At 47.0% G+C, this 57,533-nt stretch carries 54 protein-coding genes, 4 tRNA genes and 3 rRNA genes (1 of these 61 cut by a window edge); 27 read left to right on the top strand and 34 right to left on the bottom strand.

The features are described 5' to 3' along the window. Positions 1-1,204 carry the 5' portion of an aminopeptidase PepB gene (pepB, locus tag LG272_RS04135; protein WP_126760365.1) on the bottom strand. 83 nt of this gene lie to the left of the window's left edge, so 1,204 of the gene's 1,287 nt are visible here — the first part of the coding sequence; its start codon is at positions 1,202-1,204; its stop codon lies beyond the left edge, outside the window. Positions 1,205-1,272: 68 nt separating this feature from the next. Between pepB and sfsA the strand changes: the two genes are divergently transcribed. The 7 genes from sfsA (at position 1,273) to panC (ending at position 7,014) form a co-directional block, all read left to right on the top strand. After that, positions 1,273-1,977, top strand: a complete 705-nt coding sequence (gene sfsA, locus LG272_RS04130; RefSeq protein ID WP_404409769.1) for a DNA/RNA nuclease SfsA — start codon at positions 1,273-1,275, stop codon at positions 1,975-1,977. Between the two features lie 112 nt (positions 1,978-2,089). Beyond that, positions 2,090-2,542, top strand: a complete 453-nt coding sequence (gene dksA / locus LG272_RS04125; protein ID WP_404409768.1) for an RNA polymerase-binding protein DksA — start codon at positions 2,090-2,092, stop codon at positions 2,540-2,542. Between the two features lies 1 nt (position 2,543). Next, positions 2,544-3,416 carry a tRNA glutamyl-Q(34) synthetase GluQRS gene (gene gluQRS / locus LG272_RS04120; protein ID WP_404409767.1) on the top strand — a complete coding sequence of 291 codons (873 nt, stop codon included), beginning with the start codon at positions 2,544-2,546 and terminating at the stop codon, positions 3,414-3,416. A gap of 42 nt (positions 3,417-3,458) precedes the next feature. Further along, on the top strand, positions 3,459-4,859 hold the full coding sequence (pcnB, locus tag LG272_RS04115) for a polynucleotide adenylyltransferase PcnB (protein WP_404409766.1): 1,401 nt from the start codon (positions 3,459-3,461) through the stop codon (positions 4,857-4,859). Beyond that, positions 4,859-5,338 carry a 2-amino-4-hydroxy-6-hydroxymethyldihydropteridine diphosphokinase gene (gene folK / locus LG272_RS04110; protein ID WP_126760369.1) on the top strand — a complete coding sequence of 160 codons (480 nt, stop codon included), beginning with the start codon at positions 4,859-4,861 and terminating at the stop codon, positions 5,336-5,338. The genes pcnB and folK overlap by 1 nt, the downstream gene beginning before the upstream one ends. A 39-nt stretch (positions 5,339-5,377) precedes the next feature. Continuing rightward, complete coding sequence (gene panB / locus LG272_RS04105; protein WP_404409765.1) at positions 5,378-6,172, top strand: 3-methyl-2-oxobutanoate hydroxymethyltransferase; 795 nt, start codon at positions 5,378-5,380, stop codon at positions 6,170-6,172. Positions 6,173-6,177: 5 nt separating this feature from the next. Beyond that, the gene (gene panC / locus LG272_RS04100) at positions 6,178-7,014 is read left to right on the top strand and encodes a pantoate--beta-alanine ligase (RefSeq protein WP_404409764.1); all 837 of its coding nucleotides are present in this window, start codon (positions 6,178-6,180) and stop codon (positions 7,012-7,014) included. On the opposite strand, the gene panP is transcribed toward panC, so the two are convergent. The 6 genes from panP to mpl form a co-directional block, all read right to left on the bottom strand. Further along, positions 7,011-8,672 (bottom strand): pyridoxal-dependent aspartate 1-decarboxylase PanP, encoded by a 1,662-nt coding sequence (gene panP / locus LG272_RS04095; protein ID WP_404409763.1) that lies wholly within the window; start codon positions 8,670-8,672, stop codon positions 7,011-7,013. The genes panC and panP overlap by 4 nt on opposite strands. 69 nt (positions 8,673-8,741) lie before the next feature. Beyond that, positions 8,742-9,446 (bottom strand): tRNA (guanosine(46)-N(7))-methyltransferase TrmB, encoded by a 705-nt coding sequence (locus LG272_RS04090; protein ID WP_241968022.1) that lies wholly within the window; start codon positions 9,444-9,446, stop codon positions 8,742-8,744. Next, positions 9,443-10,219: an ABC transporter permease gene (locus LG272_RS04085; RefSeq protein ID WP_404409762.1), complete on the bottom strand. Its 777-nt coding sequence runs from the start codon at positions 10,217-10,219 to the stop codon at positions 9,443-9,445. The genes LG272_RS04090 and LG272_RS04085 overlap by 4 nt, the downstream gene beginning before the upstream one ends. 1 nt (position 10,220) lies before the next feature. Further along, the gene (locus LG272_RS04080) at positions 10,221-11,168 is read right to left on the bottom strand and encodes an ABC transporter ATP-binding protein (RefSeq protein ID WP_126760374.1); all 948 of its coding nucleotides are present in this window, start codon (positions 11,166-11,168) and stop codon (positions 10,221-10,223) included. Between the two features lie 3 nt (positions 11,169-11,171). Next, complete coding sequence (locus LG272_RS04075) at positions 11,172-11,792, bottom strand: flavin prenyltransferase UbiX (RefSeq protein WP_198678615.1); 621 nt, start codon at positions 11,790-11,792, stop codon at positions 11,172-11,174. A 21-nt stretch (positions 11,793-11,813) separates the two neighbouring features. Then, a complete protein-coding gene (mpl, locus tag LG272_RS04070) occupies positions 11,814-13,160 on the bottom strand; it encodes a UDP-N-acetylmuramate:L-alanyl-gamma-D-glutamyl-meso-diaminopimelate ligase (protein ID WP_126760376.1) in 1,347 nt (448 codons plus the stop codon). Between the two features lie 150 nt (positions 13,161-13,310). On the opposite strand from mpl, the gene LG272_RS04065 reads away from it, so the two are divergent. From LG272_RS04065 to LG272_RS04045, 5 genes are read left to right on the top strand one after another with little or no spacing between them, the layout of a single operon-like run. Continuing rightward, positions 13,311-14,303 carry a class 1 fructose-bisphosphatase gene (locus tag LG272_RS04065; RefSeq protein ID WP_126760377.1) on the top strand — a complete coding sequence of 331 codons (993 nt, stop codon included), beginning with the start codon at positions 13,311-13,313 and terminating at the stop codon, positions 14,301-14,303. A 41-nt stretch (positions 14,304-14,344) separates the two neighbouring features. Further along, a complete protein-coding gene (gene ppa, locus LG272_RS04060; protein WP_126760378.1) occupies positions 14,345-14,875 on the top strand; it encodes an inorganic diphosphatase in 531 nt (176 codons plus the stop codon). Positions 14,876-14,880: 5 nt separating this feature from the next. Continuing rightward, positions 14,881-15,588 carry an ABC transporter ATP-binding protein gene (locus LG272_RS04055; RefSeq protein WP_404409761.1) on the top strand — a complete coding sequence of 236 codons (708 nt, stop codon included), beginning with the start codon at positions 14,881-14,883 and terminating at the stop codon, positions 15,586-15,588. Then, positions 15,585-16,832, top strand: a complete 1,248-nt coding sequence (locus tag LG272_RS04050) for an ABC transporter permease (protein WP_404409760.1) — start codon at positions 15,585-15,587, stop codon at positions 16,830-16,832. The genes LG272_RS04055 and LG272_RS04050 overlap by 4 nt, the downstream gene beginning before the upstream one ends. Next, entirely contained in the window at positions 16,829-17,317 is a 489-nt protein-coding gene (locus LG272_RS04045; RefSeq protein WP_126760381.1) for a DUF3299 domain-containing protein, read from the top strand. The genes LG272_RS04050 and LG272_RS04045 overlap by 4 nt, the downstream gene beginning before the upstream one ends. 18 nt (positions 17,318-17,335) lie before the next feature. Here LG272_RS04045 and LG272_RS04040 read toward each other — a convergent pair whose 3' ends face one another. From LG272_RS04040 to LG272_RS04000, 9 genes are all read right to left on the bottom strand, one after another. After that, positions 17,336-18,085, bottom strand: a complete 750-nt coding sequence (locus tag LG272_RS04040) for a TIGR04219 family outer membrane beta-barrel protein (RefSeq protein ID WP_404409759.1) — start codon at positions 18,083-18,085, stop codon at positions 17,336-17,338. A 14-nt stretch (positions 18,086-18,099) separates the two neighbouring features. Beyond that, entirely contained in the window at positions 18,100-18,525 is a 426-nt protein-coding gene (locus LG272_RS04035) for a copper chaperone PCu(A)C (protein ID WP_404409758.1), read from the bottom strand. Between the two features lie 30 nt (positions 18,526-18,555). Next, a complete protein-coding gene (locus LG272_RS04030) occupies positions 18,556-18,867 on the bottom strand; it encodes a hypothetical protein (protein WP_404409757.1) in 312 nt (103 codons plus the stop codon). Between the two features lie 411 nt (positions 18,868-19,278). Then, positions 19,279-19,393: ribosomal RNA gene (gene rrf / locus LG272_RS04025) — 5S ribosomal RNA — on the bottom strand. A gap of 141 nt (positions 19,394-19,534) precedes the next feature. After that, positions 19,535-22,414, bottom strand: a 23S ribosomal RNA gene (locus tag LG272_RS04020). Between the two features lie 350 nt (positions 22,415-22,764). Then, a tRNA-Ala gene (locus LG272_RS04015) sits at positions 22,765-22,840 on the bottom strand. 172 nt (positions 22,841-23,012) lie between these two features. After that, a tRNA-Ile gene (locus LG272_RS04010) sits at positions 23,013-23,089 on the bottom strand. 163 nt (positions 23,090-23,252) lie between these two features. Next, positions 23,253-24,796 (bottom strand): 16S ribosomal RNA (locus tag LG272_RS04005). Together the 16S, 23S and 5S rRNA genes with 2 tRNA genes alongside form the textbook arrangement of a ribosomal RNA operon. 469 nt (positions 24,797-25,265) lie before the next feature. Beyond that, on the bottom strand, positions 25,266-26,933 hold the full coding sequence (locus LG272_RS04000) for a S8 family serine peptidase (RefSeq protein WP_404409756.1): 1,668 nt from the start codon (positions 26,931-26,933) through the stop codon (positions 25,266-25,268). Positions 26,934-27,159: 226 nt separating this feature from the next. Between LG272_RS04000 and trmA the strand changes: the two genes are divergently transcribed. Next, complete coding sequence (trmA, locus tag LG272_RS03995; RefSeq protein WP_404409755.1) at positions 27,160-28,260, top strand: tRNA (uridine(54)-C5)-methyltransferase TrmA; 1,101 nt, start codon at positions 27,160-27,162, stop codon at positions 28,258-28,260. A gap of 13 nt (positions 28,261-28,273) precedes the next feature. Here trmA and LG272_RS03990 read toward each other — a convergent pair whose 3' ends face one another. The 3 genes from LG272_RS03990 to efp form a co-directional block, all read right to left on the bottom strand. Continuing rightward, positions 28,274-28,651 carry a MerC domain-containing protein gene (locus LG272_RS03990; protein ID WP_126760208.1) on the bottom strand — a complete coding sequence of 126 codons (378 nt, stop codon included), beginning with the start codon at positions 28,649-28,651 and terminating at the stop codon, positions 28,274-28,276. 66 nt (positions 28,652-28,717) lie between these two features. Beyond that, a complete protein-coding gene (gene epmA / locus LG272_RS03985; protein WP_404409754.1) occupies positions 28,718-29,686 on the bottom strand; it encodes an elongation factor P--(R)-beta-lysine ligase in 969 nt (322 codons plus the stop codon). Positions 29,687-29,700: 14 nt separating this feature from the next. After that, on the bottom strand, positions 29,701-30,270 hold the full coding sequence (gene efp / locus LG272_RS03980; protein WP_126760206.1) for an elongation factor P: 570 nt from the start codon (positions 30,268-30,270) through the stop codon (positions 29,701-29,703). Between the two features lie 111 nt (positions 30,271-30,381). Here efp and epmB point away from each other — a divergent pair, with 111 nt between their 5' ends. Continuing rightward, on the top strand, positions 30,382-31,380 hold the full coding sequence (gene epmB / locus LG272_RS03975; protein WP_404409753.1) for an EF-P beta-lysylation protein EpmB: 999 nt from the start codon (positions 30,382-30,384) through the stop codon (positions 31,378-31,380). Between the two features lie 20 nt (positions 31,381-31,400). Here epmB and LG272_RS03970 read toward each other — a convergent pair whose 3' ends face one another. The 3 genes from LG272_RS03970 to LG272_RS03960 form a co-directional block, all read right to left on the bottom strand. Then, complete coding sequence (locus LG272_RS03970; protein WP_404409752.1) at positions 31,401-31,913, bottom strand: DUF3016 domain-containing protein; 513 nt, start codon at positions 31,911-31,913, stop codon at positions 31,401-31,403. Positions 31,914-32,078: 165 nt separating this feature from the next. Next, positions 32,079-33,713, bottom strand: a complete 1,635-nt coding sequence (groL, locus tag LG272_RS03965; RefSeq protein WP_404409751.1) for a chaperonin GroEL — start codon at positions 33,711-33,713, stop codon at positions 32,079-32,081. 13 nt (positions 33,714-33,726) lie between these two features. Beyond that, entirely contained in the window at positions 33,727-34,020 is a 294-nt protein-coding gene (locus LG272_RS03960) for a co-chaperone GroES (protein ID WP_092856976.1), read from the bottom strand. Positions 34,021-34,198: 178 nt separating this feature from the next. Here LG272_RS03960 and cutA point away from each other — a divergent pair, with 178 nt between their 5' ends. From cutA to purD, 11 genes are all read left to right on the top strand, one after another. Beyond that, the gene (cutA, locus tag LG272_RS03955) at positions 34,199-34,522 is read left to right on the top strand and encodes a divalent-cation tolerance protein CutA (RefSeq protein WP_126760202.1); all 324 of its coding nucleotides are present in this window, start codon (positions 34,199-34,201) and stop codon (positions 34,520-34,522) included. After that, complete coding sequence (locus LG272_RS03950; protein ID WP_404409750.1) at positions 34,519-36,294, top strand: protein-disulfide reductase DsbD; 1,776 nt, start codon at positions 34,519-34,521, stop codon at positions 36,292-36,294. The genes cutA and LG272_RS03950 overlap by 4 nt, the downstream gene beginning before the upstream one ends. A 145-nt stretch (positions 36,295-36,439) precedes the next feature. Then, positions 36,440-36,904, top strand: a complete 465-nt coding sequence (aroQ, locus tag LG272_RS03945; RefSeq protein ID WP_126760230.1) for a type II 3-dehydroquinate dehydratase — start codon at positions 36,440-36,442, stop codon at positions 36,902-36,904. Positions 36,905-36,935: 31 nt separating this feature from the next. Beyond that, positions 36,936-37,391 (top strand): acetyl-CoA carboxylase biotin carboxyl carrier protein, encoded by a 456-nt coding sequence (gene accB / locus LG272_RS03940; RefSeq protein ID WP_126760201.1) that lies wholly within the window; start codon positions 36,936-36,938, stop codon positions 37,389-37,391. Positions 37,392-37,414: 23 nt separating this feature from the next. Then, positions 37,415-38,764, top strand: coding sequence for an acetyl-CoA carboxylase biotin carboxylase subunit (accC, locus tag LG272_RS03935; RefSeq protein ID WP_126760200.1), 1,350 nt, complete (start codon positions 37,415-37,417; stop codon positions 38,762-38,764). Positions 38,765-38,769: 5 nt separating this feature from the next. Further along, a complete protein-coding gene (prmA, locus tag LG272_RS03930) occupies positions 38,770-39,651 on the top strand; it encodes a 50S ribosomal protein L11 methyltransferase (protein WP_404409749.1) in 882 nt (293 codons plus the stop codon). 124 nt (positions 39,652-39,775) lie between these two features. After that, positions 39,776-40,741 (top strand): tRNA dihydrouridine synthase DusB, encoded by a 966-nt coding sequence (dusB, locus tag LG272_RS03925; RefSeq protein WP_126760198.1) that lies wholly within the window; start codon positions 39,776-39,778, stop codon positions 40,739-40,741. Between the two features lie 18 nt (positions 40,742-40,759). Continuing rightward, entirely contained in the window at positions 40,760-41,053 is a 294-nt protein-coding gene (gene fis / locus LG272_RS03920) for a DNA-binding transcriptional regulator Fis (protein WP_092593808.1), read from the top strand. Positions 41,054-41,123: 70 nt separating this feature from the next. Next, entirely contained in the window at positions 41,124-42,692 is a 1,569-nt protein-coding gene (purH, locus tag LG272_RS03915; RefSeq protein ID WP_126760197.1) for a bifunctional phosphoribosylaminoimidazolecarboxamide formyltransferase/IMP cyclohydrolase, read from the top strand. A gap of 68 nt (positions 42,693-42,760) precedes the next feature. Next, positions 42,761-43,609, top strand: a complete 849-nt coding sequence (locus LG272_RS03910) for a class I SAM-dependent methyltransferase (RefSeq protein WP_404409748.1) — start codon at positions 42,761-42,763, stop codon at positions 43,607-43,609. A gap of 11 nt (positions 43,610-43,620) precedes the next feature. Next, positions 43,621-44,910 (top strand): phosphoribosylamine--glycine ligase, encoded by a 1,290-nt coding sequence (gene purD / locus LG272_RS03905; RefSeq protein ID WP_404409747.1) that lies wholly within the window; start codon positions 43,621-43,623, stop codon positions 44,908-44,910. Between the two features lie 59 nt (positions 44,911-44,969). Here purD and maoP read toward each other — a convergent pair whose 3' ends face one another. The 4 genes from maoP to LG272_RS03885 all read right to left on the bottom strand — a co-directional run bounded on the left by maoP (position 44,970) and on the right by LG272_RS03885 (position 51,175). Then, positions 44,970-45,335, bottom strand: a complete 366-nt coding sequence (gene maoP, locus LG272_RS03900; protein ID WP_126760195.1) for a DUF413 domain-containing protein — start codon at positions 45,333-45,335, stop codon at positions 44,970-44,972. Positions 45,336-45,482: 147 nt separating this feature from the next. Then, on the bottom strand, positions 45,483-47,675 hold the full coding sequence (locus LG272_RS03895; RefSeq protein WP_404409746.1) for a TonB-dependent receptor domain-containing protein: 2,193 nt from the start codon (positions 47,673-47,675) through the stop codon (positions 45,483-45,485). A gap of 2 nt (positions 47,676-47,677) precedes the next feature. Further along, complete coding sequence (locus LG272_RS03890; RefSeq protein WP_404409745.1) at positions 47,678-49,762, bottom strand: cytochrome D1 domain-containing protein; 2,085 nt, start codon at positions 49,760-49,762, stop codon at positions 47,678-47,680. A gap of 126 nt (positions 49,763-49,888) precedes the next feature. Next, on the bottom strand, positions 49,889-51,175 hold the full coding sequence (locus LG272_RS03885) for an acetyl-CoA hydrolase/transferase family protein (protein ID WP_404409744.1): 1,287 nt from the start codon (positions 51,173-51,175) through the stop codon (positions 49,889-49,891). A 59-nt stretch (positions 51,176-51,234) separates the two neighbouring features. Here LG272_RS03885 and LG272_RS03880 point away from each other — a divergent pair, with 59 nt between their 5' ends. Continuing rightward, positions 51,235-51,606: a DUF423 domain-containing protein gene (locus LG272_RS03880; RefSeq protein ID WP_126760191.1), complete on the top strand. Its 372-nt coding sequence runs from the start codon at positions 51,235-51,237 to the stop codon at positions 51,604-51,606. Beyond that, complete coding sequence (locus tag LG272_RS03875) at positions 51,606-52,013, top strand: hypothetical protein (RefSeq protein WP_404409743.1); 408 nt, start codon at positions 51,606-51,608, stop codon at positions 52,011-52,013. Before LG272_RS03880 ends, LG272_RS03875 begins: the two co-directional genes overlap by 1 nt. 16 nt (positions 52,014-52,029) lie before the next feature. On the opposite strand, the gene LG272_RS03870 is transcribed toward LG272_RS03875, so the two are convergent. The 8 genes from LG272_RS03870 to orn form a co-directional block, all read right to left on the bottom strand. Then, positions 52,030-52,105 (bottom strand) — tRNA-Gly (locus LG272_RS03870). A gap of 33 nt (positions 52,106-52,138) precedes the next feature. Further along, on the bottom strand, positions 52,139-53,365 hold the full coding sequence (arsJ, locus tag LG272_RS03865) for an organoarsenical effux MFS transporter ArsJ (protein ID WP_404409742.1): 1,227 nt from the start codon (positions 53,363-53,365) through the stop codon (positions 52,139-52,141). After that, positions 53,359-54,360 (bottom strand): ArsJ-associated glyceraldehyde-3-phosphate dehydrogenase, encoded by a 1,002-nt coding sequence (locus tag LG272_RS03860; protein ID WP_404409741.1) that lies wholly within the window; start codon positions 54,358-54,360, stop codon positions 53,359-53,361. The genes arsJ and LG272_RS03860 overlap by 7 nt, the downstream gene beginning before the upstream one ends. 3 nt (positions 54,361-54,363) lie before the next feature. Next, positions 54,364-55,089: a metalloregulator ArsR/SmtB family transcription factor gene (locus tag LG272_RS03855; RefSeq protein ID WP_126760187.1), complete on the bottom strand. Its 726-nt coding sequence runs from the start codon at positions 55,087-55,089 to the stop codon at positions 54,364-54,366. 101 nt (positions 55,090-55,190) lie between these two features. Then, positions 55,191-55,266, bottom strand: a tRNA-Gly gene (locus LG272_RS03850). Positions 55,267-55,308: 42 nt separating this feature from the next. Further along, positions 55,309-55,590, bottom strand: a complete 282-nt coding sequence (locus LG272_RS03845) for a hypothetical protein (RefSeq protein ID WP_126760186.1) — start codon at positions 55,588-55,590, stop codon at positions 55,309-55,311. Beyond that, a complete protein-coding gene (locus LG272_RS03840; RefSeq protein ID WP_404409740.1) occupies positions 55,590-56,912 on the bottom strand; it encodes a hypothetical protein in 1,323 nt (440 codons plus the stop codon). Before LG272_RS03840 ends, LG272_RS03845 begins: the two co-directional genes overlap by 1 nt. 29 nt (positions 56,913-56,941) lie before the next feature. Then, entirely contained in the window at positions 56,942-57,484 is a 543-nt protein-coding gene (gene orn, locus LG272_RS03835) for an oligoribonuclease (protein ID WP_126760184.1), read from the bottom strand. Positions 57,485-57,533 lie beyond the last annotated feature (49 nt).

Raw genomic sequence — 57,533 nt, 5'->3', positions numbered from 1 at the left:
AGGCGCCAGCAATATCGAAGTGCAACCATCCGGCACCATCGTTCGGCGCAAAGCGTAATAAGAAACCAGCGGCATTACTTGCGCCACCTGCGCCACCACCTTTTTGTGGTCGACTATTGGCGGTATCGGCAAATGCTGACGGGCAATTATCTTTGTGCCATTGATTTAACGGTAAACGCCACAGCAGTTCGCGTTGCTCATCGGCAATTTTAAGCGCTGACTGCGCTAATGCATCATCGACACTAAATAAAGCATTGTACTCGGTACCCACGGCAACTTGCGCAGCGCCAGTTAACGTAGCAGCGTCAATGATCAATGGCGCCTTAACCTCGCCAGCATAAATTAATCCATCGGCTAAAACTAAACGGCCTTCGGCATCGGTATTCACAATTTCCACGGTCTGACCGTCTTTATAAGTAATAATATCGCCAAGCTTGTACGCACTACCGTCAATTAGGTTTTCAGCGCAGCACAACACCAATTGCACTCGTTTTTGTAGACCTTGTTGAATTGCATGCACAAGCGCGCCTGCGACTGTTGCTGCACCGCCCATGTCACATTTCATGGCGAGCATGCCCTCGCTACTTTTAATGCTGTAGCCACCACTGTCAAACGTGATGCCTTTACCAATTAATACAGCATCAACTGGCGCATCAGCTTGTTTCGACGGGTTATAATCCACCACCAACATAACCGGTGGACGCTTGCTTGCGCGGCCTACGGTGTGGATACCCATGCGTCCGTCAGCTATCAATTCATCGCCAACGACAGTACGTACATTTACCGCATCACCACCTATGCTCGTCAATTTATCAGCGACTTTGCTAGCGAGTGACTCAGGATAAATTTCGTTCGGTGGTAAATTAATTAACCCACGAATCCATGCAGCTGTTTCACGCAATTGTGTCAGTTGTTCTGAAGCACTTGCCCAGTTAATTTGGTTTTTCGTTAACGTGTCGGTGAATCCATTCGAGAAAGCCCATTGACGCTCAATATCCCAGCCTTCACCTTCTAGCGAAACCGACTTTACCCCCATTGAATCAAGCTGACGGCCTGCCTTTTGAATTTTCCGTAAGTTGTTAGCTTCATTTTCAGCAACATAAATTGTCGCACCCTGCTCACCAAGAATCACCGCAGTGCTTGGCTTCCAAGCCGATTGATTTGGTTGCTGTGTCGAAACAAAGACAGATACAGTGCTAGACATGCGAATACGCTCCCAGTATGTTTTTGGCTTTTAATGCTCTATCGTATCCGAGCTATATGAGGCTTACAATGCTGTTTCACAACCCTTTACGACAGGCTGTGCTAATTAAACGCTATAAACGCTTTTTAGCTGATGTTGAACTCGAAAACGGTGAAGTTGTTACCGTACACTGCCCGAATACAGGCGCCATGACCGGCTGTGCCGAAGCCGGCATGCGAGTATGGCTAAGCGATTCTGCCAATTCTAAACGAAAATACCGTTTCACTTGGGAAATCGCCGAAACTTTCAAGGGGCAATTAATTTGCGTCAATACGCACCGTGCTAACCGTGTTGCAGGAGAAGCTTTAGATAGCAATGTCATTGAGCAGCTAACCGAGCTTCAGCAGTTGAGTGCAGAACGTAAATACGGCTATGATAACCGCCGCATTGATTGGTTTGCTCGCGATTCACAACACCGCGAAGTCTATATTGAAGTAAAGAGTGTGACCTTAGCAGATGCTAACCAAGGCTACTTCCCTGATACCGTCAGTAAACGCGCTTCAGACCATTTAAGAAGTTTGCAAGACATGGTCGCTGACGGCCATCGAGCTGTAGTTTTGTATACCGTTTTACACAGCGGTATTGAAAACGTGAGTGCTGCACGGCACATTGACCCGAAGTACGCTGAGGAATGTCAGAAGGCAAGTAAGGCGGGTGTGGAGTTTTACGCGTTAGGCTGTGAATTAACGTTGCAGGCAATAACGCCGCGACGAGAACTACCCGTAATGATATAGATAATGCGAAATCTTCAAATGCAAATTATTAGAAATTAAATTGCGCCGATATTCGCTTTCTGGTATATGTACCGACCTTTTTAATAACAACGTCTCATACAGGAGAACCATAATGCCTCAAGGAACGCCGAAAAAAACCCATGGCATTCTGGCGCAAGCTGGTTTAGAGCCATACGAGCTCGGGCCGGACGAAGAGTACATGAATGAGGCGCAACGTGCGCATTTTCGTAAAATTCTTGAAGTGTGGCGCGCACAATTGCGTGAAGAAGTTGATCGCACCGTGCATCACATGAAAGATGAAGCAGCAAACTTCCCTGACCCGGTTGACCGTGCTGCTCAAGAGGAAGAGTTCAGTTTAGAGCTTCGTACACGCGACCGTGAGCGTAAGTTGATTAAGAAAATCGAAAAAACGCTGCAGAAAATTGAAGCAGATGATTTCGGCTTTTGCGATCAGTGCGGCATCGAAATCGGAATTCGCCGCTTAGAAGCTCGCCCAACCGCAGACCTCTGTGTCGATTGCAAAACGTTAGCTGAAATCAAAGAGAAGCAAATGACTGGCGCCTAGTATGGCCGCTTCGTTACCCTATTGTGGACGCTTTGCCCCGACCCCGTCGGGGCCTCTTCATTTTGGCTCTCTCATTGCAGCTCTCGCGAGTTACCTCGATGCGCGCGCACACGCTGGAAAATGGCTAGTGCGCATCGAAGATGTCGACACCCCGCGTGCCGTTGAAGGCGCCGACCAAGTCATTCTTGAACAGCTAAAACGTCACGAGTTACATTGGGATGGTGACATCTGGTACCAAAGTGAACGGACAGACGCTTATCAAGTTGCATTAGAATATCTTCGGCATCGCCACCTAACCTACCGATGCGAGTGCTCTCGAAAGCAAATCAAAGCGCTAGGGCCTTACTACACAGGCATTTGCCGAAACAAAAACATCGACTCAACAGATTCTGCCATTCGATTTCGTAATGATGACCCCATTCTCTCGTTTGAAGATGGTTGGCAAGGTCATGTAACCATCGACCCAAATTTTGCCAGTGAAGATTTCGTTTTATTTCGACGCGATGGATTATTTACTTATCAATTAGCCGTTGTCGTCGATGATATCGAGCAAGGCGTTACCGATATCGTGCGAGGTGAAGATTTGCTTACTGCCACAAGTTGGCAATTGAACTTATGGCGGTACTTTACTGATCGGGTTCCGCGTTTTAAACACGTGCCGTTGGCGCTGGATGAACATGGCCGCAAATTGAGCAAACAGAATCATGCTCCGGCGCTGAACAATGACGATGCAAAAGCACAATTACAAGCCGCACTCGTGTTTCTTGGATTAACCCCAAGCCATACGCTCACCGTACCGCAGTTACTCGCTGAAGCTGTCACGCAATGGCAAGCGCGGAGCTTCCCTGAAACGCCCCAGCAGGATACAATATAACCGTTTGCGACATCAGTTGGAGAACCTCTTATTATCAAACGCATGAAAGCTTTGGCCCAACGCGCTTTAAAGCGCCCTGCGGACAATGCAAATTTACCGCAGAATATTCTCGCTAAGCCTAAAATTATTCCTCGCGATAAACATCCAATATCGCGCAAAGATATTTCAGAGCCAGCTCTGAAAGTACTGTACCGACTACATAATTCTGGCTACCAAGCCTATTTGGTTGGCGGTTGTGTGCGCGACCTGATTCTAGGACTTCATCCAAAAGACTTTGATATCGCAACTAACGCAACACCTGAGCAAGTGCGTAAGCTATTCCGCAACTGTCGATTAGTCGGCCGCCGATTTCGCCTCGCGCATGTTGTCTTTGGTCGTGAGATTATTGAAGTCGCAACCTTTCGTGGTCATCACGATAGCGCAGAAGATGAACGCACCGATAAAGTAGCGAAGCAGGACGACGAAGGCATGTTGCTGCGTGATAACGTCTACGGAACGATCGACGAGGACGCACAACGCCGAGATTTCACAGTCAATGCGCTGTATTACAACATTGCCGACTTCAGCATTATTGATTTTGCCGATGGCATGAAAGATATCGAAAGTGGTGTGTTGCGCATGATTGGTGATGCGTCAACGCGTTACCGCGAAGACCCTGTGCGTATGCTACGAGCAGTTCGTTTCGCAACCAAACTGAACATGCGCTTGGATGATACGGTGGCAAAGCCAATTCGTGAGCTTGCTCCGTTATTGCAAAATATTCCGCCAGCTCGACTGTTTGAAGAAGTCCTAAAGCTCTTCACCGCAGGCAAAGGCTTAGCCAACTTCGAAATGTTAGTGGACTATCATTTATTTCAGCAATTGTTCCCATTACTGAAATCGTATTTGTCAGCGCCGACTGAAGCTCCGTATCAAATGCTGCGGCAAACCTTTTTAGATACCGACACTCGGGTGCGCAACGACCAACGCATTACGCCTGCTTACTTGTTTGCCGCATTGCTCTGGTGGCCGCTGCAAGCGCGCATGGAACAGTTAAGTGTCGAAAGTGGTTTACCGCCGGTCGATGCGTTGAATATTGCTGCCGCTGATGTGATTGGGCGTCAGGTACAAACCATTTCGATTCCGAAACGATTTAGTATTCCAGCTCGAGAAATTTGGCAACTACAACAACGTATGGAGCGAGCTAAAGGTAAGCGAATTAATAGCTTGCTCACGCATCCTAAATTCCGTGCGGCCTATGACTTTTTGTTACTCCGCGCAAAAACAGCGACCCCGCTCGAGCAAAAACCTCTCGAACAACGGGCTCAGTTTTGGACCAAGCTTCAAGAAAATACCAATATAGGCCCCTCGTCGGTTACTACGGATGATGACAAACCAAACAAGAAGCGCGGACGTCGTGGCGGTCGCCGACGCCGAACCAAATCGACCAAGAAGACAGATTAATGGCAAAGGTCTATATTGCATTGGGGGCTAATTTAGGTAATCCAGTGGAAACGCTTAAAGACGCGATTCTCAGCTTGAGTGGCCTGCCGCAATTTCAATTTGTTAGAAGTAGTTCGCTTTATACCAGCACGCCGATGGGGCCAAGTGATCAACCAGATTACGTGAACGCCGTCGCGTGTGCGGAAACAAGCCTCGCGCCGCTAGATTTACTTGATTTATTACAGGCGCTTGAGAGTCAATTTGGTCGGCAGCGGATTCGTCACTGGGGTCCACGGACGCTAGACCTTGATATACTGCTTTATGATGACCTCACCATCGATGATCCGCGCCTGCGGATACCTCATCCAGGTATGACAGAACGTGACTTTGTGCTGGTACCGTTAGCTGAACTGGAGCCAGAGCTTACTCTGCCCGATGGTCGTACTATTGCGTCATTGTTAGCCAACATGACGCATCATGACCTTGAAAAAATAACCTGATACAATCGAAGCTCATTAGGCTGCCTCAAGGAGTTCGCCATGGCGGGCATGACAATTTCAAAACTAACAAAAATGAAAGCTGCCGAGGACAAAATAGTCTCGGTAACCGCTTATGATGCATCCTTTGCCAAGCTCTTTGCGAGTTGTGGTATGGATTTTATGTTAGTTGGTGATTCACTAGGGAATGTGATTCAGGGGCAAGCGACGACGTTGCCAGTTACCGTTGAACAAGTTGCCTATCATACCGAAGCGGTTCGCCGTGGAGCGCCGGATGCTTTCGTGATGGCGGATATGCCATTCATGAGTTACACCACACCTGAACAGGCATGTCATGAAGCCGCAAAATTAATGCGTGCAGGTGCTAACATGGTGAAGCTTGAAGGTGGCGAGTGGCTACTCGAAACTATCCGCATGCTCGTTGAACGAAGTGTTCCTGTCTGCGCGCACCTTGGGCTGCTACCACAATCGATCAATGTACTTGGCGGTTATAAGGTTCAAGGGCGTGAGCAAAGTGCTGCCGAAAATACAGTACGCCAAGCGCTTGCGCTGCAACAAGCGGGCGCCCAAATGTTGGTTTTAGAGTGCGTTCCAACCGAACTCGGTCAACTTATCAGTAGTAAATTATCTATTCCAGTTATTGGCATTGGCGCAGGCCCTCACACTGACGGCCAGATACTCGTCATGCATGATATGTTTGGTCTGAACAGCGATTATCTACCCAAGTTTGTTAAAAACTTTCTCGCTGAAGCGGGTGATTTATCAAGTGCCGTTGAGCTTTATATTAAACAGGTAAAAGACGGTACCTTTCCTGGCCCAGAGCATTCATTCGAGTAATCACTATGCAGCTTTTGAAAAGTCTTGACGAGCTTCGCGGTTGGCGTACTCAATTAAAAGGTACCGTGGCATTAGTACCAACCATGGGCAACCTGCACGAAGGCCATTTAAAGTTAGTGGATCTAGCCAAGCAACACGCTGATCATGTTGTAGTAAGTATTTTCGTAAACCCCATGCAGTTTGGCGCCAACGAAGATCTTGATAGTTACCCACGCACTCTTGATGCGGATTGCATCGCCCTTGCCGAACGCAATGCAACAGCGGTATTCGCACCTACGGTTGCAGATGTGTACCCGCGGGGTCTCGAACAGCAGACATTTATTGAAGTTCCTGGCATTTCGGAAATCTTGTGCGGCGCCAGCCGACCTGGCCATTTTCGTGGTGTGGCGACTATTGTTGCCAAGCTATTCAATATGGTGCAACCTGATGTTGCCATATTCGGCGAAAAAGATTTCCAGCAACTACAAGTCATCCGCTTAATGACGCGTGATTTAAGTCTCCCAGTAGATATCATTGGCATGCCGACCGAGCGAGCTAACGATGGCCTCGCCTTGAGTTCACGTAATGGTTATTTGTCGGCTGAGCATCGTAAAATAGCACCGATTATCTATCAAACGTTGCAACACGCGGCAGCTGAGATTCGCTCTGGTGCAGCGCCCGAAGCAGCTCTTAGCCATGCTCGAAAGCATCTTGAAGACAATGGCTTGCGCATTGATTACTTGGAGCTACGGCGACGCGATGACCTAGCGCCAGCGCAAGTGACTGACCCGCAACTGGTTTTGCTTGTCGCTGCTTACCTTGGCAAAACGCGATTAATCGATAATCTGCAATTCGATCGTTAACGACCGTGGGGTTCGCGAACCAGCCCCAATTCACGCAATTCGGTATATAACGCCCCGCGTAAGCTCATCGCTTGCGCGGCAATCTCACGCTGCTCTTGCAACACTTCTTCGAGCATTTCTTTAGTTGTTAATGGGTTGGCCAATACCACACGAAACACCACGGTTGGCTCCCGATGATACTGTGCTGGTGTAAGTTTCGTCCGAGACACGAACGAGCGACCGGTTTCGCGCTGACGTTTTTGAATAAATCGTGTAAGCGCATTTAAGTGCGGCATAATTCGACGTATTTGCTCAGCACTCGCTTGCTTTAGAAGAGGCTTTACTTTCGCAGGAACAAATCGATACGTCAGTAAACAAAGCTCTGGTTCGGTGATGAGCTCAAAATCGTCTTGTTGCTTAATCAGCTCTGCAAATTCTTGCGCTTTTTCGATACTTTGATCGATTAGGAGTTCATAACCACGACGCCCCATCACGTGCATGGCGGAATAGACCAACATGGCCATACCTGGACGCGAGCCTTCCATAGTATGCGCGCCAAGATCTTTCGAACCGTGGCGAATGACATACTCGGCATGATGTTCGATAGCGCGAACCATGCTCGGATCTTTAAACAGCACCATGCCGGCACCCATCGGTACATACATCTGTTTATGCGCATCAATCGTTACACTGTCAGCACGTTCTACGCCGCGCAACAAATGACGATGGCGGTGTGATAACAATGTCGCACCACCCCATGCGGCATCGACGTGAAAGTGAGCGCCCACTTCCTCTGCTACATCAGCTAATTCATCAAGTGGGTCGATATGACCGGTTTCGGTGGTTCCACCAACCCCCACAATCGCGAGTACTCGGCCACCCTCTGCGGTCACTTTGTCACACGCTTCGCGTAACTTATCGATACGTATTCGGTTATTTTCGTCGGTCGGTACCGCGATTAAATTGCGGCGTCCAATGCCCAGTACATCGGCCGCTTTACTTAATGAATAATGCCCGCGCTCAGAGACCATAATCGTTAAACGTTTGTACCCGTAATGAGCTAAACCAGCGGCTAAACCTTCTGCGGCGATGCCAGCGAAGTCACCGTCAGGTTTAAGCGCTAGGTTACGTGCAACCCACAATGCCGTGATGTTGGCTATTGTGCCACCCGAACACATAGCGCCGAGTGAGTGCTGTGCACTATGCATCCAGCGCTGATAGAAGCTCTCGTTTTGCTGATACACCAAATGGTGCAACATACCTAAAACATTACGCTCTAAGGGCGTAAACGCTTTTGAAGTTTCTATTTTCACTAAGTTTTGATTCAGCCCAACCATTAACTTTGCCAATGGCAATAGGAAATACGGCAGGGCCGATGTCATATGGCCAATAAAACGTGGCGATGACGTGTGCACTGAGTGCGCAACCAGGTTGTTGAGTAAGAATTCCGTGTGGTCAGAAACATAACGGGGTTCTTCTGGGATTTCGCTTGAACTAAAATTTTGCTCAATTTCATGCAGCGGTTTTTCGCGCGCAACAATATGCTCACCTAAGAAGCCCATGAGGTTTTCAGAAAGGTGTTTCTCGATTTTGCCTAGCGTTGAATCTGGCGCTTCGGGAATTGTAAAAATTTTCAGTAACGCCTCTTGGCTTACTTCTGCAAAATTGTTGTCGCTCAAACAAATATCCTTGTGATTACTGAACCCTTGATGTTACTAAACCCTTTTTATTACTAACAAGGAAGCGCTCTATTCTGCCTCGATTGCAGAAAAATATCGACCATCTTCGGGTAACTGAGCTTCTAGCTCCCAAAGTTGCTGGCCGCTACGTTGGTATTTTCGCTCAAACGGCGTGATCGGCTCATGACGGGCAAGCAGCGGCGATATTGACGCACTGCAATTGACCAACGCTAAGCTACTCGCCACTTCAGTCAAGTAAGTCACCCAATTGGAACGCATCACTAAACGCCCACCCAGCCCTAACACATACGGCCAAACTGGGCTACCGTGCCAACGGCGCCCAAAGTGAGCGGCCTTTGGCCAAGGGTTTGGATACAAAATGTAATGCTCATGAAGCTGCCAGTGGGCTTCTACTGCTAAACGCCAGAAATCATGCAAATCTGCACGAACAAGAATATAACGCTGGCCTGCTGCGGCATTTTGATAATGCGCATGACGGCCGAGTCGATGTGCTGATTTATCCACACCAATCACAAGGGCCTCTGGATTCTGTTCGGCAATGTATGCGGTACTTTCACCAACGCCACAGCATGAATCGAGAATAATTGGTCCTTGCCAATCGGCAACGAGCTTCTGCACTTGCGCAAAAGCTTCACGATTATGTTCTTGTATCGGTTTGCGAAACGGCGATCGCAAATGACGCATGACAACCGCAACTAAGTCTTCGTGGTTACCATGCTGATTGGTTGTAACTGGCCTAGATTCTTTATTCACGAACGAATACCTGCGCCACGCTTCAATAACATGTATGCGGTGATAAACAACACCAGGTTAAAGCCAATAATCACTGCCAAAGCGACGCCGACGTTGACGTCAGAAACACCCAAGAAGCCATAGCGAAACGCATTGACCATGTACAATACAGGATTTGCTTGTGCAATGGTTTGCCAAATTCCCGGTAGTAATTGGATACTGAAGAAAACCCCGCCCAGATAGGTGAGCGGGGTTAATACAAATGTTGGCACAATCGAAATATCATCAAATGTCTTCGCATGAACTGCGTTTATTAAGCCACCCAATGAGAATAAAGTTGAAGTGAGAATGACAGTGATAACCAAAATTAATAGGTTATGAATATTTACGTTCTCAACAAACAAAAACGACACGCACGTAACGATTATCGCAACAATTAGTGCTCGAGCTAAACCACCGCCTACATAACCCCCAATAATTACCGCAGGGGAAACTGGGGCAACGAGCATTTCTTCAATATTGCGTTGAAACTTCGCACTAAAAAATGACGATGCCACGTTCGAATACGAATTCGTGATCACCGACATCATAATTAAGCCAGGTACGATGAATTCCATATATGGGCGTCCGCCCATTTCACCGATGCGCTCACCAACAATGCTACCGAATATCACAAAGTACAAGGTCATGGTGATGGCTGGTGGAACCAATGTTTGTACCCAAATACGTAAAAAGCGCGTGCACTCTTTAATCCAAATTGTTTTAAGCGCAATGTAGCTAATAGATGATTGCATATTAAGCCCCCGCAGCCGCTGGCTGACGGCCCTTTTCGACTAGGTTTACAAACAATTCTTCAAGACGATTTGCCTTGTTTCGCATGGAAAGCACAGTGATTTTTTGCTGGCTCAATTGCTCAAAAACACGATTTAATCCTTGGCTTTTCTCAACATCAACTTCAATTGTATGACCGTCGACGATTCGCCATGTAAACCCTTCGAGGGTCAAAGCTTGAGTCGTTTCATCGTTGTCATTTGGCGCCAAATCAAATACAAAGGTTTCCATATTAAGCGTGGCTAGAAGACGTTTAATCGAGGTGTTTTCGATAATGGTTCCTTGGTCAATTATCGCAATATTACGACACAAGGTTTCCGCTTCTTCGAGATAGTGTGTGGTTAAGATAATGGTAATACCCTGCTTATTAATATCTTCAAGGTAGTCCCACATGCTACGCCGTAGCTCAATGTCTACGCCGGCCGTTGGTTCATCTAGAATGAGTAGCTTTGGTTCATGTAACAAAGCACGTGCAATCATCAAACGACGCTTCATACCACCTGATAACATACGCGCCGGACTATTGCGTTTATCCCATAAGCTCAATTGTTTAAGGTACTTTTCTGAACGCTCTTTCGCAACTTCGCGTGGTACACCGTAATAACCTGCTTGGTTAACAACAATCTGTTGTACCGTCTCAAATTGATTAAAATTGAATTCTTGTGGGACTAACCCGATTTGGCGTTTCAGATCACTCAACTGCGTATCAAGATCAAAACCGAAGACTGTTACTTGTCCTTCGGTTTTATTAACTAATGACGAAATGATTCCGATGGTTGTAGATTTACCAGCGCCGTTCGGGCCAAGTAATGCGAAAAAGTCACCTTCTTCAACATCCAGATCAATCCCTTTAAGCGCAATCTGACCACCTTTGTAGGTTTTCTTTAAACCACGAATTGACAATGCTTTCATAGATTATTTTGACTCCTCGCCGTATCCCCAGCGTGGTTGCAATGTTTGTTCTAAGCCGAGATGGTCCAAAATGCGGGCCACCACAAAATCCACTAAATCGTCGATTGATTCCGGCTTATGATAAAAACCTGGCGCAGCTGGCATTATGGTTACACCAAGCAGCGCTAACTTGTGCATATTTTCTAAGTGAATTGCAGAGAGTGGCATCTCGCGCGGCAGTAAAATAAGTTGACCGCGTTCTTTGATCACAACGTCAGCAGCTCGCTCAATCAAATTATCGCTACTACCATGCGCAATTGCCGATAGCGTGCCTGTTGAACAGGGGCAAACGACCATTTTTTTCGGCGCTGCCGAGCCAGATGCAACGGGAGAAAACCACTCCTCTTTGCCGTAGACGCGCAACTGCTCAGGCGCCACCTTAAAGTGTTGCTGCATCGCCTCGCTCATCGCTTGCGGCGAAGCTGGTAGTTGCCAATCAAGTTCAGTTGCAAACACGACACGTGCCGCACTCGACATCAATACATGCACTTGCTGCTGTTGAGCTAGTAAACACGCCAACAAGCGCACGGCATAAGGCGCGCCCGAAGCTCCGGTGATCGCTACGGTAATGCTTGATTGGGTCATGATTATTCCTTAGCTATTTACTTACAACGACGCTTTTAAGCCATCAAGCAAACGTTGATGAATATTGCCAAAACCGCCATTACTCATGATCACAATATGATCGCCTGTACGAGCCTGACCGATAATCATCTCGAGTAGCTGTTCAACTGAGTTTCCTACCTGTGCTCGTGGCACTTTCTCTGAAACCAACCATTGTACCTTGTCTGGCTGCAGCATAAAAATTTCATTCGCTTCACTTAACGCATCATCGAGTGCATCCGCCATGGTACCAAGCTTCATGGTATTCGAACGCGGTTCTAATACCGCGATGATGCGTGCATCATCAACACGTTTACGCATACCAGCGAGCGTGGTGGTAATTGCCGTCGGATGATGAGCAAAGTCATCATAAACTTTAATACCTGCTACCTCGCCCAGTAATTCAAGGCGTCGTTTAGTATTTTTGTACTGTTGAAATGCTTCAGCGCTTACCGAAGCTGGCACACCCACATGATGCGCAGCGGCAATTGCCATAAGGCCGTTATATACGTTGTGTTGCCCAATTAAAGACCACTCAACAGTCGCTTGTTTTTCACCGCGATAGAAAACATCAAATGAACTACCGTCAGCGTGGTTTAATTGCGCATGCCACTCACCGTTGACACCAATCGCAACTTTCTCGCTCCAGCAGCCTTGTGCTAAGACTTGCTGAATCGCTTCCTCGTGCTCAGGGTAAAATATTCGGCCGTAGCTAGGCACTACCCGCACTAAGTGATGAAATTGGCGTTGAATAGAGGCTAAATCTGGGAAGATATCGGCATGGTCATATTCGAGGTTATTAAGTACCAATGTACTTGGACAGTAGTGAACAAACTTCGAGCGCTTATCAAAAAAAGCCGTATCGTACTCATCGGCTTCAATAACAAAGAAATCACTCTCGCCCAAGCGCGCTGATTGCTGAAAATTAGCCAGCACTCCGCCAACCAAAAATCCCGGTTTCATACCAGCATATTCCAACAACCACGCCAGCATACTCGAGGTTGTGGTTTTGCCATGTGTACCGGCAACGGCTAAAACCCATTTGTGCTGAAGTAGCGCATCATGGAGCCATTGCGCCCCTGATGTGTAAGGAATTCGCTGGTTCAACACCGCTTCAACGGCCGAATTTCCTCGACTTAACGCATTGCCGATAATCACTAAATCGGGCCGAGGCTCGAGTTGGCTTGGCTCGTATCCTTCAATAAGTTCAATACCAAGTTGGCGTAATTGGTCACTCATCGGCGGATAAACTTGGGCGTCACTCCCCGTCACTTTATGACCAAGCTGCTTCGCCAGCGCCGCAATGCCTCCCATAAAGGTGCCACAGATTCCAAGAATATGAATATGCATGGGTTTCACTCAATTTTTTATCGTGATGATAGTGTACCACGGCACATTCAAACGACGACAATCTGGGCAGGCAATTTGCTTAAATTTGCGGTAAACTTAGCCGCGTTAAATACTCGGTTCGCAACTAACAAGTAATTTCACGAGGGTTCCATGCAACGCCTAATCCCGACCTTACGTAACGACCAGGTCGACGAAGCTCTGATATCAGTCATTAATTCTTTGCAAATTTGCGCGAAGGAGATTTCTTTTCGTGTTGGTCAGGGTGAGTTAGCCGGTGTGCTTGGCTCGACGCTTTCGGAAAATATTCAAGGCGAAACGCAAAAAAAGCTAGATATCTTGTCGAATCAGCTTATTAAAGAAATCTTATTAGAATGCCAACATGTTCGTGCCGTTGCCTCTGAAGAAGAAGAAGGCATCGTTCTCGGCAGCGACCATGGCAAATACCTTGTGGCTTTTGACCCTCTTGATGGCAGTTCAAACATCGATATCAACAGCATGGTTGGTACCATCTTCTCAATTTTGCCAGTGCCAGAAGACAATAGTGGCGATGTCGATATGTTTTTGCAGCCGGGCAGAAACCAAGTTGCCGCAGGTTATATTCTCTACGGTCCATCAATCATGATGGCATTTACTACCGGTAACGGTTTGCGTATGTTCACGCTCGATCAAACCGTTGGTGAGTTCTTATTGACGAAAAAAGATTTAAAAATAGAACCGGAAACCTCTGAGTTTGCCATTAATATGTCAAACTTTCGTCACTGGCAAGAAGGCATGCAACTCTATGTCGACGATTTGCTAGCCGGTACCAGCGGACCTCGCGCGAAGAACTTCAACATGCGTTGGGTTGCGGCAATGGTTGCTGATGTACATCGCATTCTATGCCGCGGTGGGTTATTCGCCTATCCATGGGATGCGCGCTCTGCAAATAAACCGTACAAATTGCGATTGATGTACGAGGGCAACCCAATGGCGTGGCTGATTGAGCAAGCAGGCGGCGCTGCCCATAGTGGTGAAGAACGAATTTTGGATATTCAGCCAACTGATATTCACCAGCGCGTCGGCATTATCCTTGGCGCCAAGCACGAAGTTGAAACGTGCTTACGGTACTTAGAGGGTTCGCATTCGAGCGACAAGACCGTATAATATCGCCCCATAATTTTATCGTTTTTGAAACAGGAAAAAACATGAGCTTAAGTCACGTTAGCGCAGGTAAAAACTTGCCAGAAGAAGTAAACGTTATCATCGAAATCCCTGCGAATGCAGATCCGATTAAATATGAAGTTGATAAAGACACTGGAACGTTATGGGTTGACCGTTTTATGTCAACGCCAATGTTCTACCCGTGCAACTATGGATTTATCAATGAGACGTTATCATTAGACGGCGACCCTGTTGACGTTTTAGTGCCTACACCGTATCCATTACAACCGGGCTCAGTGATTAAATGCCGCCCAGTTGGCGTATTAAAAATGACCGACGAATCTGGCGAAGATGCGAAAGTTATCGCTGTTCCAGTAAGCAAATTAACGAAAGAATATGACCACATCACCAATGTGAACGACCTTCCAGACTTACTGAAGGCTCAAATCACTCACTTTTTTGAGCGTTATAAAGAGCTTGAAAAAGGCAAGTGGGTTAAAGTTGAAGGCTGGGGCGACATCAACGCGGCGAAAGAAGAGATTGTGACTTCATTCGAGCGCGCGAAACAGAAATAAGCCCTATGCGTGGCACCTGTATTGAACTCAAGCAACTTGAGTTTCGGTGGCCAGGTGCCACACGCCCTCTCCTGCAAATTCCAGAGTTAATCATCACACGCGGTGAACATGTTTTACTGCGCGGTGCCAGCGGTTCCGGTAAATCAACATTACTCAGTCTGATTGCCGGGATACATCAAGCAGCGACCAACCAAGTTTTCGTTTTAGGCCAAGATCTTGGCAAGCTCTCGCAGCGTCAGCGCGACAAATTGAGAGCAAATGAAATTGGCTATATTTTCCAGCAGTTTAACTTACTTCCGTATCTTTCTGCATGGCAGAACGTGGTACTTGCTCAGCAATTTTCACCCGTCCGACGTGAGCGGCTTCGCGAACATTCTGAAAGCCACAAGTATCTTGCGAAGCAATTGCTTCAACAACTCGGATTAAATGCAGACGAGTTAGAGCGCCCAGCTCATCAACTGAGTGTTGGGCAGCAGCAACGTGTCGCGGCAGCACGAGCATTATTTGGCAATCCTGCATTAATTATTGCTGATGAACCGACCTCGGCGCTCGACGCCGATCATCGCGACAATTTTATCGAAATACTTTTCGACGCTTGTAAGAAGCACGGTACAACACTTCTATTTGTCACGCATGATGGCAGCTTGGCACATCACTTCGATCGCGCGATTGAGCTTGCTGAAATCAATACCGCAAACGAGGAGGCGATATGATTCGTCTTGCTCTCGCTAGTCTCGCGAATCGCAAAGCGAGTGCATGGTTAACCATACTTGCCATCGCCGTTAGTACACTGTTGCTGCTTGGTGTTGAGCGCGTGCGTACACAAACCCAAGAAAACTTTGCTAACACCATTTCAGGAACCGACCTGATTGTCGGCGCCCGCACTGGGTCAACTCAGCTTCTGTTGAGTAGTGTCTTTCATATTGGCGCAATGAATAACAGTTTAAGCTGGCAGAGCTATGAATACCTGCAACAGCTTCCGGGCGTCGCGTGGCATATTCCGATGGCCTTGGGTGATAGTTTCTCGAGTTATCCGGTCGTCGGGACAACGTCCGCATTCTTTGAGTATTTTCAATATGGCAATCGAAAAGCACTTCAATTAAGTCAAGGCGATATTTTTCACGACGATGACACCGATGCGGCTGTACTCGGCGCAGAAGTTGCACGTCGACTTAATCTCAATATTGGCGACGAATTAACCATTGCACATGGCTCGGGTGGTATTAGCTTTAGTGATCATGATACGCATCCCTTCATTGTGCGAGGCATTTTGGCACCGACAGCGACACCGGCTGATCAAGCTCTGTATATACCGCTAGCCGGACTTGGCTTGGTTCACGGAGAAATCGTGGAAGATGAACAGGCTCACGACCATGATCATGATCATGCCCATGAACAACCCGTTTATACACTGAGCGCTGTTCTATTAGGGTTATCCAACAAACCGCTAGCGCTAAGGTTACAACGTCAAATTAACACCTACGAGGGTGAGCCGTTAACCGCGATTATGCCTGGGCTTGCGCTAACCGAGCTATGGCGCACGTTGAATCTATTCGAAAAAGCATTGTTTGCAGTATCAGCGCTCGTCGTTGCGACAGGCTTATTGGGCATGCTAACGACCTTATTAGCAAGTTTACGAGAACGACGCCGCGAAATGGCGGTCCTACGATCTATTGGAGCCGGCCCGTTCACCATATTTGGCTTACTAGTTAGCGAAGCATTTTTACTGGCAGTTGCCGGCATCGCGCTCGGCATTTCAATTCTATTTTTGATTCTTGGTTTCGGTGCCGACTGGTTATTGATAAACACTGGAATGCTTTTACGTGCAACACCGTTAACAGCGGTTGAGTGGATCTTTGCTGGGGCGGTGCTTGTTGCTGCCATACTATTAAGTTTTATTCCGGCATGGCGAGCATATCGCAATGCCTTAGCTGATGGACTCACGATTCGATTATGAAACTAATTTCTGCTGTATTCCTAACAACTCTACTCTGTTTTTTGGCCCCAACCTTACATGCCGAAGAATATAAAACTACGCACTGGAAAGAGCTTGTGCCTGAAGGGTACAAGCCACCGCCTGTGCGTAGCCAAGCCTTTTATGATGCGAACCCGGAATTAGCCATTCAGCCAGAGTTAGACGCTCCAATGGTCGAAAGCTTGGATGGCAAGAAAATTAAAATTCCTGGTTATGTTGTGCAATTAGAAGGTGACGCAGAGAAGGTCACCCAATTTTTACTGGTTCCATATTTCGGCGCGTGTGTTCACGTTCCACCGCCGCCACCGAATCAAATCGTGCTAGTCGATTTCACCGAGGGTGTTAAGTACGAAGATACGTTTGATGCCGTTTGGGTAGAGGGAACAATCGAGGTAAAACGGGTAGAAGGTGATGTCGCTGTAGTCGGCTATCGTATGACCGCCGCTACAGTGACACCGTATTACTAAATTAAGGGTATTTCTGGTTTAGAAATGGACTTCTAAGCCCAAATATGGCCCTTTAAATTGAAGGTCTGAGTATATCCCGTCTAAATCATCAAGTTCGATGGTGATATCGCGGTAGCCCAACTGTAAATTCACGTCGACCGCTAAATTCTCAATTACCCGATATTCAATACCGGCTTCAATGTCACGTACACTGCTATCATCGATGCTTATTGCGTTCGCTAAGCCATAGACAGTAAGTGGAGTCGCTGGAATGCCAACACGCAACTGCGCGTAACCGGTTGGGATCCAACCATCACTTTCTAATGAATTTTCAGATTGCGCATCACGAACCGCTAATAAACCATCGACTTTCTTACCTGTAACGCCAAGGTCAAACGATAGTAAGTCGTTATCAAAAATCTCGTAATAAAGCGTCACATCGGTGTGGCTTAAATCAATTGAGCTGGCGAGCGTTGTTCCTGCTGCATAACCTTCGCCGTTATAGGTAAAGTCTTCGGAGAGCGTCACCATTCCTTGGGTTGATAACTCATTATCTCGAATCTTGATATTCGGTAGCAACGGAATTGGATGCTCGAACGCGAGATACAGACTGTTTTGCTTTTCGTCGGCGAAGCCAAACGATTGATTACCATCGCCTGAGCCAAAGTTACCGGTATTTTCAGTATCCCAGATTTGGCCACCGGCGTAGATGCCGAGTAACGTGTCTGCCTGAGCAGCACTAGAGAATATGAACACTGGAGCAAGAATAGCTACTGCAATTTTTTTCATGGATGTGATCCCTATTAACGGATTGTTCTAACTTCGGCGTCGAAGCTTACACTATCACCATCGCTAAAATGAAGCGTAAATTCAACTTGATCACCCGGCTTAAACGTATTCTTTACACCAAACATCATTAAATGATAGCCGCCCGGCTGAAAAACGACTGTTTCGCCAGCTTCTAGAGCAAGTTCAGGTACGCGACGCATACGCATCATGCCATCGCGCATCACATGCTGATGCACTTCTATGGCTCGTGACGCATCAGTGTCAGCACCAACAATACTGATCACTGACGTGCCTGTATTACTTATAGTAAAGTAGCCTGCACCATTCTCTGTACCCGGTATCGACTCTTTCACCCAAGCATTTGAGATTTCAACCTCTGCAGCCATTACGTGAATCGGTAAAATAAACGAAATCAGAAGTAGCCTTTTTATAATCTGCATAACTCTCTCCGCAACATGTGTTGTTGCAGTTTACACAGTATTAGGCTTCTTTCGTACTACCAAATAGACTAAAAATCCGACCAACAAATAAGGTAATAACCAGCCAAACAAGCTTAAAGCGAGCGCTATAACTGCAATCGTTAGCGCAAGACCGACGCTACAACCTACAAACACTGCTAAAGCAAAGGCGCCTGCAGCTAGTGCAAGAACTAGCAAGCCAGTAAAACCAATACTAAATACGATGCCAATAACCGCACCGACAAATCCAAGTATTTCATCAGCGAAAAACAATGCAGCTATGACCGCGATAACAATCCACATGATATTTTGCTTGCGTTGCATAAACTAATCTCCAGTTTGATATTTCATCACAGTACTCTTCTCATTAAGTTATATGCAATTGTCGTGCCTATTTTTTATCTTGTTGTTTTTATTGGATTAATTTGAATTCTTAAATTAAGTAATAACGGGGAAATGAGGTTTTTACCAATAAGTTGGTGAAATAGACTAAAAGACCAAGGCGATATTAGCTGTTGGATATTAGATATTAGAAGAGCGAAGGCGTTGTTCGTTATTCGTTGTTCGTGCGTTCACTTCGTTCACTGTTCGTCCGTGCTACGCACTGTTCGTTATCGAACAGAGAGGCGAAGCCGAACGCACGAACAGCGCAGCGCACGAACCACGAGTCACGCTTTTGGCTTTCCCAAAACGAAAAAACCCCGAGCGTTAGCTCGGGGTCTCGTCGTATTTGGAGCCTGGCGGTGTCCTACTCTCACATGGGGAAGCCCCACACTACCATCGGCGCTGAAGCGTTTCACTACTGAGTTCGGAATGGATCAGGTGGTTCCACTTCGCTATGGCCGCCAGGCAAAAACTGTTAAACAATATAAACGCGCTGATTGTTCGTATGAATGCGCACCCTACAGGAACGTATTTTAATAGAAGCTCGAACTTGCGTCCCCGGCGTCAAACGCCGGGCTACATTAGCCCTAAACACCTTCGGTGTTGTATGGTTAAGCCTCACGGGCAATTAGTACGGGTTAGCTCAACGCATTACTACGCTTCCACACCCCGCCTATCAACGTTGTAGTCTCCAACAACCCTTCAGGACAATTACATGTCAGTGAGAGCTTATCTTGAGGCTCGCTTCCCGCTTAGATGCTTTCAGCGGTTATCGATTCCGAACATAGCTACCGGGCAGTGCCACTGGCGTGACAACCCGAACACCAGAGGTTCGTTCACTCCGGTCCTCTCGTACTAGGAGCAACCCCTCTCAACTCTCAAACGCCCACGGCAGATAGGGACCGAACTGTCTCACGACGTTCTAAACCCAGCTCGCGTACCACTTTAAATGGCGAACAGCCATACCCTTGGGACCGACTACAGCCCCAGGATGTGATGAGCCGACATCGAGGTGCCAAACACCGCCGTCGATATGAACTCTTGGGCGGTATCAGCCTGTTATCCCCGGAGTACCTTTTATCCGTTGAGCGATGGCCCTTCCATTCAGAACCACCGGATCACTATGACCTGCTTTCGCACCTGCTCGACGTGTCTGTCTCGCAGTTAAGCTGGCTTGTGCCATTACACTAACCGTACGATGTCCGACCGTACTTAGCCAACCTTCGTGCTCCTCCGTTACTCTTTGGGAGGAGACCGCCCCAGTCAAACTACCCACCAGGCACTGTCCTCGATCCCGATAAGGGACCTAAGTTAGAACATCAAACATACAAGGGTGGTATTTCAAGGATGGCTCCACGTCAACTAGCGCCAACGCTTCATAGCCTCCCACCTATCCTACACATGGAGGTTCAATGTTCAGTGCCAAGCTATAGTAAAGGTTCACGGGGTCTTTCCGTCTAGCCGCGGGTACACCGCATCTTCACGGCGATTTCAATTTCACTGAGTCTCGGGTGGAGACAGCGTGGCCATGGTTACACCATTCGTGCAGGTCGGAACTTACCCGACAAGGAATTTCGCTACCTTAGGACCGTTATAGTTACGGCCGCCGTTTACCGGGGCTTCGATCAAGAGCTTCGCTTACGCTAACCCCATCAATTAACCTTCCGGCACCGGGCAGGTGTCACACCCTATACGTCATCTTTCGATTTTGCAGAGTGCTGTGTTTTTAATAAACAGTCCCAGCCACCTGGTCACTGCGGCCAGCTCCAGCTCCCCCCGCAAGGGGTTCACTAGCTCTGGCGTACCTTCTCCCGAAGTTACGGTACTATTTTGCCTAGTTCCTTCACCCGAGTTCTCTCAAGCGCCTTAGTATTCTCTACCTGACCACCTGTGTCGGTTTCGGGTACGGTCAACATGTACCTGAAGCTTAGAGGCTTTTCCTGGAAGCAGGGCATCAACAACTTCGCATCCGTGGATGCTCGTCTCGTATCTCAGTCTTAGTCGCCCGGATTTTCCTAAGCAACCAACCTACATACTTTCACCGGGATAACCAACACCCGGCTTGCCTAGCCTTCTCCGTCCCCCCATCGCAGTACATGTCGGTTCAGGAATATTAACCTGATTCCCATCGACTACGCCTCTCGGCCTCGCCTTAGGGGCCGACTTACCCTACCCTGATTAGCATGGGATAGGAAACCTTGGTCTTCCGGCGTGCGGGTTTTTCACCCGCATTATCGTTACTCATGTCAGCATTCGCACTTCTGATACCTCCAGCATGCTTCTCAACACACCTTCAACGGCTTACAGAACGCTCCCCTACCCAGCACACAAGTGTGCTGCCGCAGCTTCGGTGCATGGCTTAGCCCCGTTACATCTTCCGCGCAGGCCGACTCGACTAGTGAGCTATTACGCTTTCTTTAAAGGATGGCTGCTTCTAAGCCAACCTCCTAGCTGTCTGAGCCTTCCCACATCGTTTCCCACTTAGCCATGACTTCGGGACCTTAGCTGGCGGTCTGGGTTGTTTCCCTCTTCACGACGGACGTTAGCACCCGCCGTGTGTCTCCCGGATAGTACTCACTGGTATTCGGAGTTTGCATGGGGTTGGTAAGTCGGGATGACCCCCTAGCCCAAACAGTGCTCTACCCCCAGTGGTATTCGTCCGAGGCTCTACCTAAATAGATTTCGGGGAGAACCAGCTATCTCCGGGCTTGATTAGCCTTTCACTCCGATCCACAAGTCATCCCCATCTTTTTCAACAGATGTGGGTTCGGTCCTCCAATTGATGTTACTCAATCTTCAACCTGCTCATGGATAGATCGCCCGGTTTCGGGTCTATACCTTGCAACTAAAACGCCCAGTTAAGACTCGGTTTCCCTACGGCTCCCCTATACGGTTAACCTTGCTACAAAATATAAGTCGCTGACCCATTATACAAAAGGTACGCAGTCACCCCGAAGGGCTCCTACTGCTTGTACGTAGACGGTTTCAGGTTCTATTTCACTCCCCTCGCCGGGGTTCTTTTCGCCTTTCCCTCACGGTACTGGTTCACTATCGGTCAGTTGGGAGTATTTAGCCTTGGAGGATGGTCCCCCCATATTCAGTCAAGATAACACGTGTCCCGACCTACTCGTTTTCACAATCATTGCCTCGTCGTGTACGGGACTATCACCCTGTATCGTCAAGCTTTCCAGCTTGTTCCACTAAAACTATGATTGCTTAAGGGCTACTTCCCGTTCGCTCGCCGCTACTAGGGAAATCTCGGTTGATTTCTTTTCCTCCGGGTACTTAGATGTTTCAGTTCTCCGGGTTCGCTTCCTTAGGCTATGTATTCACCTAAGGATACTGAGCAAGCTCAGTGGGTTTCCCCATTCGGAAATCCATGACTATAACGGCTCTTACTGCCTCATCATGGCTTATCGCAAGTTAGTACGTCCTTCATCGCCTCCAACTGCCTAGGCATCCACCGTCTACGCTTAGTCACTTAACCATACAACCCGAAAATGTTTATTCGAATCGCATGGGCTGTTCTCTATGCTGTACACAAGTTCGATACGCCTCTACCAAAATGGTGTTTCAAGTAGAGTGGCATTTCATTACTTTATTACAATCAGCTTGTTCATATTGTTAAAGAGCGTCGTAACATGAGGTTACTGATAACTATTCTCGTAAGAATGTTTATCGCTAACCTTGGATAAAAACCGTTATTCGTTATTGGTTATTCGTTATTCGAAAAACCCAACACCAAGCCAGAAGCTTGCTTCAAAGTTAGGCAAGGCGGGAAGCCGCGAAGCATACATCAGTATGTGAGTGGCTTTCCAACGCAGCATAACGTTGAAGTGGTGGAGCCAAGCGGGATCGAACCGCTGACCTCCTGCGTGCAAGGCAGGCGCTCTCCCAGCTGAGCTATGGCCCCACAGGCCGTAGGCCTGTCGTTGTTCGTTATTGGTTATTCGTTATTCGTGAAAACAACAAACCAAACCAAACACAACAAACCGATAAGGGAAATTCGCGTGAGAGCAAGGCGAGAGGATGCGAAGCATACATCAGTATGCGAGTATCCGAACAACGCAGCTATCGCGAGAATTTGGTGGGTCTGAGTAGACTTGAACTACCGACCTCACCCTTATCAGGGGTGCGCTCTAACCAGCTGAGCTACAGACCCAGTATCCGCTAAATCTGCAACTCCGCTTCGGTCGGTGCGACCTCACCCGCTTATGCAGGGCAGGTGCACTCTATCGAGCTGAGCTACAGACCCAGTTTCTATCCGTTACATCTACCAAACCAGGCAATCTGTGTGAGCACTTATCTTCTTCAAGGCTTTTTCATAAGGAGGTGATCCAGCCGCAGGTTCCCCTACGGCTACCTTGTTACGACTTCACCCCAGTCATGAACCACACCGTGGTAAACGCCCTCCCGAAGGTTAAGCTATCTACTTCTGGTGCAGCCCACTCCCATGGTGTGACGGGCGGTGTGTACAAGGCCCGGGAACGTATTCACCGTGGCATTCTGATCCACGATTACTAGCGATTCCGACTTCATGGAGTCGAGTTGCAGACTCCAATCCGGACTACGACGCGCTTTTTGAGATCCGCACACTCTCGCGAGTTAGCTTCCCATTGTACGCGCCATTGTAGCACGTGTGTAGCCCATCCCGTAAGGGCCATGATGACTTGACGTCGTCCCCACCTTCCTCCGGTTTATCACCGGCAGTCTCCCCAGAGTTCCCGCCATTACGCGCTGGCAACTAAGGATAAGGGTTGCGCTCGTTGCGGGACTTAACCCAACATCTCACAACACGAGCTGACGACAGCCATGCAGCACCTGTCTCAGTGTTCCCGAAGGCACTCATCTATCTCTAGAAAATTCACTGGATGTCAAGGGATGGTAAGGTTCTTCGCGTTGCATCGAATTAAACCACATGCTCCACCGCTTGTGCGGGCCCCCGTCAATTCATTTGAGTTTTAACCTTGCGGCCGTACTCCCCAGGCGGTCAACTTAGTGCGTTAGCTGCGTTACTCACTTCGTTTATGAAACGAACAACTAGTTGACATCGTTTACGGCGTGGACTACCAGGGTATCTAATCCTGTTTGCTCCCCACGCTTTCGTACCTCAGCGTCAGTTTCTGACCAGGTGGCCGCCTTCGCCACCGGTATTCCTTCCTATATCTACGCATTTCACCGCTACACAGGAAATTCTACCACCCTCTTCAGAACTCGAGCCTGCCAGTTCAAAATGCCATTCCCAGGTTGAGCCCGGGGCTTTCACATCTTGCTTAACAAGCCGCCTACGTACGCTTTACGCCCAGTAATTCCGATTAACGCTTGCACCCTCCGTATTACCGCGGCTGCTGGCACGGAGTTAGCCGGTGCTTCTTCTGTGGCTAACGTCAATATGCAAGAGTATTAATCTTACATCCTTCCTCACCACTGAAAGTGCTTTACAACCCGAAGGCCTTCTTCACACACGCGGCATGGCTGCATCAGGGTTTCCCCCATTGTGCAATATTCCCCACTGCTGCCTCCCGTAGGAGTCTGGGCCGTGTCTCAGTCCCAGTGTGGCTGATCATCCTCTCAGAACAGCTAGAGATCGTCGCCTTGGTGGGCCTTTACCCCACCAACTAGCTAATCTCACTTGGGCCTATCTCTAGGTGCAAGGTCCGAAGATCCCCTGCTTTGGTCCGTAGACATTATGCGGTATTAGCCACAGTTTCCCGTGGTTATCCCCCTCCTAAAGGCAAGTTCCCAAGCATTACTCACCCGTCCGCCGCTCGCCGGCAGAGTAGCAAGCTACTCCCCGCTGCCGCTCGACTTGCATGTGTTAGGCCTGCCGCCAGCGTTCAATCTGAGCCATGATCAAACTCTTCAGTTTAAAGTGTTTAATCGACCCATTGAATCAATGACTTAATAAATCTAATTTGTTAAGCACTTTTCCAATCAGTCAGGTGGTCTATTTAAAGACCTTTTGTGCATCCAAAGATGCTTTCTCTGCCTGAATCCGGTAAGTGCCCACACAGTTTGCTTGGCTTGGTATATTGTTAAAGAGCGTTCGCAATCTTCTCTGAAGATGCGGCTTGCGTCTCAGCAAGCGAGGCGGCGTATTCTACAGCCTCGATGTTTTGTGTCAAGCTTTTCGGCGAAATTTTTTCTGACTCAAAACATCTGCTTTTGGCGACTTCGTTGTCTGCCTCAAGCGTGGGGCGCATTTTAGAGATTTAACTGGCCGCGTCAAGCGCCTTTTTGACATTTTTATGTGTTTTTTTGCCAACTGCTGATTTTGTGAGCGAAGCGTATAAAAAAAGCTCGCCGAAGCGAGCTTTTTGATTCAATAGCAGCCTTACTTACTTTTTCGGACCGCCTTTACCTGGCTTACCACCACCGGTGTCACCGCCATCATCGCCGCCGGTATCACCACCAGTTGATCCACCACAACCATTTGCTGTTAGGTAATCAACTGCAGCTTTCGCTTGAACAAGACCGTGTCCATATAACGTATCACGACCTGCCGCACCTAAATCTTTGGCAGTCGCAGCTAATGCATTACGAATGTCGTCATTGCTACACGTAGTATGGTGTGACCATACTAATGCTGCAACACCAGCAACATGAGGGGTTGCCATAGACGTACCATCGAAGAATGCCCAATCGCTATCAGTAACACCAACCGTTGTGTTAGCACCAACTTGATTGAGTAACGTTGCGCCATCAGTATCACTGATACCCACAGCTGGGATAGATGCACTGTAATCGCCAAGTGTACCTAATACCATTCCAGGCTCGTTGTTATAAACGATAGCACCAACGCCACCACCAGCTTCACAAGCTTGTACTTTTTCAGCGAATGAAATCACACCGCGTTCGATTAAACAAACTTTACCCGCTGCATCATTACAAGTTGAGTCACCAATACCGCAATTGGCTAATTCACCAGAATTTTCCACTCGCGCAGTGCCTTCCATGCTCGTCGCTTCATACGCAACACCAGCAACTGACAGTGAGACTTTCTCACCGGTACCACGAGGTACAGAAGAAAGAACGCTTACACCTGGGCCAGCAAGTTCAACTTGGTCTGTTTGTTGTGAAAACGATGCATGCTGTTCATTCGCATCAACCGCCGCAACAGAAACAACCGAGTCATAAGAAGCAGGGTACGAATGACGCGTATTACCGTCGTTACCCGCAGCTGCGATACTTAGAATACCAGCCGAATTCAACTGAGCAAAAGCTCGCTCTTCAGTGCGGTTTGCACGTGAACCACCCAAGCTCATGTTGATAACGTTTGCGCCGTAATCCGCACATTGTTCTGCAGCGGCCATTAATGTTGATGAGTATGCCCAGCCAGATGCCGAGAATACTTTAACAATATGTAAGTTCACATTGCCGTTTGGCAAGACGCCAACAACACCTTCACCATTTGATAATGCAGCAATAGTACCAGCAACATGAGTACCGTGACCGTTTTCATCGGTATACCAAGTACCTGTACCTGCATCATTAACACCTGTTACACCAGATGTTTGTAGATCTGGGTGACCCATGTCATAACCTGAGTCGATAATACAGACAGTACGTGTACCCGCAGCGGCGTCTGATACTAAATCAGCTTGAACCATTTCGATGCCGTATGGCTTGCCTGGTTCCCACTGGGTACTTTGCACAAAACGTTTCTCGTCTGGAGTAACGCTAACAACGTTAGGGTTGTTCATTAAGCTGTGAACTGCAGAGTGAGGCACTTGAATTGCCATCGCATTGAAACGGTCGTAACGGTGCAAAATTTTATTATCTTTGTTGTCACCTGGATCATCGCCATCCTTCGGTGGATCAAGCAAACCGTCGTCATCTAAATGTAAAAATGCTTCAATGGCATTTTTTGAACCTGGTTTAAACTCAACGATAACGCGTTCTTTATCATTATTTGCATGAGCTGGCCCATGGGCGTTTACAGCTGTGCTGATAGCAAGCGACAACGCCGCTAAAACTAGCGCACTATTTTTGGTAGTGTTCGACATGGATTTGACCCTTTTTTATTATACTTTCTAATGTGTTGTTCGTTTGCGACGAATTATTTTTTACATGCCGCAGTGGGTCATAATGTAGCATTTTGTTCGTATGCGCAATGTCATACTGTGAAGAATTTGTAAAGTTACTTGATCTCAACTTGAGTGGACATTTTGAGATCTGCCGTTACAATTCGCGCTCGTTCGCATTTAGAAAGAGACGTATTTAGGAAATTTTATGACGCATCAAGCAATCAACTCTGATGATTACCAAATTCAGCTTTCGAACAAGGTCGAACTTCTAAAGTCGATGCTTGCGCCTTTTGCAGTGTCAGATATTGATGTTTATGAGTCACCAAAAACTCATTACCGGATGCGTGCAGAATTTCGGGTTTGGCATGATGGAGATGATTTGTTCTACATTATGTTTAACCCAGATACTCGAGAAAAAATTCGTGTTGATTCATTTCCCGTTGCTAACGAGCTTATCAATGATTTAATGCCGGCTATTCTTGATTATGTTCGCGAACGCCCAAACCTGCGGAATAAACTTTTTCAGGTCGAGTTTCTGACGACGACAACGAACGAAGCCCTTGTTTCACTGATTTATCATCGGCAACTCGACGAGACTTGGCAGCGTGAAGCTCTCGAACTAAAACACGACCTAAGTAAATTCGGAAAAATCGAGATTGTCGGCCGAGCCAAGAAGCAGAAACTGTGCCTAGAGAAAGACTGGGTTGTCGAAACATTAATTATTGATGAGAAGCCATATCGTTTCCAACAGGTTGAAAACAGCTTTACTCAGCCGAATGCCGCCGTGAACCAGCACATGGTGAGTTGGGCGCTCAATGCAACGAAAGGTAGCCACGGCGACTTATTAGAGTTGTATTGTGGTAACGGAAATTTCAGCCTCCCATTGGCACAAAACTTTAATCGGGTTCTCGCAACAGAAATAAGTAAGACGTCGGTTGCCTCTGCACGCTATAACTGTGAGCTTAACGATATCCACAACGTCACTGTCGTGCGTATGTCCGCCGAGGAGTTTAGTGCGGTGATGGCAGGTGATAGAGAGTCTCGACGCGCGAACGAAGCAGAAATAGAAAGTTTCGACTGTCGTACCGTACTCGTTGATCCGCCGCGAGCTGGTTTAGATGGAGATACCGTTGAACTGGTGCGAAACTACGATTCAATTGTTTATATCTCGTGTAACCCAGAAACGTTGGTCGAAAATCTAGAGTCGCTGCAAAGCACGCATAACGTTTCCCGTGCAGCTTTATTTGATCAATTCCCTTATACCCACCATATGGAAGCTGGTGTGATATTAAAAAGGAAGACTTAAGAATACGAGAGTATTAGGCGGCGGTAAGGAAGTTGGTCGAGCGAACCAATCGCAGATTCACCCAGTGCGCCGCGATGATCATGCTCGCGCCAAGCAAGATAATAATCGGTTCACCCATTTCACCGAGACTATCTTTATGCCAGTAGATGAAGCCACCAGCTATTAACAGCACCAAAGGATATAGCCGTGCATGCTGGCGAATACCATTAATCAGCGCAACTAAACCAAGCGCAATACTGGTGCCTAAAATAACCCGCTCAAGCAGTTCTTCACCAATAAATGACAATCCGATGAGTGACAGCATTGGCAAAATGACAGGCAGCAATAAGCAATGCAACGCACATAAAGTGGTCACCCACATACCTGTTTTATCTAACGAACGCTGTGTCATTTCTTCGCCTGCTTCAGTAACAACCTACACCCCAGTTGAGAGTGTTATAGTATAACATTACCTGTTTTAAGCGCAAGTGATCGAGAATGGTAAAACTTGACGAATATCAGAAACACCAGTTACTAGCATCAGCAAACGATCGAATCCAAGAGCGACACCCGAACAATTCGGCATACCTGCATCGAGCGCTTCCAACAGTCGAAAATCGGTCGGTTTCATGTTTTTTCCGAATTGTTTTCTGAGTTGATTATCGTGATTAAACCTAAGCTGTTGGTGTGCAGCGTGAGTTAACTCCTGATAGCCATTCGCCAACTCGATACCACCAACATACACTTCGAAGCGCAATGCCACACGTTCGTCGTCATCAAGTTCCGCTAACGCCGCTTGGCTCGCTGGAAAACGCTCTACCACCGTAATATCCGACTTCTTCAACTGCGGTTCTATCACCAACGACATAGCAAGTTGTAGTAACGTATCTTTATCTGTTTCACGTTTTACTAGATCCGCAATTCGCTCATCGTTTACAAGGCAGTTTTCAAGTTCAGCAATGGAAGCAGTAAGCGGATCTAAGTTCAAATATTTTTGAAATAGCCGCTGGTAGGTCGTTTGATGAACCTCTCGGGCACCGAGTACGTCGCGGAGTAAGGTAACAGCTTCATTGATTAAATCTTGCATCGTGAAGTTAATTCGATACCACTCCAGCATGGTGAACTCTGGATTATGGAAGCGGCCCACTTCATCGTCACGAAACACTTTACCCAGTTGATAAATTGATTGCCCATATGCGGCAAGCAATCGTTTCATTGCATACTCAGGTGATGTTTGTAACTGGAAACGCTGGTTGGGGAAAAAACTGAGCGTGGTCTCGAGATTCTCAAGATGTAAGTCGGTGACGCCGAATCGACCCAGTATTGGTGTATCGACTTCAAGTACATTACGTTGCTGAAAAAAATTACGAATGGTTTGAAACAATGCAGCTCGCTGTCGCAAAATATCAAGCGAAGCGCTCGGTTGCCAATTATCAGTGAGCTGCATCGTTTAGTAACAACTTATTTTTGAACGCGTGATACGTACTCGCCCGAGCGCGTGTCAACTTTTACCACTTCACCAGTTTGTACGAACAGTGGTACACGAACGACAGCACCAGTGCTCAACGTTGCTGGTTTACCACCAGTACCCGCGGTGTCACCTTTCAAACCTGGATCGGTTTCAACAATTTCAAGCTCAACAAAATTCGGTGGCGTTACAGCAATTGGATTACCGTTCCACAATGTCAGTGTACAAGTATCTTGTTCCACCAACCACTTGGTTGAATCGCCAACTGCTTTCGCATCGGCAGCTAATTGTTCAAAGGTTTCGTTGTTCATGAAGTGCCAGAATTCACCGTCGTTATATAAATAGGCTAATTCCATATCAACAACGTCTGCGCCTTCTACCGATTCACCTGATTTGAAGGTTTTTTCAACGACTTTTCCGCTAATCAGTTTGCGGATTCGTACGCGGTTAAACGCTTGCCCTTTTCCTGGTTTAACAACTTCATTGTCGATGATGTTACATGGCTCACCATCTTGCATGATTTTTAAACCAGCTTTGAATTCATTTGTGCTGTAATTCGCCATAGCTTCCTCATATGCTTTCAAATTAAGCGATTTCGCGGCCAATAATAAACCATAACGCAGCAATTTTCAGGTAAAATAATTCACGTCACGCAACAATTTTACAGGAAGCCTGTGTCGAATTTGAATGTCATCTCTGTCCGACCGCAATGGCAGCAGGAGTTAGCACAATCTATATCAGACCCAAGTGAATTGGGTGCTTTATTACGCCTGCCTGACAACTGGATTACGCAAAACGCCAAGGCGCGCGAATTATTTCCGCTTCGTATTACTCGCTATTTCGTCGGCTTGATGCGCCAAGGCGATATTCATGACCCACTGCTACTTCAGGTGATGCCAAATCAAGCCGAGTTTGAACAAAAAGAAGGCTTTATCGCCGACCCGCTGGAAGAACAAAATAGTAATCACGCCGGCATACTGCACAAATACAAATCGCGTGTACTTGTTATTTTGCGGGGTGGTTGTGCGATAAACTGTCGTTACTGCTTTCGGCGTCACTTCCCTTATGAAGACAACCACTTCGGTCGCACTCAGTTACAGCAGTTGGTTGAACTCATTCAATCAGATGGGGCTATCAATGAAGTGATTTTGAGTGGCGGCGATCCGCTCATGGCAAATGACGACCAATTGTCTAAAGTGATTTCGGTGCTAGAAGAGTTGCCGCAACTAAAGCGGTTGCGTATTCATAGTCGCTTGCCCATTGTATTGCCATCACGCTTGACGGAAAATCTAGCGAAGCGACTACAGCAAAGTCGCTTACAAGCAATTTTGGTTTTACATGCCAATCATCCGCGGGAAATATCGAGTACGTTAAAAGACGCTTTAGAATATTGGGCTCGCCACGGCATCACGCTATTGAATCAAAGTGTTTTGCTGAGAGGCGTTAACGACTCGGCAGATACGCTAGTCGATTTAAGTGAAGCTCTTTTTGATGCGAAGGTTATTCCTTACTATTTACATCAATTAGACAAAGTTGCTGGAGCGAGTCATTTCGCAGTGAGTGATGAGCGAGCTCGCGAACTTGAACGGCAGCTGCGAGCTCGTTTACCTGGTTTTCTGGTTCCTAAGTTAGTGCGTGAAATTGCTGGCGAAGCGAGTAAAACACCGCTTTAATTACCGCCAATGCATTTTCGCTAATCAGTAGCATTCGGAAACGTGTCACGAAACCAGTCTTGTAATAATTCTTTTTCAAAATAGAGACTATCACGACTAGAACCCATCACATTCCGAATGTTTCGTGATGGCGCGAGTGCTTTTAGCTCCACATGATCAGCTTCACTGATGATCTCTCCTTGTGCATCAGTATACCGATATGAAATCACAAGGTGCGGATAAGAAACGTCATCTAGAATGCGCTGAAACGCACTACTTGTTGCGCCAAACGTTGGCTCAACTCGTCCTGCAAGATCAACATCATTGAAGGTAACTTCGAGTTTATTTTGCTCAGGTAGCTTTTGCCCTAATGTTTCAACATACTCGGTAAAGTTTGCCTTGGTTCGTTCTTCAAATCGGCTCTTCAACTCGTTCACGGCTTCAAAATCAGTAAACGACTTCACATCATCCCATTTCACCGAAACTTCAGCCGCATTGGCTACGCCAGCTACTAAAGCAGTAGCAATTGCAAAACCTAATACAGACGTTTTCATACTTGCCTCCATTGAGCACAATGATTCGTGTGCTTTCAATTCGTTGCATACAATTCTGTGCATCCAACAGTATAGACGCTGGAATACGGATTTTTGTGACAAGCTACAAACAAAAAAGGAAGCACCAAGGTGCTTCCTTTTATTTCGTTCGACGCGTCGGTCGGCTTACATCATGCCGCCCATTCCGCCCATGCCACCCATGTCTGGTGCAGCTGGCTCGTCTTTCGGTAGCTCAGCAACCATCGCTTCAGTGGTAATCATTAGCGCAGCTACTGATGCAGCGAATTGCAGTGCAGAACGGGTAACTTTGGTTGGATCCAAAATACCCATCTCTAGCATGTCGCCGTAAACATCTTGGCCAGCATTGTAACCGTAGTTACCTTCACCGTTTTTCACGTTGTTCGCAACTACTGATGCTTCAGCGCCAGCGTTGGTTGAGATTTGGCGAAGTGGCGCTTCCATTGCACGCAATGCCAGTTTGATACCAACGTTTTGGTCTTCGTTGTCACCACGTAGGTCAGCAAGTTTGCTTGCTGCACGTACCAGCGCGACACCGCCACCAGGTACCACACCTTCTTCAACCGCAGCGCGAGTTGCATGCAACGCATCTTCAACACGAGCTTTCTTCTCTTTCATTTCCATTTCAGTGGCCGCGCCAACTTTGATCACTGCAACGCCGCCGGCCAATTTCGCCAAACGCTCTTGCAGTTTTTCACGGTCATAATCAGAAGAAGTTTCTTCAATTTGCTGACGAATTTGCGTCACGCGACCTTCAATTGAGGCTTGATCACCGCTGCCGTCGACAATGGTGGTGTTATCTTTGTTGATAACAACACGCTTCGCGGTACCAAGGTCGTCAAGCTGAGCTTTCTCAAGCTCCATGCCGATTTCTTCAGAAATCACATTACCGCCGGTTAATACCGCGATATCTTGTAACATCGCCTTGCGACGGTCACCGAAACCTGGCGCTTTAACCGCAGCAACTTTCACAATGCCACGCATGTTGTTCACTACCAAGGTTGCCAATGCTTCGCCTTCAACGTCTTCAGCGATGATTAACAGTGGCTTGCCTGATTTCGCAACGCCTTCCAATACAGGAAGTAATTCGCGAATGTTTGAGATTTTCTTGTCAACCAACAAGATGAACGGGCTTTCTAATTCAACCGTACCGTTCTCTTGGTTGTTGATGAAGTATGGTGACAAGTAGCCACGGTCAAACTGCATCCCTTCAACAACGTCAAGTTCGTCTTGCAAAGCTTGACCTTCTTCAACGGTGATAACACCTTCTTGGCCTACTTTGTCCATAGCTTGAGCGATGATTTCGCCGATGGTGCTATCAGAGTTGGCAGAGATAGTACCGACCTGTGCGATTGCTTTTGAGTTGTTGCAAGGCTGCGACAATGCTTTTAATTCTTCTACCGCTGCGATAACAGCTTTATCGATACCGCGCTTCAAATCCATTGGGTTCATACCCGCAGCAACGGCTTTCAAACCTTCGTTGACAATGGCTTGCGCTAATACGGTTGCAGTCGTCGTTCCGTCACCCGCCTCATCGTTAGCTTTTGACGCAACTTCTTTGACCATTTGCGCGCCCATATTTTCGAACTTATCTTCAAGCTCGATTTCTTTCGCTACCGATACACCATCTTTGGTGATCAAAGGTGCGCCAAATGATTTTTCTAGAACAACGTTGCGGCCTTTTGGACCCAAGGTTACTTTTACTGCGTCGGCTAGAATGTTGACGCCTTTTAACATGCGCTGACGCGCTGTGTTACCAAACTTAACTTCTTTAGCTGCCATGTTCGTTTCCCTCTTAAGCTTCGATAATCGCTAAAATGTCTGATTCAGACATGATCAGGTATTCTTCACCGTCAATCTTTTGCGTTTTTACGCCATAGCTTTCGTTGAATAATACGCTGTCACCTACTTTGACATCCAAAGCTTTCACGTCACCGTTATCCAAGATGCGACCATTGCCTACTGCAACAACCTCACCGCGCGTCGATTTCTCTGCTGCTGAACCAGTCAGCACGATACCGCCTGCAGATTTGGTTTCTGCTTCAGAGCGTTTAATGATCACACGATCATGTAAAGGACGAAGTTTCATCGTTGATAACTCCTAAACCTAATGTTTGTGGTTGATAACTATGCTTCAGCGATGAACTGAAGCTGTTAAAAAATGTGTTGTGCCCCTGTTATGGGGGGTAAAAAATTGATATCAAGGTTTTCTGATAAATTTTTTTTGTTTTCGTATACTGACCAAAATTCAACGTACAGGTGTATGTATGACGACAGAACATCGTTTAGTGATTTGTAGTTGTCCAGATAAACATGTTGCCAAAGCACTAGCTGATAAGATACTGCGAGCGCGCTATGCGGCATGTGTGAATATCTCTGCACCATCAACCTCAATGTATTGGTGGGATGACCACATTCATGCCGATGAAGAAGTTTTGCTGCAAATCAAAACAACGCTCGGTTCACTTGATGCACTATTTGAACTCATTCAAACTGCGCATCCTTACGATGTTCCTGAAATTGTCGCGTTAGCTATTACCGAAGGCTCTGAAAGCTATTTAAACTGGATTACACAGGTCACCCAATCATGAAGTCTATGTGGTATCGAAGCATTGTTATGATGTTTGCGTTGTGGATGTCGCTGACATCGGCGGTTCTTGCACAAGCACAATTTGAATTAGGGCAGGATGATCCGTTTGCACAACAAAATCAATTTCTGCCGGTTGATGAAGCGTTTCAGTTCGATTTTCGGCAACAGGGCGATAAACTCACACTTAGCTGGGAGATTGCTGACAGTTACTACATGTATCAGCATCGTTTTGTTGTCAAAACGCCAGTCCAGTTAAAAGCAGAGCCACAGTTACCAGAAGGTGAACCTCACGTTGATGAGTTTTTCGGTGAAACAATTGTTTATCGTGACTTTGTAGAGCTCACCTATGAATTAAGCCAAGCAAGCCCCGATCAAGCGTTTACCATTTCGTATCAAGGGTGCGCCGATGCGGGTTTGTGTTATCCACCGACCGAAAAAACCGTTTATCTCAGTGCTGTAAAAGGCGACGGTTCAGCTTCAATTGACTTTCAGCAAGTTGCCGAGAACTCCCAGCAAACCACATCATCGACGTTTTTTGATGCCATTATTGAAAAGCCGCTATGGTTGGTTTTACTGCTGTTCGTTGTGCTTGGTATTGGCTTAGCATTCACCCCTTGCGTGTTGCCAATGTATCCTATTATTTCCGCAATTATTATGGGACAGACTGGTGCCGGCACTAGCCAACCGAAGCAATTAAGCACCCGCCGCGCGTTCACCTTAAGCCTTGCTTACGTGCAAGGCATGGCAATCACGTATTCAATATTAGGTGTGGTGGTGGCGCTTGCTGGCTTGCGCTATCAAGCCATGTTGCAACACCCTGCCATTCTCATCACATTAGCCGTTGTGTTTGTGCTCTTGGCCTTAAGTATGTTGGGGGCGTATACACTGCAACTGCCCCAAAGTTGGCAAAACTACTTGAACCAATTGAGCCAATCGCAACGTGGCGGCGCGCATCGTAGCGTGTTTACCATGGGAGCAATTTCAGGATTGATTGCATCGCCTTGCACCACCGCGCCGTTGTCAGGTGTTTTGTTATTTATTGCGCAATCGGGCGATTTAACCATTGGCGCCGCTGTGCTTTATGCATTAAGTGTTGGTATGGGCTTGCCACTACTAGCCTTTGGGGTAACTGGCGGCAAACTGTTACCGAAAGCCGGTGCGTGGATGAATACCATCAAGCGCGTATTTGGTGTGGTGTTGTTGGGCGTCGCTATTGTGCTTGTCGAGCGACTCATTCCATACGTTATCGCTGATTGGTTATGGGTCGTGTTTATTGTACTTAGCGCTATTTATCTGATTCAAGCAGACATACGCGAACTTTCGAAAAAAGCTGCCGCTCGTTTCGCAGCAGCGTGGCTTATTATTAGTGCTGTGCTGTTATATAGTTGGTGGCCGCAATCACATCATTCGTTGCCATTTATTCAAGTAAAGTCAGTAGCTGAAATTCAGCGACAACTAGAAGATGCTGCCATCGATAATAAGGTTGTCATGCTCGATCTCTATGCAGATTGGTGTGTGGCGTGTAAAGAGTTTGAACGTGATACGTTTTCGGCTGACGAGGTTGCGGCGGTAACCGCTGATGTGGTTCTGCTGCAAGCTGACGTTACTGCGAACACTAGCACAAACAACGCGATTCTCGCTGAATATCAAGTTCTTGGCTTGCCTACGATTTTATTCTTCAAGAACCAACAAGAGATAAGTCGCACGCGGGTTACTGGATTTATGCCAGCAGAAAACTTCGCTGAACACATAAAAGAGTTAAAAACACGTTAAAACTTGCAGCGAACAGCGGTGATAAGACCAGTATTTTGCTGCTTATTCTCATTTTTTCACTATAATGCTGAATTAGGTGTTGAATTAGAGGCTGCAAATGGCCTCTAATATCAATCTTGATACGTTCGCAGCAGATCGCAGCATTATGACAGCAAATAACGATAAAAAATTCAGAGTGCTCTTACTCAATGGTCCTAACCTTAACTTGTTAGGTACCCGTGAGCCGGAAATCTATGGTAGCGACACGCTCGACAAAATTGAGCATCGCTTACGCGAACATGCCGAATCGATGGGTATCACTTTGGATTGTCGGCAATCAAATGCCGAACATCAATTGATTGACTGGGTTCACGAAGCGCGAACGTCACATGTCGATTACATTATTATTAATCCCGGCGCCTATACACATACCAGCATTGCGTTGCGGGATGCGCTCGCCGGGGTCGCAATTCCATTTACCGAAATACATCTTTCCAATATTCACGCTCGCGAAGAATTTCGTCAGCATTCCTTTTTAGCAGATATTGCTGTTGGTGTAATTTGTGGGTTTGGTGCTCAAGGTTACGACTTTGCGCTACAAGCGGCGAAGCACTTTCTAAGCAAGCAATAACGAACATAAAACATTGGGGTCATAATAGATCATGGATATTCGTAAAATTAAAAAACTGATCGAACTGGTCGAAGAATCAGGTATTGCCGAACTTGAAATTACCGAAGGTGAAGAGTCGGTACGTATTCACCGTGGTGGTAGTCACAGCGCGCCGATGCACTATCAACTTCCGCCACAACAAATGATGGCAGCCCCGGCTCCGGCTCCAGCGGCGCCTGCGGCAACCGAAGCTCCAGCAGCACCTGAGCTATCTGGCCATGTGGTGAAATCACCAATGGTTGGTACCTTCTATGCCGCTCCAGCACCTGGTGCCGCTGACTTTGTTAGCGTTGGTCAACAAGTAAAAGCCGGCGATACCCTGTGTATTGTTGAAGCGATGAAGATGATGAACCAAATTGAAGCCGATAAAGGCGGTGTGGTGAAACAAATTCTTGTTGAGAACGGTGAGCCGGTCGAATTTGACCAACCTCTGTTTGTCATCGAATAAGTATATCGACACAGGACATAGTCATGTTAGATAAGGTAGTGATAGCAAACCGAGGTGAAATTGCGCTGCGTATATTGCGCGCCTGTAAAGAACTCGGTATCAAGACGGTTGCAGTGCATTCCACTGTCGACCGCAATTTAAAGCACGTGTTGTTGGCGGACGAGTCAATCTGTATTGGTAATGGACCATCAACCGATAGCTATTTAAACATTCCACGTATTATTAGTGCAGCGGAAATTACTGACGCTGCAGCCATTCACCCTGGTTATGGCTTTTTAGCTGAAAACGCTGACTTCGCTGAGCAGGTTGAGAACTCTGGCTTTATTTTTGTTGGCCCTACGGCTGATGTGATTCGCTTAATGGGCGATAAAGTATCAGCTATTGAAGCAATGAAAAAAGCGGGTGTCCCGTGTGTTCCAGGTTCTGGCGGACCACTGGGCGATGATGATGCCACCAATATCAAAATTGCCAAGCGCATTGGTTATCCAGTAATCGTAAAGGCAGCTGGTGGTGGCGGTGGCCGTGGTATGCGCGTCGTTCGAAAAGAAGACGAATTGCTACGTGCCATTAGTACAACCAAAGCTGAAGCCGGCGCTGCGTTTGGTAATTCGATGGTGTACATGGAGAAGTTTCTCGAGAATCCGCGCCACATCGAAATTCAAGTGCTAGCTGATGGTCAAGGTAATGCCGTTTACTTAGGAGAGCGCGACTGCTCGATGCAACGGCGCCACCAGAAAGTTGTGGAAGAAGCGCCAGCACCGGGTGTCACTCCTGAAATGCGTAAATTTATTGGCGAGCGCTGTGTGAAGGCCTGTATTGAAATTGGCTACCGTGGTGCAGGCACGTTTGAGTTCTTGTATGAAAATGGTGAGTTCTACTTCATCGAGATGAACACACGTATTCAAGTAGAACATCCTGTGACCGAGATGATCACCGGAATCGACCTCATTAAAGAGCAATTGCGTGTTGCCGCAGGTCGTCAATTGTCTATCTCGCAAGAAGATATCGTCATTCGCGGACATGCCATTGAATGTCGTATTAATGCTGAAGACCCAAACACCTTTGTACCATCACCGGGTTTGATTACACGTTTCCATTCGCCAGGTGGCTTGGGTGTGCGTTGGGATTCGCACGTTTACGCGGACTACAAAGTACCGCCAAACTACGATTCGATGATTGGTAAGCTGATTACTTACGGTGAAAATCGTGATGTCGCGATTGCCCGTATGCGTAATGCCTTGAGTGAATTAATTATTGAAGGCATTAAAACCAACGTACCGTTGCAAAAAGACATTATGGCTGACGAGAACTTCCAGCACGGTGGCACCAACATCCACTATCTCGAGAAGAAACTTGGTATGGGTGGTCACTAACCCCCATGCCTTGGATTCAACTAACCGTTTCAGCGCCTGAAAAGCATGCCCCAAATATTGGGGACATGCTTGAAGGCAACGGCGCCATGGCCGTAACTTACCGTGATGCACAAGATAATCCCATTTTTGAACCACCGCTTGGCGAACTTGTTTATTGGCAAGAAACGCTAGTCACTGGTTTATTTCCCGCTGAGACTAATTTGGCGCCAGTTATCAAGAATTTGAAGAAGTCGAGTTACTTCAAAGACGGATTCAATTACAAAACGGATCAACTGGAAGACAAAGACTGGGAACGCGAATGGATGGACAACTTCCACCCCATTCAGTTTGGTAAGCGCTTGTGGGTTTGTCCGAGTTGGCGGGATATTCCTGATCCCAACGCGGTCAATATTATGCTCGACCCCGGCATGGCTTTCGGTACTGGCACACATCCCACCACCGCATTGTGTCTCGGGTGGCTTGATGGCCAGGATCTAACTGCGAAAACCGTTGTCGACTTTGGCTGTGGTTCGGGCATTTTAGCCATTGGTGCATTATTGTTAGGTGCTAAACGCGCTGTGGGTATCGATATTGATAAACAAGCTCTCATCGCAAGTATGGAAAATGCCGAACGCAATGGCGTAGCCGAACAGCTTGAAGTGTATCTGCCAAGTAATCAACCAACCCTGAAAGCCGATGTTGTGGTTGCCAATATTCTCGCGGGACCATTACAAGAACTTGCAGATATCATCACTAATTATGTCGCTGAAGGTGGCGAATTGGTCATGTCGGGTATTCTTGAACGGCAAATTCCAGCCGTGCAGGCTGCCTATGAAGAGCAATTTGAATTTAGCCCTGCTCAGGTCAAAGATGACTGGGTAATGCTACACGCCAAGCGCAGACGGTAATATTCCTGCAATTTGTCAAGAGCAAAAAGTACAAAAAAGGCGGCTTTTGTACAAATTACAGCCTTTTCTTTAGCCGCCAAATTCCCTAAAATTTCCCACCCTTGAGTTGCACAGTTTTTAACCGATGCGGATCGGACCATATCAATTAGACAATCCAGTGATACTTGCGCCAATGGCGGGAGTAACCGACCTTCCCTTTCGACGTTTATGTCAAGAGTTGGGGGCTGGTTTGACGGTGTCTGAAATGTTATCGAGTAATCCGTTGGTGTGGGATACCAAAAAGTCGCGTGACCGTATGGAACACGCTGATGAACCTGGTATTCGAGCGGTGCAAATTGCAGGGGCTGAGCCCGAATTGATGGCTGCTGCGGCAATTCACAATGTGAATAACGGCGCGCAAATCATCGATATTAATATGGGCTGCCCTGCGAAAAAGGTAAATAAGAAGCTGGCAGGCTCGGCGTTACTGCAGTATCCAAAACTGGTCGAATCGATTTTGACAGCGGTAATAGCAGCAGTAGATGTGCCTGTCACACTGAAAATACGTACGGGGTGGGACCCAGATAATCGCAACGGCGTTGAAATTGCCAAGCTTGCTGAGCAACTTGGTATTCAGTCATTAGCGGTTCATGGCAGAACCCGGGCGTGCATGTATAAGGGCAATGCGGAATACGACACCATTCGAGCAATTAAGAATGCAGTGACAATTCCAGTGGTTGCTAACGGTGATATCACCACGCCTGAAAAGGCAAAACAGGTTCTTGAGTATACCGGTGCCGATGCCATTATGATTGGCCGCGGCGCACAGGGGAATCCGTGGTTGTTTCGTGAAATTGCTCATTATTTGGCAACGGGCGAGCAACTCCCGCCACCAAGTATTGATGAAGTTTGTGACGTTGTTTTACGACATGTTCGCAATCTCCACCAACACTACGGTGAGTACAGCGGTGTTCGGATTGCCCGAAAACATGTGGGTTGGTACTTACAACAGCAACAACCCGCGTCAGCTTTTCGTCGGGAGTTTGTCGGCATCGACGATGCTAACGAACAACTAAATGCCCTGGCGAAGTTTTTTGCAACAGTAAACTAGAAGAGATAGAGCGCACCTATGTTTGATCAAAACGCAAATCGTGATCCGATTTCTCCATTTACCACAATTGGTAACAATGCTCAGCCGAAACCGCTACGTGATTCGGTAAAGCAAGCGTTGAATTCATTTTTGAAGCAGCTTGACGGACACGATCCAGAAGAGCTATATGAATTAGTGCTCGCTGAAGTTGAAGCACCATTGTTGGAAGAGGTCATGACCTATACGCGTGGTAATCAAACCCGCGCCGCAACGATGCTTGGCATCAACCGCGGCACCTTGCGTAAGAAGCTGAAAAAATACGGCATGAACTAAGTGCCCCCAGAAAAAGAGCGCCTTGTGTGCTCTTTTTTTCTTTGTAAGACATCAAAAAGGTAGAGCAACCATGCAACATCGTCCTATTCAACGCGCCCTTTTAAGTGTTTCCGACAAAACTGGAATAGTCGCTTTTGCACAAGCGCTCGTGCAACGCGGCGTCGCTATTCTATCAACGGGTGGTACGGCAAAATTACTTCGTGAACATAATGTGCCGGTAACGGATGTTTCGGAACATACTGGGCAACCCGAAATTATGGATGGTCGCGTTAAGACCTTACACCCCAAAATTCATGGCGGTATTTTAGCCCGTCGCGACGTTGATCAGCAGGTGATGGCTGAGCAAAATATTGCGCCAATTGATTTAGTCGCAGTGAATCTTTATCCATTTGCAGAAACAGTTGCCGATGAAAATTGCTCACATGAAGATGCAGTTGAGAATATCGATATTGGCGGCCCGACCATGGTTCGTGCAGCGGCTAAGAACCATCGCGATGTTACCATCGTCGTCAACGCGAAAGATTATGATCGCGTGATTGCTGAGATGGATGCGAATGACAATAGCCTGACTTTTGATACGCGCTTTGATTTAGCCATTAAAGCCTTCGAACATACTGCACAGTACGACGGTATGATTGCGAATTACTTTGGTGCCCGCCTACCACAGCAAGAAAGCAAGTTTCCGAGAACCTTCAATGCACAGTTCGAGAAGAAGCAAGATTTACGCTATGGCGAAAATAGCCATCAACAAGCGGCGTTCTACGTGGAATCTAAGCCGAAAGAAGCCTCTGTGGCAACCGCTGTGCAGTTGCAGGGTAAAGAGTTATCGTTCAATAACATTGCTGACACGGACGCTGCGCTTGAATGCGTTAAATCGTTTGAACAACCTGCATGTGTGATTGTGAAGCATGCGAACCCATGTGGTGTCGCTATTGGTGAAACGCCTTTGGCAGCATACGATCGCGCCTTCAGAACTGATCCAACATCAGCGTTTGGTGGCATCATCGCCTTTAACCGAGAGCTCGACGGCGATACCGCTAAAGCCATTGTGGACCGCCAGTTTGTCGAAGTCATCATTGCTCCGGTGGTGAGCCAAGCGGCGCGTGACGTTGTTGCAAACAAAGCGAATGTACGTTTATTAGAATGTGGGCAATGGCCAGCCGAGCGCACGCCAAGTCTCGATTACAAGCGCGTAAACGGTGGTTTGCTAGTTCAAGATAATGATCAAGGTGAAGTCTCCCTAAGCGACTTAAGAGTTGTCACAGAAAAGCAACCGACAGATGCGCAGTTACAGGATTTATTATTCTGCTGGAAAGTGGCTAAGTTCGTTAAATCGAACGCCATTGTTTACGCTCGCGATGGTATGACGATTGGTGTTGGTGCCGGTCAAATGAGCCGCGTCTACAGTGCCAAAATTGCTGGTATTAAAGCGGCTGATGAGAATTTGGAAGTACCAGGTTCGGTGATGGCATCCGATGCTTTCTTCCCGTTCCGTGACGGTATTGATGCGGCTGCAGCTGCAGGTATTACCGCAATCATCCAACCGGGCGGTTCAATTCGTGATGAGGAAATTATCGCAGCAGCAAATGAACACGGTATTGCCATGGTGTTTACTGGCATGCGTCACTTCCGTCACTAACGGATTCGTTTGCTGAAATGGCTAGCACGGTTTAGGATGAAGCTATCTTATAGCTAAGGAGCAAGATAATGACTGTACGTAACCGTATGTTAAATCTGTTGTTCATCCCTATAACCGTGCTTGGCCTAAGCGCCTGCTCAGAATCAATCGAGTCGGACGCGGATTCAGTTAATTTATTACAGCAAGCCATTAACTCCGAATCCCGATCGGCCTCAAATCGTTCGCGCGATGAGTTCCGCCACCCGGCAGAAACTCTTGAGTTCTTCGGTATTCAGCCAAATTCGACGGTAGTCGAAATTTCACCTGGTGGTGGCTGGTACACTGAAATTTTAGCGCCCTATTTAAAGGATGACGGCCTGCTTTATGCTGCTCATTTTCCAGCGAATAGCAGTAGCGAGTATTACCAGCGCTCACGCCAAGCATTTATGGAACGTGTAACCAACGATTCAACTTTTAGCGCCGTTGTTGTCACTGAATTTGCGCCAATGAGCGATAGCGTTATTGCACCGCCAGAAAGTGCCGACATGGTGCTCACCTTCCGTAACTTACATAACTGGTATATGAGTGGCGGAGAGGAAGCTGTGCAAGATGCATTTATGCAATTTTATACGGCATTAAAACCAGGTGGCGTCTTGGGTGTTGTTGATCATCGCTTACCGGAAACTCGCCCCGACGAAGATATGGCCAACTCGGGTTATATGAAAGAGAGTTTTGCCATCGCTATGGCGGAGTCGGTTGGCTTCGAGTTAGCGGAACGCAGCGAAATTAACGCGAACTCAAATGACACTGCTGATCATCCTCGTGGTGTCTGGACTTTGCCGCCGACACTGCGCTTAGGCGACGAAGACAAAGAAAAGTATACTGCAATTGGTGAAAGTGATCGCTTCACCCTCAAATTTGTAAAACCTAAATCGTAACGAGAGAGTACATGAACGTATTGGTAATTGGCGGCGGTGGTCGCGAACACGCTTTGGCATGGAAAGCAGCACAGTCAGATGCTGTTGAAACGGTCTTTGTTGCACCCGGAAATGCTGGTACTGAAGCCGAATCAGGTATCGAAAACGTGGCCATTGCAGCTGACGATATCGACGGATTGTTAGACTTTGCGAAAGCCAAGCAAATTGAATTAACAATTGTCGGTCCCGAAGCGCCCTTGGTACTTGGTGTCGTCGATAAGTTTACCGCCGCTGGATTATCAATCTTTGGCCCAACTCAAGCTGCCGCGCAGCTTGAGGGATCAAAAGCGTTTAGTAAAGATTTCCTTGCACGTCATAACATTCCTACAGCAGCTTATGGCACCTTTACCGATGTCGCTGCTGCGAAAGATTATGTTCGCCAGCACGGTACACCAATTGTTATTAAGGCGGACGGTTTAGCAGCGGGTAAGGGCGTTATTATCGCTGACAACGAACACGATGCTTTTGCTGCCATTGACGATATGCTAGCTGGCAATCGTTTCGGCGACGCCGGTAGTCGTGTAGTAATCGAAGAGTTTTTGGTTGGTGAAGAAGCGAGCTTTATCGTGATGGTGGATGGCAAGACAGCTTTGCCATTTGCTTCAAGCCAAGACCATAAAGCGCGCGATAACGGCGATAAAGGCCCTAATACGGGCGGTATGGGCGCTTATTCACCGGCACCTGTGGTTACCCCTGAAGTGCATGATTGGGTTATGCAACATGTCATTCAGCCAACTGTTGAAGGCATGGCCGCCGAAGGTTACCCGTATACCGGTTTCTTGTATGCTGGGCTAATGGTTGCGCCAGACGGTACCTCTAAAGTTTTAGAATTTAACTGTCGTTTTGGTGACCCAGAAACGCAGCCAATTATGATGCGCTTACGTTCTGACCTAGTCGAACTATGCAAGTTGGCTTGTGCAGGCAAATTAGCTGGTAAAAGCATTGATTTTGATCCGCGCGCAACGGTGGGCGTGGTGATGGCAGCTGGCGGCTACCCGGATAATTATGCGAAAGGCGATGTGATAACAGGTATTGATGCGGCTGAAGCGAACGGTGCTAAGGTTTTCCATGCAGGCACCAAGCTTAACGACAACAACCAGTTAGTGACTGCTGGCGGTCGTGTTCTATGTGTCACCGCCATTGGCGACAATGTCACCGACGCACAACATAAAGCCTATGCTGCGCTGAGCAAAATAAACTGGAACAATGTTTATTTTCGAACCGATATTGCGTATCGCGCCATAGCTCGCGAGCAAGTATAAAAAAGCGCCGTAAATGAAGTGACCTCAACTTTATGGGGTCACTTCAAAAGGCGCTTTTTTTAGTCCTCAACGACTAAGTCGTCGTCATCACCACCGCTGATTTCAAAAGCATCATCAGTGTAGCGACTGCGACCATACATACTACCCACTTTCGGACGATTAATACGCGCCTGATATTTCGACCACGCCTTTTCGACTGGTGAGTCAGCAGCTTTTTCGCCTCGAGCAACTGCTAACAATGACTGTTCTTCGGCTGACTCTGGCTCTAGTTCACCACTCATCAACGCCGCAATCAAACTGCCGTGTTTTGCTAACAGCTCACTTTCGCGAATTGAAAAATCGCCCGAACGAGCAAATCCGTACGGGTAGTTTTTGAAGTCGTTAAACGGCTTCTTCATAATTTGATCACGGTTCATTGTTGCCATTGTGTGCCCATCCTCCAGACCAACAACTACAGGTAAACGGTAACGCCTCTTTGCGTCACTGACGATATAGAGGCGAAACCGTAAGTTGTCAACAATTTTCGAAATTTTTTACGTTTTTTATTTCGAACCGACGCTTCAAATGGGTTGTTAAAACCGATAATACAGCGATGCTCCAACGCTACGACCTGCCTCGGCTAAAACTGGCAACGACGGGTCATCAACTGGCATCCCGCTCACTCGTGCATTGCGCCAGTATCGTTTGTCAGTGAGATTAAACACACCCGCGGTTACGTTTAAATCTGGCGTGGCATACCAACGTGAAATCCAATCAAACGTTGCATAACCGGGTGCAGAGAATAATGGGCTCTCCGCTTCATCAACAAGCTCGCGTTGCCCTCTTACGGCTGTGAATACTAGGCGTGTATCCCAGTCTTGTGCTTCATATTGGAGTTGCGCAATGAGTCGCGGTGGTGCCACATCGGCGAGATCTCGTCCACTCTCACGGTCTTCGCCTCGGCTATATTCAGCACTTACTGCGCTCGACCATGTGTCCGTCCAACGTTGCTCCCAGTTAGCTTCAACGCCTTCAATGACCACTTTATCGCGATTAATGGACTGGAAAATTAACAACTGACGGGCTGGATCAAAACCCAATGAAGCCCGACTTTGAATAAAGTCACTGTAACGGTTGTGATAAGCGGTAATTGACCACTGAGTATCACTGTCACGTCCGCGTAAACCTGTTTCAAATGCATAACCACGCTCGGCCTTTAAATCAGGATTTGCAATGGCTAACACTTGAAACTGCGGGTAGTACAAACCAATATTCACATCTGAAAATGGCGGCGCTCGATAGCCACGTGCGTACTGGGCAAACCATTCAGTATTATCAGCGACCGACCAAATCACACCTAACTTAGGAAGCCAAGCGTCATGCGTTAAATCAGTGACCTCTGTGTCTGGGTATCGCTCTGTAAACAGGGCATCTTCGCGTGTACGAAGCTTGTAATGTTCGTAGCGTATACCAGGGCTTAATATCGGTCCGTCTTCCCACAATTCAAATTCATCGTGTAGGTAGATACCCAACTCGGTTACGCGGCTTCGAGGGAAATCGCGAAGCGGGAAGGTTTCACCTAATAGGGTTTTGGTTGTTTCATTGGTGGCTAGATTAGTCTGCGACGCATCGCGTTGATCTTGAAGTGTCGAACTCATGAGTTCAAAACCATAACCGATACGATGCCGAATACTCGCAATTTGTATGTCTGTTTCGAGATCGGTGCCAACGCCAGTTGTGGTTTGTTCAAAATCAAACAAACGCTCGATATCGAGTGGCTCGGGTAACAACATGCGTTGTTCAAAAGAGTCTTGTTCAATTTCCGTGCTTTGGTGGTATAACCGCCAACTACCGCGGTCTATCCAACCCATCGGGTCGATATTAAGTTCGGCAAGTAATCGATACTGATTACGACTATCTTCGCCCACCAAACTCGTTGTGGCACTGAGTCGACCAGTACCTATAATCGACTGAATATCGGTATCACGCGATTCGTTCATCGCATCAAGCGTGAATTGCCACTCACCGAAAGCAGTATCCGTTTCTGCACTAACTAACACAGCTTGCTGACGACGATGTTGTTCATCACGCAATGCATCGTCTAAATCAGCAGATCGAATATCTTCACCGTACTGAACGGCGCCAGCTAATAATAAACGCGTACCGCCACCGCCAAATGCTGTCGCACCCATGACGTTCGCACGATGACTGTCAGAATTGAACCCTGCTTGAACTCGAGAACCGCGCTTATCATTGAGCAATACGTCTTCTGCATCAAGCAAATGAACGGCAACGACACCACCTAAAGCTTTGCTACCATACATTGTCGATGCGGGCCCGCGTAGGATTTCAACTCGGCTGGCTAACCCAAGCTCAAGTAACCCTCGCCCCGTATCAGAATAACTACCAACCGCAAAATAATCCGCGACAGGCACTTGGTCTATTACGACTGCGGTGCGGTTACCGCCAATACCACGTATACGAAAACCGCTGTTACCAAACCGGCTACTATCGTCATCAAGTTCTACTCCTGGTTGATACCGCACTAAATCGGCAGCATTAATTACGAGATCGCGTTGTAAATCATCTTCGTTAATGATGGTTACGGTACCGGCAACCTCGGAAAGTTGGCGTGGTTGCCGATGGGCAACCACAGTTATCACTTCCATGTCAGCGTCTTGCTGAGTCGTTGCTGCTTCGTTCACTTCTTGTGGTAAAGCCAGTGTTAACTGGGGCATTAAACCTAATGCCCCAGCCACAACACCAGCAAGTGCTGTGTATTTCACGCTTAGTACACCTCGTTCCGTGTGTTGTAGTTGTTGAACTTGCCAGTAGGAGTAATGATTTTTTCTCCTTTAATGACATGTTTCAGCTTGCGTGTTTTATCATCCACAATAACAATCGCAGACTGCTCTTCTTGACCACTCCAAACCGAGAACCAAACTTCATCGCCGGCCATATTATATTCTGGCTGTACAATTCGTTTTGGTCCCGGACCTAAATCGGCCCATTCAGCAATTGGCAACGTTTTATAGCCGGCATCTAAATTGTTGATGTCGAACACAGCTACCGATTGAGATACTTTGGCGTCAGGATTGAAAGGTGTGTCAACCCATAGGTTTTTTGATTTCGGATGGGTTTTGATGAACAGCGAACCACCACCTTGACCTTCTAACACACGAACCACTTTAAATGCGTTATCTTTGTGTTTTTCAGGATCGGTACCGATAAGCGTGATATCTGCATTACCAAGTGCACTAGTTGCCCACACTGGTCCATTTTTTGGATCGATAAAGTTAGCACCACGACCTGGATGCGGAATACGTTTCACCGGAATCAACGCTTCCAATTCACGGTCTAACGCATCAACTACAGCAATTGTGTCATTCTCATTTGCTGCAGTTAAAAAGTAGCGCCCTGACCGATCCCAGCCGCCATCGTGTAGGAATGGCGCAGCGTCAATAGTCGTTACCTGCAAGTTATCAATATCGGAATAATTCACTAGCTTAATTTGGCCAGTTTCTTTCACGTTAACGATAAACTCTGGGTGCTTATGTGAGCCCACGATAGCAGCCACCCGTGGCTCTGGATGATACTCCTGAGTATCGACAGTCATACCACGAGTCGAAACAATCTTATGTGGCTCTAATGACTCGCCATCCATTAACACATAATGTGGCGGCCAGTATGCACCTGCAATGGCAATTTTATCTTCATAGCCTTTGAAGCGAGAGTTCTCAACAGAACGTGCTTCGAGGCCAATCTTGATTTCAGCAACAACTTGCGGCGGATTCATGTAGAGATCAATCAAATCGATTTTGCCGTCTCGACCGATGGTGGTGAAGTAGCGGCCTGAACTTGATGCCCGAGAGATGTGAACGGCATAGCCCGTCTTCACATAATTCAGCACTTTCTTACTATCACCGTCAATAATGGCAACTTCGCCAGCATCGCGTAATGTCACCGCAAACATGTTGTCGACATTATATTTGTGCTGAGGTTTCTTTGGACGATCTTCTGGTTTTACATGAACAACCCATGAGTCTCGCATGTCTTTCATGCCCCACTCAGGAGGTGTGGGCGGTTCATGCTGTAAGAAGCGCGCCATCATATCAATTTCTTTCTCGCTGAGCTCGCCCGATGTCCCCCAATTCGGCATACCACCTGGCGAACCAAAATTAATCAGCGCCTTCAGATAATCAGTTCCTTTCTTCTGGGTAATATCAGTGGTTAATGGAAGACCGGTAGCGCCTTTGCGCAGCACACCGTGGCAACCTGCGCAGCGTTGAAAATAAATTTCCTGTGCTTTTGCGAAGTCTTCTTCGCTAATATCAGGTGCGCCCGACGTTCTCATCATTTTACCGCCAGAGACAGTTGATGGTGCACCTTTGTAGCCAACTTCGGCCGCAGTTGAGCCCTTGTGCGGTTGTCCCTCGGCACGATCTTTCAGGCCAAGTTCAACGCGAACTTGTTCCACTTCATCTTCAGTGACTTCACCGCCCTTGTTTCCCCAGCTCGACAACACGTAATTCGTGATATCAGCAATATCTTCGTCACTAATATGCTGCATGGGTGGCATAACTGCATTGTATTTTTGACCGTTGACTTCCAGCGGACCAGACATACCTTTTAGGATTGTACGCACCACATGAAGTTTATCGCCGGTGACGTTTGAATTGCCGGCTAATGGAGGAAATGCCCCTGGTAAACCTTTACCGGTTGGTTGGTGACAAGCTTGGCAATTAGCCTCATAAGCTTTTTTGCCATCGTCTGATGCGAACGCAACCGAACTACCGGCGGTCACGAACAGTCCAGTAGCAATAGCTAATGCAGAAAGTTTCGGATACAGCTTAGTTACACTACTTGATTTCATTAGATGTCCTCCTTGTGGATCATCGAGAAATGAGACTACCGTGTCTAATCCTAAGCCTAGTCGATGTTTATTTTTTGATCTATGTCACTAAAGAGAGTGCGGTTATTGGGCTTTCATGAGTACCTCCTAGGAGGTACGTACTCGTAAGCCCCAGTCTTCCCAAGCTTGCTTCGCGAGTTGTTCACGAAATTGCGGTGCGGCGATACTAATCAATGACTCAGCACGTTCGGTCAAACTTCTAGCACGCAAATTAGCGACACCAAACTCAGTTACAACATAGTGAACGTGCGCTCGAGTCGTTACCACGCCCGCACCAGGATTAAGCATGCTACTGATACGCGATACCTGACCACCACAAGCTGTAGCCGGCAATGCAATCACCGAACGACCACCTTCGGATAGGCTCGCGCCTCGCACAAAATCCATTTGCCCACCAACACCTGAATAAATTTTAGTGCCCATTGAATCGGCACAAACCTGACCACTTAGATCAATTTGAAGTGCACTGTTAATTGCCATCACTTGCTTGTTTTGGCGAATCACCGAGGTGTCATTGGTGTACTCAACATCGAGGAACGCCACCAACGGGTTATCATCAACGAAGTCATATAGTTTCTGACTCCCCATGGCAAAAGTCGTGACAATGCGACCGCGGTGTTTGCGCTTGCGTGAGTTATTAATAACACCACTTTCTACCAATGGGAGAACGCCATCTGAAAACATTTCGGTATGAATACCCAAATCTTTGTGGTTGCCCAAGCAACGTAAAGTAGCATCGGGAATCGCACCAATACCCATTTGCAAACAATCCCCATCATTAATGAGGCTAGCTACTCGTTCGCCGATTTGCGTGGTAATAGCCGACTGCTTCGGTTGGGCATGTATAGGCATCGCTGCTTCATATTCAAAGTAACGATCAATTTGCTTTAGTGATATGAACGAATCGCCATGTGTACGGGGCATGCGCGGGTTAATCCAAGCAATGACTTTACGCGCAACTTGCAGAGCCGCCCGTGTGGCTTCAACCGAGATACCTAAGCTGCAATTACCATGCGCATCCGGCGGAGAAACCTGAATGAGCACGGCGTCAAGCGGTTGCTCGCCAGACCGAAATAGTTTGGGAATTTCGGATAAAAACATCGGCACATAGTCAGCTAACCCTTCATTAACTGCGGCTCGTGTCGATTTACCCACAAAGAAAGCACGTTGCCGTAGGTGCCCTTTCAGCTCCGGATTACTTAAAATTTCACTGTGTTCAGTATGCAATTGCAGTAACGTTAAATTACGACGGGAAAGTGCGACTTCGGCGAGACCTTCGAGCAATTTATAAGGTGTTGCAGCCATCGATTGGCACCAGATGACATCATTGTTTTCGAGAATTTGTAACGCCTCTTGTGCATTTTGAACGAGCATCGTGATTCCTTTTCAGTTACATTTTAAACGTCATTCATTAACGTAAGTCTAAACATAGTATGAAAGTATTCGTTATGCTCGGTGCAATCAATATGGCGTTAGGGGTAATTCTTGGCGCATTTGGGGCACACGGTTTAGAAAAAATGATTAGTCCAGAAATGGTCGAGGTATTTCAAACTGGCGTTCAGTATCAAATTTATCACGCGCTCGGGTTATTGATGGTTGCCGTTCTATTAATTCCTTACCCTAAAGCAAGTGGCTTGCGCACAGGCGGTTGGATTATGCTCGCCGGGATTATCTTATTTTCTGGAAGCCTCTATATGTTGGCATTAACTGGCATCCAATTTTTTGGTCCTATTACACCCATTGGTGGTGTTTGCTTTATCGTGGCGTGGATTTGGATTTTTTGGGCCATGCTCAAGGAGTTCTGATGAACAAGTTTACGATTGCTACTTGTTGTTTTTTCTTAATATCGGCGGCCGTTGCATGCGATGTGCCATGGCAGAAATGCTGGTATGGACAAACTCCTCAAGGGCTGCATTGCCAAGGTGAAGTTATCTTGTTGTCGGCCTTCGATGCAAAGCAAGCCTTACGAGATGATTCTAATTTGCGCTTACCTACTCGCGCAGAACTTGAAACGTTTTTCATGAGTAGCCATGCCGTTCCCTTACGCGAACATGCGCATGAACTTCAAAATTTTCAGGTACTCACCAGTGAGTTTGTTCAGCATGGCAACGAGTTTTTGGTAACAACGGTAGATATTCGAAATGGTCGGATAGAATTATTGCCATGGCGAGAGCCTGCGCTCGTGCTTCTTCGCGAAACAAAAAATCCGTAGTCTTGAATAGAAGAATTGGAGCGGGAAACGAGATTCGAACTCGCGACCCCAACCTTGGCAAGGTTGTGCTCTACCAGCTGAGCTATTCCCGCACTGGTTTACGACGTTGAGGTCACGAATTTTAACTATTGGTCAGTTGATGTCAATACTGCCGAACGTTCCGGCAATTGCCCAACAACCAACGTCGACAACGCCAATAAAATACCGGATATAACTAAACACGCTAGTATTCCGCTTTGCTGATATACCCAGCCCGATAAAACGGTACCAAGCAGACGGCCTGCCGCATTCGCCATATAGTAAAAACCAACATCGAGAGATACGCCATCAGCGCGAGAATAGGACACTATCAAATAGCTGTGCAGCGATGAATTGATTGCAAATAAAAGCCCAAACAAGGCTAAACCAACAATAATAGCCGGTGTTATCGGTACCTCTTGCCACAACGCCACAGCTAATAATAACGGGCTTAGTGTTAATAATGCGCCCCACATCACTGCTTGATTTGATGTTCGATGAGTTGCGGTTATCGATGTTAACCGCGGTGCGAAACCTTGAACCACACCGTATCCAATAATCCATAAGGCAAGAAAACTGCCAACTTGCCAGTGATCCCAGTTTAGTTGACTAGCAAGGAATACCGGAAGCGCTACAACAAACCAAACGTCGCGCGCACCAAATAATAAAAATCTTGCGACCGAAAGGATGTTGATTGGACGACTTTTTGAGAATAACTCCTTAAATTTCGGTTTGAATGTCGCTTTCCCGGTATCTTTTTTTAGAAAGATCAAACTGGAGAGCCAAACCACCGTCAGCATCGATGCCATAGCTAAAACGGCACCTGCAAAACCTATCCAGGTAAGTAATAGACCGCCGAGAAAAAAACCAATTCCTTTTAAGGTATTCTTTGAACCGGTTAATAATGCGACCCACTTATATAGCTGTCCTTGAGCAGCCTCCGGAACCAGCAATTTTATGGTGCTTTTAGCACTCATTTTGTTTAAATCTTTTGCTATTCCGGAAAGTGCTTGTGCAAACATGACCCAGATCACTGTCAACCAATGGCTAGGAACTAAAAGCATCGCTAAAGCGACTATTTGTAATCCCAAGCCAATATTCATCGTCCGGTTTAACCCCCAGCGAGCACCTAAATAGCCCCCGACCAAGTTCGTCACGACACCAAAAAACTCATAAAATAAGAACAGCATGGCGACTTCCAGCGCAGTGTAGCCAAGTTGGTGAAAATGAAGTACCACCAACATGCGCAAGGCACCGTCTGTAAGGGTAAACGCCCAATAATTTCCAGTTACCAATATGTATTGGCGAATGGCAGGAGATAGATTGGCTAGCATGTGCCAACTTTCTCCATTAACTCAACCGTACGATTGGCGTAACCCCACTCGTTGTCATACCAAGCATAGAGTTTCACGTGTGTGCCATTAATCACTTTTGTTGAGAGTGCATCGATAATGCTCGAGCGCGGATCCGTTTTATAGTCGATGGATACTAAAGGACGCTCTTCATACCCAAGAATGTTTTTTAGGTCGCCCTGCGCCGCGGCTCTCATCCAACCATTAACTTCCTCAACTGTTGTCGGTCTTTCAACCTCAAATACACAGTCAGTTAACGATGCATTAGCTAATGGCACACGCACTGCATGACCATCTATTTTTCCTTTGAGTTCTGGGAATATTTCGATAATTGCTGTCGCTGAACCAGTCGAGGTTGGAATAAGGCTCATCCCACAGGCGCGTGCACGGCGCAGATCTTTATGCGGCGCATCAAGAATACTTTGTGTGTTAGTTAAATCATGAATGGTTGTGATTGATCCGTGTTTGATGCCAACCTTTTCCTGAAGAACTTTAACTACCGGAGCTAGGCAGTTTGTTGTACATGACGCAGCAGTAACAATACGATGTTGATTTGGGTCAAACAGATGATCGTTGACGCCCATTACGATATTTAATGCTCCTGCTTCCTTCACTGGTGCGGATACTACGACGCGTTTGACGCCCTGTTGTAAATAGTCGTTTAGAACCGCAACCGTCTTCATTTTGCCAGATGCTTCAAGCACAACATCGCAGTCGGCCCAGTTATTCTCAGAGATTGTTTTAAAACGAGTGAATGCAATGGTTTTTCCCTGAATAATCAAGCTATCATCTGAGGCTTCAACCTCATGGTGCCAGCGCCCATGCACCGAATCGAAATTGACTAGGTGTGCGAACGTATCGGCCGCGGCACCCGGATCATTGACCCGTACCAATTCAAATGCCGGATTCTCCCAAATCAAACGTAACGCAAGCCGACCAATTCGTCCTAAACCGTTAATTCCAACCTTAATCGCCATAAATTACTCCTTCGCATTCTTTGAATATTGTCCAAGTTGTGGATTGTGCTCTGCGGTTACCGCAATTGTTTTGCGCATCCAGTCGGGTAAAGCAGGGTTTAATCGGTAATGCACCCAGCGATGGTCTCGTCTATCCAATAGCAAGCCATATTCTCTTAACTGAGCTAAGTGACGCGATACCTTGGGTTGTGACATTCCTGTCATTTCAACAAAATCACAAACACATAGCTCGGTATGACGTGCCACCATTAAAATCATAGTCAACCGTAACGGGTCCGCCATAATCTTGAAGAAATCTTGTGGGCTATTGAAGAGATGAGGCTGCTGCATTCGCTTACGCAGAACCAGTAAGAACATTCGAATACGCTCACTCAATTCTTTTGCAGTACGCAAAAAGGCGTCGTTCTCTTTGCTGGAAACCGGATCAGAAAAATCCCATGCGATAAAATTAACACCCTGAAAATCTGCCTGACACTCAAGACGTGCTCGGTCACACAGACTAATAACATAATCAAACGCCATTTCACCAAGGCTTTCAATTGCCTTGGAATGCAATCCTTCAGTCGTTACATTCAGTGCAGATAACGCTGCCAGTGCTTCCGGCTCGACGTGAGTTGGCTGACTCCCAGCGCTAAACACGTCAATCTCAGAGCCTGCAAAATGTCGCATTATCGCTTCTGCCATAATCGAGCGAGCCGAGTTAGCTGAACATAAGAATAGAATTTTCATTGGCTTCTCATATCTGTAAAAACAGATATATGATAAATCAGATATGAGATGAAAGACAATAAAAAACCCGAAAGTTTTAACGCTTTCGGGTTTTTTGAATTTGGAGCGAGAAACGAGATTCGAACTCGCGACCCCAACCTTGGCAAGGTTGTGCTCTACCAGCTGAGCTATTCTCGCATGTGTTAACGAGGGCGTATTTTACGGATTCGGCTCACGCCGTCAACCACTTTTTTCAGTGGAACTGTTCGTTCGCTCGGAATTTAAACACCCTGCAGATTTTTTCCACAATATCTGATGTGGTGGTGCTTGTACCTCACCTTCTTGATTAACAAACACTAATTTATTTTGCTCCACCTTGTTTAACCAGTCACGGACAATGCTTGTGCGCTCAATCCAGCCATGTAATTCACAGCGAAACTTTTGCAGATGCGACCCCTCCGTCTCCTGCGACATCGCCGCGCTCGACATCAAAAGAACAAGTATCGTCATGATAATACGCATCAGTTCTTCTCCTTGCCTTTGTTGAGCTGCAAGATTTTACGCTCTAACTCCTTCAATCGCTGGGCTTCTTCCCCTGGCATATGCAGATAAAATGCATTGCTCAGGATAGGCATGCCATCAGGCAACACTTTGTTCTCAAAGACCAATTCAATCGTCAATTTACCCATGTGGCTATCTTGACGAAACGACGGATTCAAAAACAAATCCGGACGTACCCCGTTGGTCGTCACTTCCTGTGGGAAATAACTCGAAAACACTGCGGCAATGCGTTTTCCAATTAATTTCTTGTAATCTTGTTCATACGCATGAAGTTGTGTATCCACAGGTAAATAGCGATATACCGAGTAAGTGAGATAAGCTTCAGCAAAACGAGCTAATTCATCGCGGTTACGCTGCGAATTAGCTTTCCCAAGAATGCGATGCAGCGTGTCTTTGGCAAACTCACGAAAACTTTCGCGTAAATCAGTAAGCGGACGCCATTGCTTTGACGTTAGGATGGCTTTCGCGCAATTTCGCGCTCGCGCATCCCAATCATCGTATAACTCTGACATGCTCGGCACACCCGAACCATGGATTTCTAACAACCATTGTTTGGCTGATTGGCTCATACGCTCTTCAAAATAACTTTCAAATTTAGCAAAGTTGCGGTATTCGCCTCGTATTAACGCTTTAAAACCTGACGCCATACTCAGTTGCAACGGTAAATAGCGTTGCTCGTGGTCACGATTAAACATGAGTGCTTTGGCAACTAATCCGTTTAAAATTCTTTCATCGTCATCAGATGCAGCGCGTGTTAACGAGTTAATGTAATCATCATAAAGCTGTTCGCGGGCGTGCGTTGCTTTACGTCTTAAACGGAATGGTTTATACGGAACTTCTTTCGTTAATTTCAAGAACGTTTCGTAAGCTATGATTGTGTTGCGTCGCTCAGCAAGAAAGAAATTGCGTTGATGTGACCGCACCTGGCGCCAAGCAAAGAATGCAAAACTGAAGGCTTTGTTGAAGCCCCAAAGCAATGGTGGAAGCAACCACCAAATGTAGGTTGAAAACCAGTGTCCTGGGAGAATGAATGGTTGCTGAAACTGTGTTTTTTCCAATTCGGAAAGTGATTGTTTACTATCGGTAGCAGGTGCGTACCAAACCAGTTCCGCCAGCGCTTCAATAGGCACCCAACGGTTTATATGCCAACTTAAATAAGCGTCCTGCTCACCATAGACAGTATCAATCCGCTTTTGTTGGTCAGCAAATGCGACATATTTCGGTGGGCCATAAGTGAGCCCCATAAAAATAATGAAAACTGCAGCAACGAGCCATTTAATCACGTGCTTAGCCTTCCTTGTTGTTGTTATTATTATTTAAATAAATTTACTCGATAATATTTTAATTCTTCAATCGATTCACGAATATCTGCTAATGCCGTATGCGCGCCTTGTTTGGTTAAACCATTTGCTACTTCAGGCGCCCAATATTTTGCTAATTGCTTCAAAGTACTCACATCAAGATTACGGTAGTGAAAGTAGGCCTCTAGCGCTGGCATATGTTTTGCTAAAAAGCGGCGGTCTTGGCAAATACTATTCCCGCACATTGGTGAGCTACCTGCGGTCACCCATTGTTGCAAAAACTCGATCGTTGCATCACTTGCTTGCTGTTCATTAAATGCACTGGCTTTAACGCGTTCAACCAAGCCGGATTGCGTATGCGTTCGCACATTCCAGTCATCCATTTTATCTAAATTGGCCTGAGGTTGGTGCACTGCAATAACAGGACCTTCTGCTAACACGTTAAGTTCATAGTCAGTCACTATAGTCGCAATCTCAATAATGTGATCGTAGTCTGGCGTTAATCCGGTCATTTCTAAGTCGATCCAAATGAGACGTTCTGCGCTCGCTGTCATGCAATTTACCTTATTTGATTACAATTAAGTTCAGGCACTATTGTGCTGA

It is taken from the genome of Pseudidiomarina marina, from assembly GCF_044807045.1.
In the GTDB taxonomy this organism is placed as follows: Bacteria; Pseudomonadota; Gammaproteobacteria; order Enterobacterales; family Alteromonadaceae; genus Pseudidiomarina; species Pseudidiomarina marina.
This window is presented reverse-complemented; position numbering and strand designations above follow the sequence as displayed.

Excerpts from the sequence above, each read along its gene's own strand:
- fis (WP_092593808.1), top strand. The coding sequence starts at position 40,760 with ATGTTTGATCAAAACGCAAATCGTGATCCGATTTCTCCATTTACCACA.
- aroQ (WP_126760230.1), top strand. The coding sequence starts at position 36,440 with ATGACAGCAAATAACGATAAAAAATTCAGAGTGCTCTTACTCAATGGT.
- maoP (WP_126760195.1), bottom strand. The coding sequence starts at position 45,335 with ATGGCAACAATGAACCGTGATCAAATTATGAAGAAGCCGTTTAACGAC.
- accC (WP_126760200.1), top strand. The coding sequence starts at position 37,415 with ATGTTAGATAAGGTAGTGATAGCAAACCGAGGTGAAATTGCGCTGCGT.
- LG272_RS04030 (WP_404409757.1), bottom strand. The coding sequence starts at position 18,867 with ATGCAACGCAAGCAAAATATCATGTGGATTGTTATCGCGGTCATAGCT.
- LG272_RS03960 (WP_092856976.1), bottom strand. The coding sequence starts at position 34,020 with ATGAAACTTCGTCCTTTACATGATCGTGTGATCATTAAACGCTCTGAA.
- LG272_RS04055 (WP_404409761.1), top strand. The coding sequence starts at position 14,881 with ATGCGTGGCACCTGTATTGAACTCAAGCAACTTGAGTTTCGGTGGCCA.
- groL (WP_404409751.1), bottom strand. The coding sequence starts at position 33,713 with ATGGCAGCTAAAGAAGTTAAGTTTGGTAACACAGCGCGTCAGCGCATG.
- mpl (WP_126760376.1), bottom strand. The coding sequence starts at position 13,160 with ATGCATATTCATATTCTTGGAATCTGTGGCACCTTTATGGGAGGCATT.
- LG272_RS04075 (WP_198678615.1), bottom strand. The coding sequence starts at position 11,792 with ATGACCCAATCAAGCATTACCGTAGCGATCACCGGAGCTTCGGGCGCG.
- LG272_RS03910 (WP_404409748.1), top strand. The coding sequence starts at position 42,761 with ATGACTGTACGTAACCGTATGTTAAATCTGTTGTTCATCCCTATAACC.
- LG272_RS04050 (WP_404409760.1), top strand. The coding sequence starts at position 15,585 with ATGATTCGTCTTGCTCTCGCTAGTCTCGCGAATCGCAAAGCGAGTGCA.
- LG272_RS04080 (WP_126760374.1), bottom strand. The coding sequence starts at position 11,168 with ATGAAAGCATTGTCAATTCGTGGTTTAAAGAAAACCTACAAAGGTGGT.
- LG272_RS03885 (WP_404409744.1), bottom strand. The coding sequence starts at position 51,175 with ATGCTCGTTCAAAATGCACAAGAGGCGTTACAAATTCTCGAAAACAAT.
- efp (WP_126760206.1), bottom strand. The coding sequence starts at position 30,270 with ATGGCGAATTACAGCACAAATGAATTCAAAGCTGGTTTAAAAATCATG.
- orn (WP_126760184.1), bottom strand. The coding sequence starts at position 57,484 with ATGACAGCGAGCGCAGAACGTCTCATTTGGATCGACTTAGAAATGACC.
- purD (WP_404409747.1), top strand. The coding sequence starts at position 43,621 with ATGAACGTATTGGTAATTGGCGGCGGTGGTCGCGAACACGCTTTGGCA.
- ppa (WP_126760378.1), top strand. The coding sequence starts at position 14,345 with ATGAGCTTAAGTCACGTTAGCGCAGGTAAAAACTTGCCAGAAGAAGTA.
- panC (WP_404409764.1), top strand. The coding sequence starts at position 6,178 with ATGCAGCTTTTGAAAAGTCTTGACGAGCTTCGCGGTTGGCGTACTCAA.
- pcnB (WP_404409766.1), top strand. The coding sequence starts at position 3,459 with ATGAAAGCTTTGGCCCAACGCGCTTTAAAGCGCCCTGCGGACAATGCA.
- dusB (WP_126760198.1), top strand. The coding sequence starts at position 39,776 with ATGCGGATCGGACCATATCAATTAGACAATCCAGTGATACTTGCGCCA.
- dksA (WP_404409768.1), top strand. The coding sequence starts at position 2,090 with ATGCCTCAAGGAACGCCGAAAAAAACCCATGGCATTCTGGCGCAAGCT.
- sfsA (WP_404409769.1), top strand. The coding sequence starts at position 1,273 with ATGCTGTTTCACAACCCTTTACGACAGGCTGTGCTAATTAAACGCTAT.
- LG272_RS03875 (WP_404409743.1), top strand. The coding sequence starts at position 51,606 with ATGAACAAGTTTACGATTGCTACTTGTTGTTTTTTCTTAATATCGGCG.
- LG272_RS03845 (WP_126760186.1), bottom strand. The coding sequence starts at position 55,590 with ATGCGTATTATCATGACGATACTTGTTCTTTTGATGTCGAGCGCGGCG.
- LG272_RS04040 (WP_404409759.1), bottom strand. The coding sequence starts at position 18,085 with ATGAAAAAAATTGCAGTAGCTATTCTTGCTCCAGTGTTCATATTCTCT.
- LG272_RS04045 (WP_126760381.1), top strand. The coding sequence starts at position 16,829 with ATGAAACTAATTTCTGCTGTATTCCTAACAACTCTACTCTGTTTTTTG.
- LG272_RS04065 (WP_126760377.1), top strand. The coding sequence starts at position 13,311 with ATGCAACGCCTAATCCCGACCTTACGTAACGACCAGGTCGACGAAGCT.
- LG272_RS03970 (WP_404409752.1), bottom strand. The coding sequence starts at position 31,913 with ATGAAAACGTCTGTATTAGGTTTTGCAATTGCTACTGCTTTAGTAGCT.
- cutA (WP_126760202.1), top strand. The coding sequence starts at position 34,199 with ATGACGACAGAACATCGTTTAGTGATTTGTAGTTGTCCAGATAAACAT.
- epmA (WP_404409754.1), bottom strand. The coding sequence starts at position 29,686 with ATGCAGCTCACTGATAATTGGCAACCGAGCGCTTCGCTTGATATTTTG.
- LG272_RS04085 (WP_404409762.1), bottom strand. The coding sequence starts at position 10,219 with ATGCAATCATCTATTAGCTACATTGCGCTTAAAACAATTTGGATTAAA.
- arsJ (WP_404409742.1), bottom strand. The coding sequence starts at position 53,365 with ATGCTAGCCAATCTATCTCCTGCCATTCGCCAATACATATTGGTAACT.
- LG272_RS03990 (WP_126760208.1), bottom strand. The coding sequence starts at position 28,651 with ATGACACAGCGTTCGTTAGATAAAACAGGTATGTGGGTGACCACTTTA.
- accB (WP_126760201.1), top strand. The coding sequence starts at position 36,936 with ATGGATATTCGTAAAATTAAAAAACTGATCGAACTGGTCGAAGAATCA.
- panB (WP_404409765.1), top strand. The coding sequence starts at position 5,378 with ATGGCGGGCATGACAATTTCAAAACTAACAAAAATGAAAGCTGCCGAG.
- trmA (WP_404409755.1), top strand. The coding sequence starts at position 27,160 with ATGACGCATCAAGCAATCAACTCTGATGATTACCAAATTCAGCTTTCG.
- purH (WP_126760197.1), top strand. The coding sequence starts at position 41,124 with ATGCAACATCGTCCTATTCAACGCGCCCTTTTAAGTGTTTCCGACAAA.
- LG272_RS04000 (WP_404409756.1), bottom strand. The coding sequence starts at position 26,933 with ATGTCGAACACTACCAAAAATAGTGCGCTAGTTTTAGCGGCGTTGTCG.
- LG272_RS03950 (WP_404409750.1), top strand. The coding sequence starts at position 34,519 with ATGAAGTCTATGTGGTATCGAAGCATTGTTATGATGTTTGCGTTGTGG.
- LG272_RS03860 (WP_404409741.1), bottom strand. The coding sequence starts at position 54,360 with ATGGCGATTAAGGTTGGAATTAACGGTTTAGGACGAATTGGTCGGCTT.
- LG272_RS04035 (WP_404409758.1), bottom strand. The coding sequence starts at position 18,525 with ATGCAGATTATAAAAAGGCTACTTCTGATTTCGTTTATTTTACCGATT.
- LG272_RS03890 (WP_404409745.1), bottom strand. The coding sequence starts at position 49,762 with ATGAAATCAAGTAGTGTAACTAAGCTGTATCCGAAACTTTCTGCATTA.
- LG272_RS03880 (WP_126760191.1), top strand. The coding sequence starts at position 51,235 with ATGAAAGTATTCGTTATGCTCGGTGCAATCAATATGGCGTTAGGGGTA.
- gluQRS (WP_404409767.1), top strand. The coding sequence starts at position 2,544 with ATGGCCGCTTCGTTACCCTATTGTGGACGCTTTGCCCCGACCCCGTCG.
- folK (WP_126760369.1), top strand. The coding sequence starts at position 4,859 with ATGGCAAAGGTCTATATTGCATTGGGGGCTAATTTAGGTAATCCAGTG.
- prmA (WP_404409749.1), top strand. The coding sequence starts at position 38,770 with ATGCCTTGGATTCAACTAACCGTTTCAGCGCCTGAAAAGCATGCCCCA.
- LG272_RS03855 (WP_126760187.1), bottom strand. The coding sequence starts at position 55,089 with ATGAAAATTCTATTCTTATGTTCAGCTAACTCGGCTCGCTCGATTATG.